Source organism: Clostridium akagii DSM 12554 (assembly GCF_000686725.1).
In the GTDB taxonomy this organism is placed as follows: Bacteria; Bacillota; Clostridia; order Clostridiales; family Clostridiaceae; genus Clostridium_I; species Clostridium_I akagii.
In genome coordinates, this window is record NZ_JMLK01000022.1 from 1 (window position 1) to 57,671 (window position 57,671).

Annotated in this window: 55 protein-coding genes, 1 tRNA gene, 1 pseudogene and 1 riboswitch; of the genes and pseudogenes, 13 read left to right on the forward strand and 44 right to left on the reverse strand. The window is 29.7% G+C overall.

Going from position 1 to position 57,671, the window contains the following annotated elements:
- Positions 1–555: 555 nt before the first annotated feature.
- The 6 genes and pseudogenes from BR66_RS26425 to BR66_RS0112090 all read right to left on the reverse strand — a co-directional run bounded on the left by BR66_RS26425 (position 556) and on the right by BR66_RS0112090 (position 4,222).
- The gene (locus BR66_RS26425; protein WP_242841157.1) at positions 556–924 is read right to left on the reverse strand and encodes an NUDIX domain-containing protein; all 369 of its coding nucleotides are present in this window, start codon (positions 922–924) and stop codon (positions 556–558) included.
- A gap of 183 nt (positions 925–1,107) precedes the next feature.
- Positions 1,108–1,683, reverse strand: a pseudogene (locus BR66_RS26430) (HAD-IIA family hydrolase); the annotation flags it as partial.
- Positions 1,684–1,792: 109 nt separating this feature from the next.
- Positions 1,793–2,029: a hypothetical protein gene (locus BR66_RS0112075; RefSeq protein ID WP_026883167.1), complete on the reverse strand. Its 237-nt coding sequence runs from the start codon at positions 2,027–2,029 to the stop codon at positions 1,793–1,795.
- Positions 2,030–2,543: 514 nt separating this feature from the next.
- Complete coding sequence (locus BR66_RS0112080) at positions 2,544–2,735, reverse strand: hypothetical protein (RefSeq protein ID WP_026883168.1); 192 nt, start codon at positions 2,733–2,735, stop codon at positions 2,544–2,546.
- A 237-nt stretch (positions 2,736–2,972) separates the two neighbouring features.
- A tRNA-Arg gene (locus BR66_RS0112085) sits at positions 2,973–3,049 on the reverse strand.
- 123 nt (positions 3,050–3,172) lie between these two features.
- Positions 3,173–4,222, reverse strand: a complete 1,050-nt coding sequence (locus tag BR66_RS0112090) for an HD-GYP domain-containing protein (protein WP_026883169.1) — start codon at positions 4,220–4,222, stop codon at positions 3,173–3,175.
- Positions 4,223–4,494: 272 nt separating this feature from the next.
- On the opposite strand from BR66_RS0112090, the gene BR66_RS0112095 reads away from it, so the two are divergent.
- The 3 genes from BR66_RS0112095 (at position 4,495) to BR66_RS0112105 (ending at position 8,384) form a co-directional block, all read left to right on the forward strand.
- On the forward strand, positions 4,495–4,788 hold the full coding sequence (locus tag BR66_RS0112095; protein ID WP_026883170.1) for a phasin family protein: 294 nt from the start codon (positions 4,495–4,497) through the stop codon (positions 4,786–4,788).
- A gap of 84 nt (positions 4,789–4,872) precedes the next feature.
- Entirely contained in the window at positions 4,873–6,474 is a 1,602-nt protein-coding gene (locus BR66_RS0112100) for an ABC1 kinase family protein (RefSeq protein WP_026883171.1), read from the forward strand.
- A 194-nt stretch (positions 6,475–6,668) separates the two neighbouring features.
- The gene (locus tag BR66_RS0112105; protein ID WP_026883172.1) at positions 6,669–8,384 is read left to right on the forward strand and encodes a ferredoxin hydrogenase; all 1,716 of its coding nucleotides are present in this window, start codon (positions 6,669–6,671) and stop codon (positions 8,382–8,384) included.
- A 144-nt stretch (positions 8,385–8,528) separates the two neighbouring features.
- Here the strand turns inward: BR66_RS0112105 and BR66_RS0112110 are convergent, their stop codons facing one another.
- A complete protein-coding gene (locus tag BR66_RS0112110; RefSeq protein WP_026883173.1) occupies positions 8,529–9,101 on the reverse strand; it encodes a TetR/AcrR family transcriptional regulator in 573 nt (190 codons plus the stop codon).
- Positions 9,102–9,315: 214 nt separating this feature from the next.
- On the opposite strand from BR66_RS0112110, the gene BR66_RS0112115 reads away from it, so the two are divergent.
- Both BR66_RS0112115 and BR66_RS0112120 read left to right on the forward strand, forming a co-directional pair.
- The gene (locus BR66_RS0112115) at positions 9,316–10,206 is read left to right on the forward strand and encodes a phosphatidylserine decarboxylase (protein ID WP_026883174.1); all 891 of its coding nucleotides are present in this window, start codon (positions 9,316–9,318) and stop codon (positions 10,204–10,206) included.
- 151 nt (positions 10,207–10,357) lie between these two features.
- Entirely contained in the window at positions 10,358–12,349 is a 1,992-nt protein-coding gene (locus BR66_RS0112120; RefSeq protein WP_026883175.1) for a fructose-bisphosphatase class III, read from the forward strand.
- Positions 12,350–12,457: 108 nt separating this feature from the next.
- Here BR66_RS0112120 and ygiD read toward each other — a convergent pair whose 3' ends face one another.
- The 6 genes from ygiD to BR66_RS0112150 form a co-directional block, all read right to left on the reverse strand.
- Entirely contained in the window at positions 12,458–13,237 is a 780-nt protein-coding gene (ygiD, locus tag BR66_RS0112125; RefSeq protein ID WP_026883176.1) for a 4,5-DOPA-extradiol-dioxygenase, read from the reverse strand.
- Positions 13,238–13,426: 189 nt separating this feature from the next.
- Entirely contained in the window at positions 13,427–13,756 is a 330-nt protein-coding gene (locus BR66_RS0112130; protein ID WP_026883177.1) for a hypothetical protein, read from the reverse strand.
- A complete protein-coding gene (locus tag BR66_RS0112135) occupies positions 13,756–14,967 on the reverse strand; it encodes an Alp7A family actin-like protein (RefSeq protein WP_026883178.1) in 1,212 nt (403 codons plus the stop codon). Before BR66_RS0112135 ends, BR66_RS0112130 begins: the two co-directional genes overlap by 1 nt.
- 248 nt (positions 14,968–15,215) lie before the next feature.
- Positions 15,216–15,947, reverse strand: a complete 732-nt coding sequence (gene nagB, locus BR66_RS0112140) for a glucosamine-6-phosphate deaminase (RefSeq protein WP_026883179.1) — start codon at positions 15,945–15,947, stop codon at positions 15,216–15,218.
- An 18-nt stretch (positions 15,948–15,965) separates the two neighbouring features.
- Positions 15,966–17,123, reverse strand: a complete 1,158-nt coding sequence (gene nagA / locus BR66_RS0112145; protein WP_026883180.1) for an N-acetylglucosamine-6-phosphate deacetylase — start codon at positions 17,121–17,123, stop codon at positions 15,966–15,968.
- Positions 17,124–17,146: 23 nt separating this feature from the next.
- On the reverse strand, positions 17,147–17,887 hold the full coding sequence (locus BR66_RS0112150; RefSeq protein WP_026883181.1) for a GntR family transcriptional regulator: 741 nt from the start codon (positions 17,885–17,887) through the stop codon (positions 17,147–17,149).
- A 283-nt stretch (positions 17,888–18,170) separates the two neighbouring features.
- On the opposite strand from BR66_RS0112150, the gene BR66_RS0112155 reads away from it, so the two are divergent.
- The 3 genes from BR66_RS0112155 to BR66_RS0112165 all read left to right on the forward strand — a co-directional run bounded on the left by BR66_RS0112155 (position 18,171) and on the right by BR66_RS0112165 (position 20,587).
- Complete coding sequence (locus BR66_RS0112155) at positions 18,171–18,728, forward strand: TetR/AcrR family transcriptional regulator (protein WP_026883182.1); 558 nt, start codon at positions 18,171–18,173, stop codon at positions 18,726–18,728.
- 66 nt (positions 18,729–18,794) lie between these two features.
- Positions 18,795–20,018, forward strand: a complete 1,224-nt coding sequence (locus tag BR66_RS23755; protein ID WP_035796161.1) for a multidrug efflux MFS transporter — start codon at positions 18,795–18,797, stop codon at positions 20,016–20,018.
- Positions 20,015–20,587 (forward strand): isochorismatase family protein, encoded by a 573-nt coding sequence (locus BR66_RS0112165; RefSeq protein ID WP_035796162.1) that lies wholly within the window; start codon positions 20,015–20,017, stop codon positions 20,585–20,587. Before BR66_RS23755 ends, BR66_RS0112165 begins: the two co-directional genes overlap by 4 nt.
- A 75-nt stretch (positions 20,588–20,662) precedes the next feature.
- Here BR66_RS0112165 and BR66_RS0112170 read toward each other — a convergent pair whose 3' ends face one another.
- A complete protein-coding gene (locus BR66_RS0112170; protein ID WP_026883184.1) occupies positions 20,663–20,899 on the reverse strand; it encodes a type II toxin-antitoxin system Phd/YefM family antitoxin in 237 nt (78 codons plus the stop codon).
- A 387-nt stretch (positions 20,900–21,286) separates the two neighbouring features.
- Here BR66_RS0112170 and BR66_RS23760 point away from each other — a divergent pair, with 387 nt between their 5' ends.
- On the forward strand, positions 21,287–21,622 hold the full coding sequence (locus tag BR66_RS23760; RefSeq protein ID WP_051624222.1) for a hypothetical protein: 336 nt from the start codon (positions 21,287–21,289) through the stop codon (positions 21,620–21,622).
- Between the two features lie 315 nt (positions 21,623–21,937).
- On the forward strand, positions 21,938–22,696 hold the full coding sequence (locus tag BR66_RS0112180) for a hypothetical protein (RefSeq protein WP_026883185.1): 759 nt from the start codon (positions 21,938–21,940) through the stop codon (positions 22,694–22,696).
- Between the two features lie 104 nt (positions 22,697–22,800).
- Here the strand turns inward: BR66_RS0112180 and BR66_RS0112185 are convergent, their stop codons facing one another.
- Together BR66_RS0112185 and BR66_RS0112190 are read right to left on the reverse strand one after the other, a co-directional pair.
- On the reverse strand, positions 22,801–24,696 hold the full coding sequence (locus tag BR66_RS0112185; protein WP_026883186.1) for an LTA synthase family protein: 1,896 nt from the start codon (positions 24,694–24,696) through the stop codon (positions 22,801–22,803).
- A gap of 200 nt (positions 24,697–24,896) precedes the next feature.
- Positions 24,897–25,310 carry a hypothetical protein gene (locus tag BR66_RS0112190; protein WP_026883187.1) on the reverse strand — a complete coding sequence of 138 codons (414 nt, stop codon included), beginning with the start codon at positions 25,308–25,310 and terminating at the stop codon, positions 24,897–24,899.
- A 122-nt stretch (positions 25,311–25,432) separates the two neighbouring features.
- Here BR66_RS0112190 and BR66_RS0112195 point away from each other — a divergent pair, with 122 nt between their 5' ends.
- Positions 25,433–26,077, forward strand: a complete 645-nt coding sequence (locus BR66_RS0112195) for a superoxide dismutase (protein WP_026883188.1) — start codon at positions 25,433–25,435, stop codon at positions 26,075–26,077.
- Between the two features lie 103 nt (positions 26,078–26,180).
- On the opposite strand, the gene BR66_RS0112200 is transcribed toward BR66_RS0112195, so the two are convergent.
- The 23 genes from BR66_RS0112200 to BR66_RS0112320 all read right to left on the reverse strand — a co-directional run bounded on the left by BR66_RS0112200 (position 26,181) and on the right by BR66_RS0112320 (position 50,648).
- Positions 26,181–27,200: an ABC transporter permease subunit gene (locus tag BR66_RS0112200; protein ID WP_026883189.1), complete on the reverse strand. Its 1,020-nt coding sequence runs from the start codon at positions 27,198–27,200 to the stop codon at positions 26,181–26,183.
- A 1-nt stretch (position 27,201) separates the two neighbouring features.
- Positions 27,202–28,125 carry an ABC transporter ATP-binding protein gene (locus tag BR66_RS0112205; protein ID WP_026883190.1) on the reverse strand — a complete coding sequence of 308 codons (924 nt, stop codon included), beginning with the start codon at positions 28,123–28,125 and terminating at the stop codon, positions 27,202–27,204.
- A 209-nt stretch (positions 28,126–28,334) separates the two neighbouring features.
- A complete protein-coding gene (locus tag BR66_RS0112210; RefSeq protein ID WP_026883191.1) occupies positions 28,335–29,318 on the reverse strand; it encodes an ABC transporter permease in 984 nt (327 codons plus the stop codon).
- The gene (locus tag BR66_RS0112215) at positions 29,318–30,061 is read right to left on the reverse strand and encodes an ABC transporter permease (RefSeq protein ID WP_026883192.1); all 744 of its coding nucleotides are present in this window, start codon (positions 30,059–30,061) and stop codon (positions 29,318–29,320) included. The genes BR66_RS0112210 and BR66_RS0112215 overlap by 1 nt, the downstream gene beginning before the upstream one ends.
- A 10-nt stretch (positions 30,062–30,071) precedes the next feature.
- Positions 30,072–31,010 carry an ABC transporter ATP-binding protein gene (locus BR66_RS0112220; RefSeq protein ID WP_026883193.1) on the reverse strand — a complete coding sequence of 313 codons (939 nt, stop codon included), beginning with the start codon at positions 31,008–31,010 and terminating at the stop codon, positions 30,072–30,074.
- 193 nt (positions 31,011–31,203) lie between these two features.
- Positions 31,204–31,755, reverse strand: coding sequence for a MarR family winged helix-turn-helix transcriptional regulator (locus BR66_RS0112225; protein ID WP_026883194.1), 552 nt, complete (start codon positions 31,753–31,755; stop codon positions 31,204–31,206).
- A gap of 97 nt (positions 31,756–31,852) precedes the next feature.
- The gene (locus BR66_RS0112230; RefSeq protein WP_026883195.1) at positions 31,853–33,127 is read right to left on the reverse strand and encodes an Nramp family divalent metal transporter; all 1,275 of its coding nucleotides are present in this window, start codon (positions 33,125–33,127) and stop codon (positions 31,853–31,855) included.
- 16 nt (positions 33,128–33,143) lie between these two features.
- Positions 33,144–34,370, reverse strand: coding sequence for a magnesium transporter MgtE N-terminal domain-containing protein (locus tag BR66_RS0112235; RefSeq protein WP_026883196.1), 1,227 nt, complete (start codon positions 34,368–34,370; stop codon positions 33,144–33,146).
- Between the two features lie 264 nt (positions 34,371–34,634).
- Positions 34,635–34,825, reverse strand: a riboswitch (M-box (ykoK) riboswitch).
- Positions 34,826–34,907: 82 nt separating this feature from the next.
- Positions 34,908–37,019: a methyl-accepting chemotaxis protein gene (locus BR66_RS0112245; protein ID WP_026883197.1), complete on the reverse strand. Its 2,112-nt coding sequence runs from the start codon at positions 37,017–37,019 to the stop codon at positions 34,908–34,910.
- Positions 37,020–37,259: 240 nt separating this feature from the next.
- A complete protein-coding gene (locus tag BR66_RS26655; RefSeq protein WP_026883198.1) occupies positions 37,260–38,078 on the reverse strand; it encodes a methyl-accepting chemotaxis protein in 819 nt (272 codons plus the stop codon).
- A 656-nt stretch (positions 38,079–38,734) separates the two neighbouring features.
- On the reverse strand, positions 38,735–39,235 hold the full coding sequence (locus BR66_RS0112255; protein WP_026883199.1) for a hypothetical protein: 501 nt from the start codon (positions 39,233–39,235) through the stop codon (positions 38,735–38,737).
- Between the two features lie 616 nt (positions 39,236–39,851).
- Positions 39,852–41,783: a hypothetical protein gene (locus BR66_RS0112265; RefSeq protein WP_026883200.1), complete on the reverse strand. Its 1,932-nt coding sequence runs from the start codon at positions 41,781–41,783 to the stop codon at positions 39,852–39,854.
- Positions 41,761–42,240, reverse strand: coding sequence for a hypothetical protein (locus tag BR66_RS0112270; RefSeq protein ID WP_026883201.1), 480 nt, complete (start codon positions 42,238–42,240; stop codon positions 41,761–41,763). The genes BR66_RS0112265 and BR66_RS0112270 overlap by 23 nt, the downstream gene beginning before the upstream one ends.
- Positions 42,233–42,376: a hypothetical protein gene (locus tag BR66_RS25705; RefSeq protein WP_156946283.1), complete on the reverse strand. Its 144-nt coding sequence runs from the start codon at positions 42,374–42,376 to the stop codon at positions 42,233–42,235. The genes BR66_RS0112270 and BR66_RS25705 overlap by 8 nt, the downstream gene beginning before the upstream one ends.
- 265 nt (positions 42,377–42,641) lie before the next feature.
- Complete coding sequence (locus tag BR66_RS0112280) at positions 42,642–43,493, reverse strand: SIR2 family NAD-dependent protein deacylase (RefSeq protein ID WP_026883202.1); 852 nt, start codon at positions 43,491–43,493, stop codon at positions 42,642–42,644.
- Positions 43,494–43,844: 351 nt separating this feature from the next.
- Positions 43,845–44,210, reverse strand: coding sequence for a hypothetical protein (locus tag BR66_RS0112285; protein ID WP_026883203.1), 366 nt, complete (start codon positions 44,208–44,210; stop codon positions 43,845–43,847).
- 805 nt (positions 44,211–45,015) lie between these two features.
- On the reverse strand, positions 45,016–45,555 hold the full coding sequence (lepB, locus tag BR66_RS0112290) for a signal peptidase I (protein WP_026883204.1): 540 nt from the start codon (positions 45,553–45,555) through the stop codon (positions 45,016–45,018).
- A gap of 34 nt (positions 45,556–45,589) precedes the next feature.
- Entirely contained in the window at positions 45,590–46,240 is a 651-nt protein-coding gene (locus tag BR66_RS0112295; RefSeq protein WP_026883205.1) for an ABC transporter ATP-binding protein, read from the reverse strand.
- Between the two features lie 16 nt (positions 46,241–46,256).
- Entirely contained in the window at positions 46,257–47,087 is an 831-nt protein-coding gene (locus BR66_RS0112300; RefSeq protein ID WP_026883206.1) for a hypothetical protein, read from the reverse strand.
- The gene (locus BR66_RS0112305) at positions 47,080–47,802 is read right to left on the reverse strand and encodes a hypothetical protein (RefSeq protein ID WP_156946284.1); all 723 of its coding nucleotides are present in this window, start codon (positions 47,800–47,802) and stop codon (positions 47,080–47,082) included. The genes BR66_RS0112300 and BR66_RS0112305 overlap by 8 nt, the downstream gene beginning before the upstream one ends.
- Before the next feature lie 130 nt (positions 47,803–47,932).
- Positions 47,933–48,754 carry a hypothetical protein gene (locus BR66_RS0112310; protein ID WP_026883208.1) on the reverse strand — a complete coding sequence of 274 codons (822 nt, stop codon included), beginning with the start codon at positions 48,752–48,754 and terminating at the stop codon, positions 47,933–47,935.
- A 231-nt stretch (positions 48,755–48,985) separates the two neighbouring features.
- The gene (locus tag BR66_RS0112315; RefSeq protein WP_026883209.1) at positions 48,986–49,432 is read right to left on the reverse strand and encodes a hypothetical protein; all 447 of its coding nucleotides are present in this window, start codon (positions 49,430–49,432) and stop codon (positions 48,986–48,988) included.
- Positions 49,433–50,444: 1,012 nt separating this feature from the next.
- Positions 50,445–50,648: an aspartyl-phosphate phosphatase Spo0E family protein gene (locus BR66_RS0112320; RefSeq protein ID WP_242841156.1), complete on the reverse strand. Its 204-nt coding sequence runs from the start codon at positions 50,646–50,648 to the stop codon at positions 50,445–50,447.
- 89 nt (positions 50,649–50,737) lie between these two features.
- Between BR66_RS0112320 and BR66_RS0112325 the strand changes: the two genes are divergently transcribed.
- Positions 50,738–50,986: a helix-turn-helix domain-containing protein gene (locus BR66_RS0112325; protein WP_026883211.1), complete on the forward strand. Its 249-nt coding sequence runs from the start codon at positions 50,738–50,740 to the stop codon at positions 50,984–50,986.
- 853 nt (positions 50,987–51,839) lie between these two features.
- Here BR66_RS0112325 and BR66_RS0112330 read toward each other — a convergent pair.
- Positions 51,840–52,898 carry a hypothetical protein gene (locus BR66_RS0112330; protein WP_026883212.1) on the reverse strand — a complete coding sequence of 353 codons (1,059 nt, stop codon included), beginning with the start codon at positions 52,896–52,898 and terminating at the stop codon, positions 51,840–51,842.
- A 518-nt stretch (positions 52,899–53,416) separates the two neighbouring features.
- Here BR66_RS0112330 and BR66_RS0112335 point away from each other — a divergent pair.
- Positions 53,417–53,953 carry a hypothetical protein gene (locus BR66_RS0112335; protein ID WP_026883213.1) on the forward strand — a complete coding sequence of 179 codons (537 nt, stop codon included), beginning with the start codon at positions 53,417–53,419 and terminating at the stop codon, positions 53,951–53,953.
- A 77-nt stretch (positions 53,954–54,030) separates the two neighbouring features.
- Here BR66_RS0112335 and BR66_RS23765 read toward each other — a convergent pair whose 3' ends face one another.
- The 4 genes from BR66_RS23765 to BR66_RS0112355 form a co-directional block, all read right to left on the reverse strand.
- Positions 54,031–56,076 carry a glycoside hydrolase domain-containing protein gene (locus BR66_RS23765; RefSeq protein ID WP_051624223.1) on the reverse strand — a complete coding sequence of 682 codons (2,046 nt, stop codon included), beginning with the start codon at positions 56,074–56,076 and terminating at the stop codon, positions 54,031–54,033.
- Between the two features lie 169 nt (positions 56,077–56,245).
- Complete coding sequence (locus BR66_RS0112345; protein ID WP_026883214.1) at positions 56,246–56,611, reverse strand: hypothetical protein; 366 nt, start codon at positions 56,609–56,611, stop codon at positions 56,246–56,248.
- 34 nt (positions 56,612–56,645) lie between these two features.
- Entirely contained in the window at positions 56,646–56,876 is a 231-nt protein-coding gene (locus tag BR66_RS0112350; RefSeq protein ID WP_026883215.1) for a BhlA/UviB family holin-like peptide, read from the reverse strand.
- Positions 56,877–56,890: 14 nt separating this feature from the next.
- Positions 56,891–57,430 (reverse strand): sigma-70 family RNA polymerase sigma factor, encoded by a 540-nt coding sequence (locus BR66_RS0112355; protein ID WP_026883216.1) that lies wholly within the window; start codon positions 57,428–57,430, stop codon positions 56,891–56,893.
- Positions 57,431–57,671: the final 241 nt, after the last annotated feature.

Sequence of the window (57,671 nt, forward strand, 5' to 3'; positions counted from 1 at the left end):
AAGTTTTGATATTTCAATATGGACATAACATTTATTTTCACCAATTATGTAAATAGCCAAAACTGATTTTAATTTATAATTGCCCTTCTCAGTTGATTGCTTGTTTTTTTACCAGGATAATTTGTTTTAAAATTAGGAAAATCAAACTTGAAATTCCTATAAATTACTTTGATTTTCTATGCAATACCATTAATTGAATTGCATATGTTTTTGTATATGCAATATTTGTTAATATACGTGCCTATAACGCACGTAAACACCTTATATATCACTGCTTAAAAAGTGTTTCATAAATGCTAACGTTCCTTTTATTGTAACCTTTTAATAGTAACATTCCATAACATAAAAAAGACTAAAACCTTTTAATATCATGGTTTTATACTTGTACCATTTGGTTTGTAGCATTCCAAAAACATTGCATTTTTTTCGGAGCATTGTGTGCAACATATCTTTTAATAACATCATCAATCTTAAATTCTATTCTAATCTGTTGCCCTATTTATACTAATCTTCAGGTATCCTTAAATCTCATCTTTGGATAATTCATATATTAATTTAACGTATATATGAAATCTTTTCTTTTTCTAATGCATCTTTAAGCCATCTTGGATGCATATTTAAAATATTTTTTGGTAAACAATTAAAATCAAAATAATCTACATCCAATGTTTCTTCACCCTCTTTAATTAGAGTACCTCCCACAACTTCACATTCAAAACAAGTTGTAATAAAGTGGCTCACTTCGCCGTTTGGATATGAAAAAACTTGTGAACCAGGGTCAGAATAAACTCCTATTAATCGCTTAACTTTAACTATTAGGCCAGTTTCCTCACAAATTTCTCTGATTATTGCCTCTTCTACGCTTTCTCCAGGTTCAACGTGCCCCGATGGAATACCCCATAGACCATTATCTACACGCCGCATTAAAAGAACTTGCTGAGACTTATCAAATACAATTCCTGCCACCCCTGCTTTAACACCATCTTTAGGCCATGAAAAAGAAGGTAAAATCCACTTTTTTATGCTTATACTACTATCAAATAAACTCTTTAAATTTTGAATCGTGGCATCTGGATTACGAAAATCTCTGACAGATGGGAATTTATTTGTCTTTTCATCTGATATTAAAATAGCTGGTATTCCTATCTGATGTGCTCCCAAAATATCCGTATAATGATTGTCGCCAACCATTACTATTCTAGATGACTTTTTTAAATTTTCAATGGTTTTGTTAAACATATATGAATACGGTTTTCCTATAATTATAGGTCTCTTTTCTGTTGCTACCCGAATTGCCTCTACAATTGTTCCAACTGCTGGTAAAGGTCCCTCTGCACTGGGAAAAGTTCTATCAACGTTTGTCCCAACAAATTTTGCACCATTATTAATTAATTTTACTGCTTCCTTAATGTCATTAAAACATAACTTACCGTCCCAACCGACAACAACAGCTTCAGTGTTGATTGGTTCATCAATATTAATACCTACTTGTTGACATTCCCACTTTAAATTTTCATCGCCAAGAACAAATACATTTTTTATATTTTCATCCTGTAAATATTGTGCTGTTGCCCAACTTGATGTAACTACTTCTTCACTTGTTGCTTCTATTCCAAGCACATTTAATCGTATGGCTATTTTTCTACGTGTTGTACATGGATTGTTCGTTAAAAATCGAATTGTTTTCCTATTTTGCCGAAGAAGTTTAAGATATTCTACTGCTTCTGGAAGTGCCTCTTCTCCTAAATCATCCCATCTAAATCAAACAAAAATACATCAAATTCATTAACTATCATGGTATTCTCTCCTCATATAATAAGTTTAATAGCCACTTAATTTTTATTCCATCATTTTCAGTTGCTAAAATTGTATAAACAACATGATACCAGAATATTTTTAGTGCTAATATGATAATAAATGACCAATTTAACGGTACTCCTAAAATATACCTTATGTCAATTATGCTTACTACTTTATTTTCATAACTAATATTAATGAGATTTCTGGTGAACATAACCTTTAATAACATACTGTAGTATCCTATTTTTTCTTATGTTTATAGCTTTACAATAATATGAGTCTGCACAGTTTCGCATTTCTACCCATGACCTCACCTCCTAAAAATCTGATAAAGGGAATATTTCACGAGAAAATCTGGGTAACACGGTCCCCCGTAAATAAGCCAAAGGATTTTTACCCCCTTACCCTTAGTATTTAGAATTTTGTGGAATGAAAACTGGAGATGCGGTCGCAAGCAATACCCTCAAAACTTTTTAAAAACCCCTACCTCAGCGTTTAGTAGATTACTGCATTGAACTGTACTTACTAAAGTGTTTCTTTGTGATATACTATCTTACCAGTTTTACTACATCTGATGCATAAACCATACACTGATATAATGAATCCACTTCTACACCTATGCCATGCTTTGCTTTTGTAAAACTACTTTACAAACTCACTTGCCATTAATAACCTTACCTACACCAGTTGGTTATTCGTTTTGTTTTGTTGCATAAAAAAAGAACTCTGTTAAGAATTCTCTTTTAACTATTATTTTCTTTGTTCTCTAATATTTTTTCTATACCTTCTAACCTTGATTCTGATCCACTTGTGTGATTTTCTGTCCATCCTACATCACTTTTAATATCTTCAATCTCTTCTGATTTTGATAATAAACGTTTAGTTATACTCTTAGCTGAATTGATAATTTCGATAAGGAAAGATCTAGGATACAAAAATACTACATGTACTACTGATGATTACTTGCATATTATTCTTAATGATTGGGACGATTATAAAAACAAAAAACAATAATAATGAACAAATCTTTGTATAGTTCACTGTAAATTATTCTATTTTCAAGTAACTTTTAATGTGAGTAGTCTCCAAATAGTCTCCAAATTACCATTTGCACACTAATTATACGCAAAATTAAAAACCCCACAATCCGTTAAGACTGCTGGGTTTTATTTTGGTGCACCTAAGAGGATTCGAACCTCCGGCCCACGGTTTAGGAAACCGTTGCTCTATCCGACTGAGCTATAGATGCATACCTTTTACCTTAGTATCTTATAACAATTTATATGTAATGTCAATATTTTATGTTAATTAACTCACTACTAACACCCGTAAAGTTCTTTGCTACAAGCACCTAGGTAATTTAAAATTCAAACTATATAATCATTTCCTTTACATATAAATCTTTTCTATTTTTAAGATCCACAAACTCTGAACCATCTAATAAAAGTGGCGTTTGCAAATCATTTGGGTCAACTTGAATTATCTTACATACCCTACCATCATTAAGTATAACGCTCTCACCCATATAAAAATTTACAACATGATTTATAAATACCTTGCAGTATTCAAAGTCTAATTTCCCAAGTTCATCCTTTTGAATTATTTGTAGTGCTTCAAAAGGTCCCTTTTTTTCCCTATAAGCTCTTTTTGAATTAATTGCATCAAAAACATCTGCGATTGCTATAATCTTTGCAAATTGTGGGATTTTATCTGATTTTAAACCAAATGGATAACCAGAACCATCTTCTCTTTCGTGATGCAGCAGTATTCCATTACTAACTGATTTATCTAAAAAAGGAATTTTACTAATATAATTATATCCAAGTACAGGATGGGATTTTATTGCCTTAAGGTCATTTTTATTTAATTGTCCCTGCTTAGATAAAATATTTTGATTTATTTTTAATTTACCAAAATCGTGTAAAATCGCACTATATACTAATAAATTAAGCTGTACATCATCAAGATTAAGCCATCTCCCAAGAATTAAACTTAGAGCTGAAACGTTAACACCATGTCTGTATATAGTATCTTCTCCACTTCCTTTAAGTACAATGTTTTTTACAACATTGCTAGTTGGATCTAATTCACTTTTTACTCTCAGTGCAAAATTTCTAAGTTCATCTATTCCTGAAATTTGTAGATTTTCCATACCCCTAAAAATCATATGTAGATCTCCAGTAAGTTCATTAAAGCTTTGTTCTAGGCTTTCCATCTCATCATTTTTTATCTCATTCTCATCTGGGTCTGTATATATTTGTATTTTATTATAAAAATATATTTGTTTTAATCTTTCAATGGCACGCTCTGTAATAGGTATTCCTTCTGCTATTAATATCTTACCTTCACACATAATGTCATTTGCAGCTACCATTCCTACTTCTAAATCATTTACATCCATTTCGCTTTTATTGATTTTCATTAAAATACCCCCACAAATACATTAGCATTTGCCCTTTACCCCATCTATAATATGTAGAACTTATATATATCTTACATAAAATCAAAAACGAATTATGTATATGAGAATATTATCGCATATTTTTTCTAAACATTAAGCAGTATTTGTTTTTATATTTTTATATTTTCCATTCACTCTGAAAGTGCATTTATATATAACATTTTAAATTCGCAAATATGTATGTATTTAATATGATTGTGGTATAATTATTATATAATGGAGGTGTATTAATTATGGTAAATCAATTAAAAAATGCTCTCCTTGCAGGACTTGGTTCAGCTGCTTACACCTATGAAAAAGCATCAAAAGTAATAGATGAAATGGTTGTGAAAGGAAAACTCACTCTAGAAGAAGGCAAGGAGCTATCCCAAGAATTAAAAAAGAATATTACTGAAAAGGGTGAAAAGATTAGACCTGTGACAAAAGATGATATCGCTGACATTTTAGAATCTACTAACTTCGCTACAAAAGATGAAATTATTGACATTAAAAACAGACTTGCAAAACTTGAAGAAAAGCTTTTGTAATAATTTAAAATATACTTAAGACGTCTAGAAGAAAGCCCCAACCTATGTTAGGGCTTTTACTTATAAACTAAAGGGGAGATAATGATGCATAAAAATTCAGTAACTAGGCTAAGACAAATTGTTAAAGTTTTTGTTACTTATGGCTTTGGTTTTTTTGTTGGCTCTAAATTAAATAAAAATCAAAACTCTCCTGTGAATTTAAGAAAAGCCTTCGAGGAACTTGGACCTACGTTCATAAAAATAGGACAAATTTTAAGTACTCGGGCAGATACTTTACCGGATGCATATATTGAAGAACTATCCAAACTTCAAGACAGTGTACCCATCGAAGATTTTACTAACATAGATAAGTTTTTTATTAGTGAATTTCATAAAACAATCTCTGACAGCTTTTTATTTTTTGATAAAGATCCTATTGGTTCTGCCTCAATGGCTCAAGTTCATGATGCTATATTAAATGACGGCAGATTTGTAATTGTTAAAATCCAGCGTCCCAATATAGCAGAAGCTATGCATATGGATTTGTCTATTTTAAGTAGGATTGTTAGGCTTACTAAAACCAGGTTACCAGATACCGTTATCGATTTAAAAGACGCAATTGATGAACTACTAAAATCCATAGAACAAGAATTAAACTTTAAAAATGAAGCTACTAATTTAGTTAAATTTAAGAATTTAAATAAAAACGTTTCTTATATATCAAGTCCATATATAGTCGAAGAGTTTTGCACTAAAAAAATAATAACTATGGAAAAGATAGTGGGTTTCAAAATTGATGATGCAGAAAATCTTGTTAAAAATGATTATATTTTAGAGGATATTGGAAAAAAGCTTGCTCTATCATATTTTAAACAAATTTTCGAAGACGGATTTTTTCATGCTGATCCTCATCCTGGTAATATTATTATTCGTGAAAATCAAATATGTTATATAGATTTTGGTATGATGGGAAGTCTATCATCATCACTTAAAAATTCACTTAATAAAGCTATTTTAGCCATAGCCTATGGTGATGTTAATATGCTTGTATCCATACTTATGTCCATGGGTATACGACAAGGATATATCAATCGAAACTCGCTTTATGAAGATGTAGATTATATGCTTAGTATGTATCTTTCAACCTCACTAAAGAACTTGAAAATATCCTTAATGTTTAAAGATATTTTTGATATAACAAAACGTAATAACATACAACTACCTAAAGAATTAACTATACTTGTTAGAGGTGTTGTTATAACAGAAGGTGTATTATCTAAAATATCTCCAGATTTAGCTTTAGTTGATATGATCATTCCATATATTAAATCCCACAATAAGAATCTTATTTTTGAAAATTTTAATTTAGATGAACTTTTATTACATAGCTTTAAATTCCTAAGAGATTCCTCTTCTGCACCCTCAAAATTTATTGAACTTTCAGATAGTCTCATTAGTGGAAGAGCAAAAATTCAACTTAATCACAAAAACTTAGACCAGCCAATTAAAAATCTACACCGAATGGTTAATCGAATGGTTTTTGCCATTATAATTTCCTCTATGATAGTTGGTTCCTCACTTATATTAAGGACAAATATCGGTCCCAAAATCTACGATATGTCCATTATTGGTGTAAGTGGTTTTATTATTGCGGCCTTGATGGGCTTTTACCTTATGATTTCAATTTTGAAATCTGGAACCCTGTAAAAAATGGCCCCGAAAGTTTCAGCTATACTTTTTTAATAAATACATTATTTTGGTCACAACTATTCAGAACTCCAATATAATGAATTTTGTGGTAGTTAGTATTTTTTTTAACAATCTTTTGTATAGATGATTATACTGCAAATAAATATGTTATAATAACTTGGTATTTTGAAATTACTTTCGGGAGGGTAAAAATGATTACAGTAGTTATAAATGGTAAAGAAGTACAAACTGAAGAAACCAACACTATACTACAAGTAGCAAGAGATAATGGAGTAGATATACCTACTTTATGTTATTTAAAAGATTGTGGTAACTTTGGTAAATGTGGTGTATGCGTTGTAGACGCAGATGGAAAATATTTATTAGCTTGCATCACTAAGGTTAAAGAAGGCATGGTGGTACAAACTAATACTGAAACTGTAAATGAACGAATAAAAAAGAGAGTTTCTATGCTTTTAGATAAACATGAATTTAAGTGTGGACCATGTGTCCGTAGGCAGGATTGTGAATTTCTAAAACTTGTTATAAAAACTAAAGCAAGAGCCACAACACCCTTTTTACCACAAGATAAATCTGAATATGTTGATGCTAGAAGTTCAGCTATTGTTTTAGATAGATCTAAATGTGTATTATGCGGCAGATGTGTTGCAGCTTGCAAAGAGTTCACAGCAACTAATTCCATTCAATTCATTAAGAAAGACGGTAAAAGAGCCGTTGGAACTATAGATGATAAGTGTTTTGATGATTCTACATGTTTACTATGTGGGCAATGTGTCATTGCATGTCCTGTTGCTGCACTTAAAGAACAGCCTCACATAGATAAAGTAGCGGCCGCTTTAGCCGATCCTAAAAAACATGTGATTGTGGCTATGGCACCTTCAATAAGAACTGCAATGGGTGAATTATTTAACATGGGTTTTGGAAAAGACGTAACTGGTAAGCTTTATACATCTTTAAGGCTTCTTGGCTTCGATAAAATATTTGATATAAACTTTGGTGCTGATATGACAATTATGGAAGAAGCAACTGAATTACTAGGGAGAATAAAAAACAATGGACCATTCCCTATGTTTACATCTTGTTGTGCATCTTGGGTAAGACAGGCACAGATTTATTTCCCTGAATTACTAGAAAATCTTTCAACTGCAAAATCACCACAGCAAATATATGGTACTGCAACTAAAACTTATTATCCTAAACTAGAAGGACTTGATCCTAAAGACGTATATACCGTTACAATAATGCCATGTAATGATAAAAAATATGAAGCTGATTTACCTGGCAATGAAGTAAACGGACTAAGACAAATCGATGCAGTACTCACAACAAGAGAACTTGCTAAAATGATTAAAGATGCGAAAATTAAATTTGCAGACCTTGAAGATAGCATAGCGGATCCAGCCATGGGTGAATATAGCGGTGCAGGTGCCATTTTTGGTGCAACAGGTGGGGTTATGGAAGCATCTCTTAGATCTGCTAAAGATTTTGCTGAGCATGCTGAGCTTGATAATATAGAATACACTGAAGTAAGAGGTTTAAAAGGAATAAAAGAAGCTACTGTTGAGATAGCTGGAAATAAATACAATGTTGCTGTAATAAATGGTGCTGCAAATGTATTTGAATTTATGAAATCAAGAATAAAAGAAAAACAATACCACTTTATAGAAGTAATGGCTTGTCCTGGCGGATGCGTAAATGGTGGTGGTCAACCTCACATTACTGCTCTAAATAGAGAAACCATAAATTATAAAACTTTAAGAGCCTCTGTATTGTACAATCAAGATAAACATCTCCAGAGGAGAAAATCTCATAAAAACACTGCTATAATAAAAATGTATGATAGCTATTTTGGAAAACCTGGCGAAGGTCTTGCACATGAGCTTTTGCACATAAAATATACTAAATAAAATATTTTCTAAAAAAGCAGGAAGGCAGGTGGATTTGTTACACAATTCTACCTGTCTTCCTGCTTTTATTCATTTTTCTAATCCTACGAAAAAATCTTCCCACTATGTTTACTCTTACATTCTAACTTTTAAATTGTGAAGTTTTTAACTTTCTTTGTATGCTACTCCATTTAATATATAGTCCAACATACTTTCAACTATATCATCCATGTTTTCATCACAATTAGAAATTTCATAAATTGATGATGCACAAAGGTTACAAACGAATGAATATGCCATAAGCATTGATTTGCCTTTTTTTACATTTTTTGACTTCATCGCACCATCTATTAAGACTTCAATGCACTTTATATAATTTTTCATTATATCCCTTAATTCAAATTGTCTTAGCTCTTTTCCCCAAACCTGACATGCAATAACCTTAAAGAAATCCCTATTCCTATGTACAAGAGATAGCTGAGCCCTAAAGACAGATTTCAATCTATCAATTGCTGTATCTTCGTTACTGGCTACCGTATCGATCTCATCTTGCATTACTTTCATGCCTTCAGATATTATGTACTTAAATATTTCTTCTTTACTTTTAAAATGGTAATATAACGTCCCTTTGGCTACCCCTGCATTCATTGCTATTTCATCCATAGTGGCACCATCATACCCATTACTTGAAAAAACCTTAACTGCTGATAAAAAAATTAAATTTTTAGTTTTGTTCATAAGTTCACCCCAGAAGCTAGCACACTGATATCGCATACTTATCTTGTATAAATAATGCTCTTAACTCTAGCATAATTTATTTATACTTTATTATACTATTAAAAAACTACATAAAACAATATATTATAATAGTTTTTGTATATTAATTCATTTTTGACATATAAATTAAAACAACTTATAATCAAAGTTGATAAAAATTATGGTGAGGTTAAATATGATTAAATATTATAATAGAGCAACTAAAAATTACAGTATAGAAAAAATAGCAGGTGACAAGTATTTAACTTGGACATATTCCTCAGTGGTAGGAATGTTTTTGCTAGAAAAACTAATAAAAAAGAAAGTATTTTCAAAACTCTATGGTTGTTACTGCAATACGAAATTCAGCAAATTGAAAATCAAAAAATTTGTAGATGATTTTAGTGTAAATATGTCACACTCTGAAAAGTCAATTGATAATTTCCAATCCTTCAATGATTTTTTTTCAAGAAAACTTACATCTGATGCAAGACCTGTGCCTTGCGACACTTCTTCTCTCATATCCCCTGGAGATGGAAGACTTACAGCTTTTACAGAAATAGATCTTAATAAACTTATTCAGGTTAAAGGCATGACCTATAGTTTATATGATTTTATTAAGAATGATGCTGTTGCTAAAAAATATGCTAATGGAACTTGTCTTATACTAAGACTTTGTCCTACTGATTATCATAGATTTCATTTCTTAGATAGTGGTATTTGCCACGCTAGTCATGAAATTAAAGGAGATTATTATTCTGTTAATCCTATAGCATTAAAAAAAGTACCTACTCTATTTTGTGAAAACAAAAGACAGTGGAACACACTACATTCTGATAATTTTGGTGATGTACTTTATGTTGAAGTTGGTGCAACCTGTGTTGGATCTATAATTCAAACTTACACACCTGAAAGTAAAGTTTCAAAGGGTCAGGAAAAAGGATATTTTAAATTTGGAGGCTCCACAATAGTATTGTTTTTTGAAAATGGTAAGGTGAAAATTGACGATGATATTCTAAAACAATCAGAAATGGGCTTTGAGACTAAAGTTGTTATGGGCGAGAAAATAGGTAAAGTTAAAAGCTAGCTAAATAAAATAAACTGCTTGGTAATATATTGTAATTAGTATTTATATTTTATATATGTTTATGCTATAATAATTATTATATATAGTATACTATATGTTTATTTAATCAAAATAGGCATCATATTATGCTAACTTTAGGGGGTAATGTGCTATGCTATTAGAAGATAAGCTTATTAATAAAGACTTTGAAAATAACTTAAAATATCTCTCTCTACTCTCCAAACAATATCCTACTATTAACGAAGCCTCAACTGAAATAATAAATCTTCAAGCAATCCTAAACCTTCCAAAAGGTACAGAACATTTTCTTACTGATGTCCATGGAGAGCATGAGCAATTTATACACGTGTTAAAAAATGCTTCTGGGGTTATAAAAAGAAAAATTGATGATATTTTCGGTAATAGGCTAGTTCAAAGTGATAAGAAGAAATTTGCCACACTAATTTATTATCCAGAGCAAAAACTTGATATAATTTTAAAGCAGCAACCCAATATTGATGATTGGTATAAAATAACACTTTACAGATTAATTGAAGTTTGTAGAAATGTTTCCTCAAAATACACCCGTTCCAAAGTTAGAAAGGCACTTCCAAAAGATTTTGCTTACATCATAGAAGAATTATTACACGAAGAAGCAGAAGGAATAGACAAAGAAAAATACTATGGTGAAATAATAAATACAATCATAAGTATAGACAGAGCAAAAGATTTCATAATTGCCCTCTCAAAACTTATTCAAAGATTAGTTATAGATAGACTGCATATAATAGGTGATATATTTGATAGAGGTCCTGGCGCAGATATCATTATGGACATACTTTCAGAATATCACGCAGTTGATATTCAATGGGGAAATCATGATATTCTCTGGATGGGTGCTGCCTCTGGTTCTGAGGTTTGCATGGCTAACGTAATAAGAAATTCAGCCAGATATGCAAACTTGTCAACCATCGAAGACAGTTATGGCATAAATCTACTGCCTCTTGCTACCTTTGCAGTAGACTTTTATGGGGATGACCCTTGTGAAAATTTTTTACCTAAAATTGAATCAGATAAAAATTATACTGTAAGGGAGCTTCAATTAATTGCTAAGATGCATAAAGCTATTGCAATTATTCAATTTAAACTTGAAGGCCAGATTATAAAAAGACATCCAGAGTTTAAAATGGATTACAGACTTCTTTTAAATAACATAGACTTTGAAACCGGCACCATTACTTTAGAAGGAAACAAATATGATTTAGTAGACACTAATTTCCCAACTATAGACCCAAAAGATCCTTATAAACTTTTAGATGTAGAAGTAGAACTTATAGATAAGTTAAAATCATCCTTTATTAACAGCCAAAAATTAAATAAACATGTTCGTTTCTTATTTTCAAATGGCAGCTTATATTTAAAATTTAACTCTAATCTGCTGTATCATGGATGTATACCTTTAAATGAGGATGGAAGCTTTAGAGAAGTACTTTTGCAAAATAAAAAGTATAAGGGAAAAGCTCTTATGGACAGATTGGATATACTCACTAGAGAAGGTTTCTTTTATAAAGAAAATACGCCTGAAAAACAATTTGGTTCTGATATGATGTGGTACCTATGGACTGGCCCCTTTTCTCCTCTTTTTGGTAAAGAAAAGATGACTACCTTTGAAAGATACTTTATAGCTGAAGAAGCCACACACTATGAGAAAAAAGATCCATATTATGATTTCAGAAATGATGAGAAAATTTGTGATAACATACTAATAGAATTTGGCTTGAACCCTGATGAATCTCATATAGTAAATGGACATATACCTGTGGAAAAGAAAAATGGTGAAAATCCAATAAAAGCACATGGAAAACTCATGGTAATAGATGGGGGATTCTCCAAAGCCTATCAAAGTAAAACAGGAATTGCAGGCTACACTTTAATATACAATTCCTTTGGACTACAGCTGGTATCACATCAGCCCTTTGAGTCTACAGAAAAAGCAATAACTGAGGAAACTGATATATTGTCTTCAACCATTGTACTCGAGCATGTGACAAAACGAAAAATGGTTGAAGACACCGATATAGGTATTGAATTAAAATACCAACTTTGTGAACTAAAACTTTTGCTTTTAGCTTACAAAAAAGGATTGATCAAAGAACAGGCTTAAGGCATCATGAAAAAAACAATCAATCAAATATACTGTTATTTGATTGATTGTTTTTTTATATTATTTTAATTTTCCCTAAGGCAAAATCATCTTAACTTGTCACTAGGTTTAGCTTGTAATCTCCACTGATCTCATAGATAAGGATCTATTTAGAATTCCTTCGTATACAAATTTAGCTTTCTCTCCTTCTTCCTGCATAGCCAATATGTATAATAAAGGCAAATAATGCTCATCTGTTGGTACTGCCAAAGCTGCTGCTTGTCCTACACTTTTATAATTAATCAAATCTTCATGTTTTTTATCTCTTATTGCATCTGCTACATATTTATCGAATTCTATTGCCCACTCAGCAGGTCTTGCATCTTCTGCAAAATCTATTTCTCTTAAATTATGAACTATATTTCCACTGCCTATTATAAGGATTCCCTTTTCCCTAAGTGAAGCTAGTTTCTTTCCAAGTTTATAATGTTCCTCATCATTAAATAATACATTAAGGCTCATTTGAAATACAGGTATATCTGCATCTGGATACATATGCCTTAATACCGTCCATGCACCGTGGTCTAATCCCCATGAAGTAGTACCTTTCACATTATCCTTGGCTAAAAGTTCAAGTGCTATCTTAGAATATTTTTCTGAACCTTTAGGGCTATATTTTATATTATATAACTCCTCAGGAAATCCATAAAAATCGTGAATTGTTTTAGGTTGATCCTCAGACGTAATATACGTGCCTTTAGTTGTCCAATGTGCTGATATAACCATTATTGCCTTTGGTTTATCTATACTTTGTGCTAAAGCCTTAATAGACTGTGTATAATCATTATTTTCCAACGCGTTCATAGGGCTTCCATGTGCTATGAATAATACTGGTAATTTTTCACTCATAATAACAACCTCCTTTTATAATTACATAAAAATAAACTTTCTCAATTTCATTGTACTTACTTTATGTAACCATGATACTATAAGTGTGTTTGTTATGTCAAGTAATTCTTATAACAACCCAAAGTACATAATACCATTAGGCATCTAAAAAAATAACAAGTCAAATATAATAGCATAGTGGCTTATTAACTAGAAATCATAATCAACTTTATCCTCTTGGTCGATACCCCCAATTACTTCCTTGATATTTTCCACCATTACACCTTCCATCAATGCTTCGTCTACTGGCTCAATATAATTTTCATTTTTAACCGTTTTACATGAATTAATTTTATCTATTTTATCTTCTATGTCCCTAAGTTTCTCTAATACTAATTTTGTGTTTTCCTTCTCTCGTACAAGCTCAACAATAAATGGAGTTAATGCTCTCCTCGAAGCCTTTTTATTTAAAATTTCATATACATCATTAGGTAAATCTTTCGCATTTATTACCATCCGTCCTCTTTTTTCTTCATTCATTACACGGTTCTCATTTCGTCTATTGATAATATTTCTAATGCGGTTAAATTAATTGTCCTATCATTGGGTTTAAATATTTCCTTTCTATCATCTTCTATTATTTCATCTAAAAACAAATGATTTTTTTCTGCTGCTAATTCACTCATGTGCTTTAACAATGCAATTTTAATAAAAGGCTTTAAAATAGGTGTTTCACCTCCAAAATAAACAAATTTTATAGTTTCTCCGTTTTCAGGTACAAATGCATTCAAAAACTTCGTAACAAGAACACTGGCATACTCCTGTAATACTTCATTAATTTGATCTGTAAACTCATAATATTTCCCTGTGTTTTCATCTCTAAATATATACTTTTCTTTGCTGTAATTTCTAATTATAAATTTCTCAAGACCTCTTAAATCATGGAAGTTCTCTAGTAATTTTTCTTTACGAAGCCGCTCTATCTCCCCTAGAAATGGTTCAATATCTATTACCTGAAAGGATTCTCTTGACTGAGGAGCTGTAAGACCTTTTCCAAGCTTTACTGTATCTGTTGATCCTCCACCAATATCCGCAAGAACTATTGGATCATCTGCAAAATCTATATTATTTCTCTTTTCGATCGTTATAGTATTTTTATCCGCTGCACCCTTTACCATTTTATATTTTATTGCATGTCTTGCTACTTCTGATTCAATTCTGCATTTAACATTTTTAACAATAATTTTTAACTCCTTTTCCATACCAAAAGTCATTATTTTTACTGTATGTTCTCCTATAAATCTTCCCTCCATTCTTTTTTGTGCTCCACTAAATTTTTGTTCCCTCTTAAGTAACCATATAGGTAGCATACAGCTCATATATTCTATTTCTATATCTTTCCCTTTTCCGTCCCCTTTTATTGCATCATAATATCCTATAGCACTTAAAAAACTTACATAAGGTATAACACTTTTTATCTTGTCATGCATATTTCCAACATGGCTATTACTTAGTTTAGATAGCTCCGCCATTTCTCCCACAAGATAATACTTTTTCTCATTTACTCTTTCTATTGATACTACTAATCTTTCTAGCAATTCCTTTGGATCCGTTATTACATTGACCTGTAATTCATTTGCCCTCTGCTCTGTAATTTCAACTACATTAGTTGGAAGTTCAAAGTAATATCCATCTACCATAAAATTATTTGTACTATTTCCAAAATCACAATTCAGTCTCTTGATATTCATACCCATTCTCCTCATATCACTAATATTATATCAGTGACACTTAACTATCACTGATATAATATATTTTACCATATTTATCCATTATTTCAATACTTTTTTATCCATAAGTGGTATTTAAATGTTACTCACCTTAGAATCAAAATATTAAAAAGAGTAGCAACAGATTTGTTAAATAACAAATCCATAGCTACCCTTTTTACATGTCGGTGATATAAATATTTATTAATATATTTCCCTTACTCCGCTATTTACTTATTTAAAAGGCTTGCTGCGTCTCTATCTACTATGATGATTACATCTTTGTGCAAGTTTAATATTGAAGCAGGAAGTTCTGGAGTTATTTTACCATTTACGGCTTTTTCTATGGCATCAGCTTTTTCTATGCCACTAGCAAGAAGTATTATTTTTTTTGACTGCATTATTGTTTTGATGCCCATACTTACTGCCTTAGTTGGAACTTCCCCTATTGAATTAAAAAATCTAGAATTTGCCTTAATAGTTTGTTTTTCAAGTTCTACAAGACGAGTTTCAGCTTCAAAGTTTGTATTGGGTTCATTAAAACCTATATGTCCATTTGCTCCTATTCCAAGAACTTGAAGATCTATTCCTCCAAGATCCACTATCTTTTTATCATACCTTGCACAATCACGGACCGTGTCTTCTGATTTGCCATTAGGCATATTTATATTATCTCTTTTTATATTTACATGATTAAAGAAATTTTCATTCATAAAATAATTATAACTCTGCTCATTATCTTCATCTAGCTTGTAATATTCATCAAGGTTAAAGGTAGATACTTTAGAAAAGTCCAAAGCATCTCTTCCGTAGATATTTATAAGCTCTTTATACATACCAATAGTAGTACTTCCCGTAGCTAGACCTAGTACACTATCTGGTTTTAACACTATTTGACTTGCAAAAATAACTGCTGCTCTTTTGCTCATTTCTTCATAATTTTCTACTATTACAATTTTCATTTTAAATCCCCCTTAAGTCTATGGTTCTAATTTGGTATAAACTATGTTACCTTCTACAATGGTCTGTATTACATTGAAATTTTTATCGAAAATCACCATATCTGCATCTTTACCTTGTGTTATGCTTCCCTTATGCTTATAAATATTAATCTCTTTTGATGGATTTGATGAAGCCAGTGCTACTGCTTCATAGAGTTTTAAACTAGTATTTTCATAGACGTTTTTAACCGCCTTTTCCAGTGTTAATATGCTCCCGGCTAATGTACCATCTTCAAGCCTTGCAGAATTGTTTTTCACAAAAACTTTTTGTCCTCCCAGTTCTGAAATTCCGTCTTCCATGCAGGCAGCTCTCATGGAATCACTTATTAAAACTAATTCATCTTTTCCTTTAACATCCACTAATATTTGAAATATAGCTGGATTAACATGAATTTTATCAGCTATTAACTCTGCACTAACAAAACTTTTCATTATTGCCCCAACTACACCTGGTTCCCTATGATTAAGTGGCGTCATGGCGTTAAACATGTGTGTAGCATGAGTTATACCGTTTTTAATGGCTTCCATGGCAGTGCTATAATCTGCATTAGTATGGCCAATGGATAAGGTTATATTTGTATTAGCCTTTATCCACTTTATAAATTTAAAGTCTTCATCCTCTTCTGGTGCTAAGGTTATTATTTTTATAACCTCTTCATAACCCTTAATAAAATCAATATTAGGTTTTAGAATATAATCTTTTTTCTGTGCCCCTTTGTACTTTTCACTTATAAAAGGACCTTCCATATGCGCTCCTAGAACTTTAGCTCCTGTCAAAGTGCTGTTCATAGCTGTTTTAACTGCATCTAGTGCCACGTGAATTTTAGTTTTATCCATAGTCATAGTAGTTGGTAAAAAACCCGTAATGCCGTGTTCACTTATGGATTTACTTATAACATTAAGATCTTCTAATGTCCCATCCATAGCATCGTGTCCCCCTGCACCATGGATATGAATATCTATAAATCCCGGAGATACAAAGTTACCCTTTGCATCTATTATTTCAATGTTATCATTGCTTGTTCTTTTAAAGTTTTCTGTGGATATTATACTCTTTATATTTTTATCAAATATCACAACACCTGTATCTAATATACAATCCTCTAAAATTATTTTTCCATTTATAATTGCTTTCATGTATCCACATCCTTTATGAATTTTTACTGATTATCTTCAATTATAATTTCATATTTATATATATCACTTCTATAAATAGATTTATTGTATTCAATTTGAATACCCTCTGCTGTATATGTGTTTCTCCAAAATAACATGGCAACAGAACCTTTTTTTTGATTTAATAAATCACACTCATAATCATTCAAAATTATAGGTTCTATAGTCTGTTTTGCTTTTTTAGGTTGATAATTATATTTTTCCTTAAATATTCCATATAGCGATTGTCCACTCACCATCTCTTCTGTCATATTAGGAAAAAGGTTGTAGGGAAGCCAAACGATCTCTATTCCCATAGGTTCTCCGTTAAAAATTCTAAGTCTAGTTATTTGAATAACTTTGGTTTCTGAATCTGGCATTTCTAGTATGGACTTTATTTGTTTAGTAACTTCATTTACTGTGAAAGAAATAATCTTTGTCTCTGTTCTTAACCCTCTATCTAACATTTCTTCTGTAAACCCTTTTAGTTTAGTCAAAACTTGCTTTTTTTTAGGCTTTGACACAAAAGTACCTTTCCCTTGTTCTCTATATAATATGCCCTCATTAACTAGAGACATAATAGCTTTGTTTACGGTCATCCTGCTTACCTGCTGTATGCTACATATTTCCCTTTCAGGTGGAATCATATCTCCAGGTTTTAATTCTTCATTTTCTATCAATTCTTTTAATATCTCTTTTATTTGAAAATACATAGGAAGAGGATTATGTTTTTCAATCTTTTTCATATCTTACCTCCATATTTATATATGAACATAATCACATGTTCATATGTTGTATATACCAATTTCAATTTCATTATAATATACTGTGATGAAAAAGTAAAGCTTTTATTAAATTTACAATTCAATTGTAGTGCCTAAAAACCATAAACTTCAAGATGCTCAAGAACTTCTTTATTGTTCTGCAAACTAATTGAACTTATTGACAAACTAATAGCATTAGTTTATTATATATGTATATTAGTTTTATAAATTGAATAAGGTATCTAAACAAAGGAGATATAAAAATATGTTAAATAGAGATAAAATAATTTCCTCTGCTGCTGAGTTAATAGAAGAGATTGGCCTTAAAAATTTAACTCTTAATAAATTGGCTGAAAAATTGGCAATAAAAACCCCTTCATTATATAACCATCTGGAAGGTTTAAACGCTTTATATGCTGGACTTGTGGATTTTGGCATGGGAAGACTAGGTGAATGTCTTAGAAATTCTGCAATAGGTATATCAAAAGAAGACGCTATGGAAGCTGTTGCTTATGCCTATAGAAAATTTGTTAAGGAAAATCCTGAATTATATAAAGCCCTAATGAAAGCACCTAAACTCGATAAGGGTGAGATTAAACAGTCTGGGGGCATAACTGGAATTATGAATAAAATATTAGAACCGTATAACAACTATAGCAAAGAGGAAGAAATTCATATAACCCGTGGATTTAGAAGCATTATTCATGGCTTTGTTTCTCTTGAAAATGACGGTTTTTTTAAAGGTCCTGCTGATTTAGAAGAAAGTTTTAGATTATTAATATTAAGTTTTATTTCAAGTATAAAAAATAATCAATATAGATAGAAATATTATACTGATTTTCTCAGTAACAAAGGTGTGCAATTTAAATATTTTAAGGAGATAATATTAATGAAAATATGGAAAAGAAATTTAATAGTATGTTGGTTTGGAACATTTGTTACAGGCCTTGGAATGAGTCAAATAGCACCTATTATGCCTCTATATATAAGACAGCTCGGAGTGCATAACACCAGTTCAATTGAACAAATATCAGGGATTGCTTTTGGCATAACATTTATTGTATCAGCTATTTTTTCGCCAATATGGGGAGCCGCAGCAGACAAGTTTGGAAGAAAACCTATGCTCCTGAGGGCAAGCCTTGGAATGTCTCTTGTAATTGGAAGCATGGGTTTTGCACAAAATGTCTATGAACTTATTGGTCTTAGAACCCTCCAAGGGGTTATAACTGGATATACTACAGCTTGCATTATACTCATAGCAACTCAAACTGAAGAAAAACATGCTGGATGGGCTCTTGGAGTACTTTCAACAGCATCTGTTACAGGACTCCTCATTGGACCATCCCTTGGTGGATTTTTGGATGAATTTTTAGGATTACAATTTACATTTTTCCTAACCGGCATATTAATGCTATTTGTGTTCATTACAACTTTGCTATTTGTTAAAGAAAAATTTGTACCACAAAGGAAAAATATTTTAAGCATTAAAGAAGTATGGAAACAATTGCCTTATCCTAGCCTTATTGTAACTATGTTTGTAACATCATTTGTACTACAACTTGCTTATTATTCCATTGAGCCTATAATGACTGTATATATAACTCAGATATCAACTAGTTCTGCTCATATTGCGCTTATTTCTGGTTTGGCATTTTCAGCGTCAGGACTTGCTAATATAATAGCGGCTCCAAAACTTGGAAAATTGTCAGATAAAATTGGACCTGAAAAAGTTATGCTTATAGCACTTATTGTGGCCGGCATTGTATTTATACCTCAAGCCTTCGCACAAAATCCATGGCAATTAATGGCATTAAGATTTTTACTTGGATTTGCCACAGCAGGCCTTGCGCCATCAATTAATACTCTGATAAAAAAAATAACACCCAAGAATCTTACTGGTAGAATATTTGGGTTTAATATGTCTGCGTTTTACCTAGGAACCTTTTCAGGCTCTGTTATTGGAGGACAAATAGCATCACGTCTTGGCATCAAATATGTATTTTTTATTACAAGTAGCTTGCTTCTCTTAAATGCAATTTGGGTTTATAAAAAAGTTTTTAAAAAATTAGCTTTAATAGATAAGAAAAGAATAATGGGGGCGAAAATATCATGAAAAATGAATTCATTGAAAGTAATAAAGTTGCATTAGTTGTTATTGATCTTCAACAAGGTATAGTAAATAGAAAACTTACACCATATAGTGGACAGGAAATTGTAGAAAACTCAAGAAAGTTAATAGAGGATTTCAAAACTAAAGGTGCATTTATTGTCCTCGTAAGGGTTTCAAGTTTGGATGGAAAAGATATGGTAAAGCCAGCGACTGATTTACCACCAAGAAATTTTAGTCTTCCAAAGGGCTTTGATGCTTACGTACCAGAAATAGCAGAAATACCGAATACTTACAAGATAACTAAAAGGCAATGGGGGGCATTTTATGGTACTGATCTAGATTTACAGTTAAGGAGACGTAACATAAGTACAATTGTGCTTTGTGGTGTTTCTACAGGCATTGGGGTGGATACCACCGCAAGAGAAGCATTTTCTAGAGGCTTTAATCAATACTTTGTAGAAGATGCTATGACAGCTTCAACTGAGGGTGAACATGAATTTGTTTGTAATTATATATTCCCTAAAATTGGTAAAATAAGAACAACTGACGAAATAATAGCATTAATTAAATAAGTATAAGAAAGAAGCCATATCATGGATAATACATCCTGGTATAGCTTCTTTTAACTTATGTAATTTATCCCAAACTCAATATGTTTTAAATGCTAGCATATTTTCCTTTAGAATTTTATCCGCAATAATATCTAACTTGTCCTCATCTGAAGTAGCTTCACTGCTGAATTGCTCAAAATCTAAAATTACATATTTAGGCTTATTATTTTTCATTATTATCAATGTTTTTTCTTGGTCAACTATTTGGGCTATTCTCGAAAATTTTTCATTAGCTTCAGATAAAGAAATCATCTTACCAGTATTTATTAACATACAAACCACTCCCAATACATATTATATGATTGAACAACAATAATAATGCTACTACCTTAAAACATAAGTGTGTACATGCTAAAGTATTTTCTTTAGCATAAAATTATTTACAAATAGTATTTAATATTTTCATAGCATTGTCATAAATTAAGATTAATATATAAATATAGAGATTACCCCCTCTTAAAATACGTTTATAAGCACTTGGTTATTTCCAAGTGCTATTTTTTTCTCTAGGATTATATACAAAGGCAGTTACTTAATTGTAGCTGTCTTTTTTAGTTGAAATTTAAGGTAAATAATAACAAATAACATATTTATACCACATTTACAATATATAATAGCCTTAGATAACAAATAATATTAAAATTTTAGGAGGCATTAAAAATGAGTATTTCATCTATTTCATCCTTATCAAATTTAACTAAATCAGTAGTTTCAAGCAGTAAAAGTACCACTAGTAACGCTAAAAGTGCTGGAAGTGCCAGCAGTAGCACTACTAGTACTAGTTCAAGTACTACTTCTGCCTTAGAGAGTCAGAAGGCATCAATTCAGAAACAAATACAAGAAGCTAATAGCAGTGGTGGAGATGAAAAAACTAAACAAATAAAAATCAAAGCATTACAAACACAGCTACAAACAATTGAAACTGAAATAACACAAGCCGAAACTAGCAGTTCATCAAGTTCTAGTTCATCAAACATAATTGATGTTAAGGCTTAATAAGTAAACATACATGCCATTTTAGGCATCCTGGGTAAAATGGTATGTATGTCAATTATATCGAATAAAACAAAATAAATTTTCAACTTTTTTTATTGAAAATACAAATAATAAAATTTTCCTTATGTCCTTTGTTCTCAGTGTCTCCAACCTCCTGTTTGTCTAATACATTGATTTGTAGCCTTTCGCCTGTTTACAAATTGATAACATGCAGGCAACCCTACATTCATAAACAATTGTTAAGGTGTAACCACGTTAATAGTTTAAACAACAACTATTAATGAATATTACTAAAACATATTGGAGGTAAATTAAATGGCAAAAACTAAATTTTACAAAATTGCCGCTTTAACACTTACATTATCAATGGTGATGGGTTCATCAGTATTTGCATCAACACTACAGACGGGTACAACATCAACTAGTAATAATTACAGTTGTAAATCTGGACACAATAATAAAGGAAATTGTAATTTTAAAAGCAAACTTGATGGTCTCGTTGCCGCAGGAACTATAACTCAAGTTCAAGAAGATGCTGCAATGAAACTTTTAACTACTACTAAAGGGAATGATAAGGTAAAATCAAAACTTGATAGCCTTGTTACTTCAGGCGCCATAACTCAGGCTGAGGAAGACTCTATAGTTAAACTCGCAGCTACATGTCCTGCTAATGGTGATCTAAAGACACAGCTTGACGGGCTTGTTAAGACAGGTACCATAAATCAAACTCAAGAGAATTCTATAATTGAAAATTTAACTCCTATAAAAGGAAATGATGAAATAAAAACAAAGCTTGATAGTCTTGTTACTTCAGGTACTATAACTCAGGCTCAAGAAGATGCTTTAGTTAATCTTAAAACTGAAAAGCCAGTTAAAGGTGGTCTAAAGGCTGAAGTTGATAACCTTGTTAAGGCAGGTACTATAACTCAGGCTCAGGAAGATACTATAGTTAAACTTTTAACTCCCACTAAACAAAATGATGGAAGAAAAGCAAAGCTTGATACCCTTGTTAAATCGGGGAACATAACTCAATCTCAAGAAGATTCTATGATAAATGCACTAACAATACATTAACATATAACTACTGAGATAAATACAAAGAGTGTGACATGCTGGCATATATCCAGTGTCACACTCTTCTTTTTTTATAAAAATATACTGATTCATAATTTCTATAATCATTTCTCAAAACTTTTTATAAGGTTATGATTTAAAATTTCATCATTATATTCTAACTGTTTGGTAGTATCTTTTTTCTCATTTAGAAGAATATTTGTTTGTGGTATTTTTTTCCCAGATTTAATATCATAATATGTATCTGTACCAGCTACATAAAAATCATTTCCATCAGTGAACGAGCTATCTCTAAATGATACCACATTAGCATTAGTATTTAATAAATCAGTTCCAAACATATATTTTTTATCTAGATTAAAAAGGTTCGCAATGGTTGGATAAAGATCTACTTGCCCTGCAGGTAGGGTATTAACTCCCTTATTAGCGTCATCTGGAAAATGAATCATCATTGGCACTTTTTGAAGTTTATCCCAATCTAAATCTGTGGCATTTTGTATACCTTCAACGTCATATAAACCTTCTGCTTCATATTTAGGAATTGCGAAATGATCTCCATAAAGTACAACTATAGAATTTTTTAAGATTCCCTCATTATCAAGCTTATCTAAAAACATACCAAGTTGAGCATCCGTGTAATGAATTCCATTCATATAGTTACCAATGTAGCTTCCCTTATATTTCCCAAGATTAAAATCACTACCATAACCCTTTTGATCATCGTAAGGCATATGGCTACTTAAAGTAATCATAAAAGAATAATAAGGCTCTTTATAGGTTTTAAGCTTTTGTAAAGTCTGATTTAAAAATGACTTGTCACTTAAACCAAGTCCTACCTGTTCATCATTATTATAATCTTTTGCAGAAAAATATTTACTAAAATCCTCGGCCTTGTACATTACATTTCTATTCCAAAATCCATTTTCATAGCCGTTTAAAGCTACCGTAAAATATCCTTTGTCATTAAATTGTTTTGCAGTAGAATCAAAGGTGTCCCCTGGATAAAGTTCATAGGCAGCACCAGTAGCTGCAGGATATAGCGAATTTAGTGATAAAAATTCGGCATCTGCAGTAGTCCCCGCTGCAGCTTGGTAATAATAATTGTTAAAATATAAACTCTTTCCAAGCCATCTGTTTAAATTAGGTGTGATTTCCTCACCGTTAATCTTTTTACCAATAACGAATTGTTGAAGAGCTTCAACCTGAATTACAATTAAATTTTTACCTTTCCCTGCATCTTTTAGTACTGTTCCCTTTGTAGCATCTTTTTTTTGTAAATATTGTTTTATCTCCTTTTGCTTTGAAGCGGGAACTGATTGCATATTAGATAATTTTGTGGATGTTTCGTTATAGGCATCAATTACATGAAAATTAATATTACCAATTTTGCTTAGCAAATACATTTTATTGGACATTGTATGAATTAATCCTGGTTGTTCAACATCTAAAGCATTAATGCATCGCGCATCGCCTGTAACTCCAATTCCAAATACCACCAAAAAAATAATAAATCTTCTATAAAAAAAAGTATCAGTCCTAGATAATTTTTTATATAAAAATAGTACAGGTATTAAGATAATTATATCCGCAAAATAAAAGATATCTGAAAACTTTAGAAGACTCTGAACGCCAGAAGATACGTCTCCAAGCATGGTAGCATTTTGTATTGTTCCTATAGATATAGCACCTTTGCTATATCTATAATATAATGTGTCTGCAAAAGCAATTATGCTTAACAGTATGTCCATTATATATAAATATTTTATTCGATTTTTGTTTTTAAATAATAAAGAAATACTTCCGATTACAATTACTGAAGATATAATAGCGGTCTTATAATCTAAGAAATAAGGTGATATTAATTTGTTATAGTTAATTTCTTTTATAGAAATTATAATTAAAAACCAAATAATATCTAAATTGTTTACTACTAATTTATTAAATATTAATTTTAATATTTTTGCGGATTTCGTGTTTTTTATTTTACTTATTTTTTCCATAGTATTCATATTTGATATTTACCTTTCTTTAACATAATAATACTATAATACATTATTAAGATGTATTATTAAAGTATATAGCTGGACTATATTATTAAATTAACAAAATATTAAAATTATTGCTTGAACTCCTAAATATTTAAAATTAAGAGTTAAGATTTTAAATATAAATCTTAACTCTTATGTGTTCTGATTCCATATTATTGCTGCCTTTTTCTCTTAAATATGTCCCTTTTTCTATATACAAATACACCCATAATTAATGGCAATATTAATCCAGTCAATGTATTAACGCCAACTCCAGATTGTATAATTGAGTATAATATATTGAAAAAGCATACAATAAAATATAAAATTACACCACTGATATTTTTTAGTAAAATTAATATAACTGAAATAACTATAAGTGTTGAAACAATTATAATCGGTACAAAGTTACTTGAATAATATGTTTTTTTTACTCCTTGCTTCACTAATTCAGAATTTAACTGATCTTTAAATAATAATCCAAATAATGAAAATAAAAACATTACACAATAAATCGCTAAATTAATAACTGATATTGTTTTTATTCCTACGCCAACTTTCTGTCTTTGCTTTTCTAAATTACTCATAAAACACATCTCTCCCCGTTATTTATTACATCTAATATATTATCATACAATCCATTACTTGGTAAATTATATTTTAGTAATTTCATAGTATATATTATAATAATTTTAATTAAGGTGGTTCAATGTACAATCTAAAACCTGAAACCTTTAATTTTAAATCAGTTAAAGGCATTTCTATGAGACAATTGGATGAACATTATAAATTGTATGTAGGTTACGTAAGCAAATTAAATGAAATATGGAATATTCCATACTTACCAAGTAATTATAATGACAGTAATCCAACTTATTCAAAAATGCGAAGCCTAAAACTAGGTGAAACCTATGCTCTTAACGGCACAAAACTTCACAATCTTTATTTTCAAAACATGACAAATGGCAATAATACGCCTTATGGTCCTGTACTCAATGCTATAACAAAACAGTTTTCAACTCTTGATAATTTTATATCTTATATTACAAACGTGGGCTTATCCATGAGAGGATGGGCAATTCTAACTATTGATTCAATTGATAATAAGTTTCATATAATAGGTAGTGATTTGCATGATACTGGTTCAGTATGGCTTTCTTATCCAATACTAGTTATGGATGTCTATGAACATGCTTATTTCATGGATTTCGGAACGGATAGGAAAAAGTATATCAATACTTTTATTCAAAATATAAACTGGGCCATTTTGAACCAAAGGTTTCAAAAATATATTTCTTTAATGAAATCTATGAGTATGAATAGACAGAACACTTGCCCCTTTGGATTTTATTAATAATTAAAAGGGATGTAAGTAAATTTGTTGCACAATTTTACTTACATCCCTTTTATTGATTTTTTATTTTCTCCCCAAATATTTTATTACCTTTTAACTGTTTTTAAATATCTCGTTTTTGAAAAATAAAATATCCTAAAAAACAGAAAAGTGCACTATATAAAAGCGATATTATAATAGCAAAAGAAAGGCTCGTACCCCCAATTGCTGTACCGCTAGATATATAGGACGCAAAACTTGTAACTGCAAAAGGTAAATATTTACCCCATGTAAAGAATTCGGCTAGTAGGGAAATAATTCCCGCACCCACTAGAACCAAGAATATTGAGAATCCTGTTGCTATAGAACGAGATCTGGATATTGCTGAAATTGCAAAAGCTACTATTATAAATACAATAGCTTGAAGAGAATCAAGACCCAATAAAATAAGGGATTTTAACGCGGCAGGTTCATAGGATATTTTGCCACTCGTCCAAATCATTTCCTTTGAACTTATTCCATCAAACCCGAACAATATACCTAAAAGCAAGAAATTTAGAACAAATGTTGTTACTACAAGAACAATGCCATAAATTATTATAGCTATTAATTTTGCAGAAAGAATCTGAGAACGGCTGAAAGGACGTGATATCATCATTTTCATGGTACCTTCTGAAAATTCACCTGCTACCGAAGCTGTGCATGCGATTACTGTAAACAGTATAACAAGTCCACTAAAACCATTAGTATAAAAATAAGTCACTCTTGTCCAAATACTTTCTTTTGACTCTGGTTTTATATTATTGTTAATTCTATATTCATCTTCAGCTATAGTCTTTTTCATAGGGCCTACACTCGTTGCTACTACCATTTTATTTGTTGAATTTTCCGCCTGAGTTAGCTGAACCTTTTCTGCCTGAATTTTTTTCTGTAAATCCTGTTTCCAATTTTGTGAACCATCAGTAGTAACGGTCGTAGTACTCGTAGTGGTAGTATCTGAAATATGGTTACTTGCAGTATAATATTTATAAATACCAGTGGCCAGAACTATTAGTACAATCATTATTATTAGCATTACTTTTGCAGAAATTCTTTTCCATAACTTCATATTTTCTATGGAAATAAGTGTAAAAAAGTTTCCCATATTATTTTTCCTCCCCTGTAAGCTTCATAAATACATCTTCAAGTGATTGTGCATCTTGTTTGTCCATACCATAAACAGATATGCCTGCAGTTGTTAATGTTGTAATTATTTCAGGGACATGCTCCTGAGTAGTTTCAACATGTACTCCATCACTCATAACACTACTATTAATATTTACACTCAACAGTAGTTCTGCAGCTTTTTCATTATTATCAGTTTTTACAAGCAAAACAGTTTTACCATCCTCAGCAGTCATATTAATGATCTCTTCAACAGTTTTAACAGTTATTATCTTACCATTGTTAATTATGCCCACACGATCACACATTTGCTGCATTTCTCCTAGTATATGACTAGAAATGAGAACTGTAAGGTCAGTTTCTTTTGCAAGTTTTTTAAGCAGATTACGCATGTCTTTAATTCCTGCTGGATCAAGTCCATTTGTAGGTTCATCAAGTATAAGTAACTTTGGCCTGTGCAAAAGTGCTTGACCAATACCTAACCGCTGCTTCATGCCTAGCGAATAAGTTTTCACCTTGTCATTTATAGCTTTTTCAAGATCAACAATTTTCACAACCTCGTTAATCCTCGCTTCATCTACATTTTTATACATTTTGCCAAATACTCGTAGGTTGTCTAGTCCAGACATATACTTGTACATATCTGGATTCTCAACAATACATCCAATGTTGCGCATTGCACCTTTAAAGTCATCTTTTACTGAAAGTCCATTTACGAATACGTCCCCTTCAGTTATTTTTGATAAACCAACAATCATTTTTATAGTTGTAGATTTACCTGCACCGTTGGGTCCAAGAAAACCAAATATTTCTCCAGTATTAAGTTCCATAGAAATGTCTGAAACAATGGCTCGCTTGCCAATTACTTTTTTTAACTTATCAATTTTTAATACTACATTAGTCATAACATGCCTCCTGAAATTAATATTTAAGTTTAGAATATATTATTGCGCGGTAAAAGCATACCATATCATGTTTTAAATTGTCAATTATTCAAATATAATTAATTAAAGGTATATGATAGCTTTGTATTTAGAAAAAAAAGGCACACTAATAAAATAATGTGCTTTTTTTTGATTAATAAGAGATCATATTTATACCACTAGGTTAGCCTTTAAAATGCACCCTTCTTCATTTTCATTTTAGTAACACTACTACCTAATAGCCATAGAACAACAATCCATATAAGTAAATAAATAAGTTGTCCTTTGAATTGTAATATGCCATTCCCATTTTCTATTCCTTGAATCATAGTCATATATTGTTTTTGCGGTAATATGCTGCAAAGCAAATCAAGAATTTTGTTGTTTCCCGTAAAGGAATAAAAACAGCCTGCTAATATGCAAGTTATCATATAAATTCCACTGGCAGTTACAGATGCCTCCCTCTCGATAACCGCTACGAAAAATAACGCAAGTGATGTTGCTAATACACTAAGAATTCCAATCAATATTGCTAGCATTAAAAGTCCGTATCCGATGTCTGCATCAAAACATAGCTTTGTTATAACAAGCGCAATATATGTGGGCAAGAAAATAAATAAAAATGTCATAATTCCCTGTGCAAAAATATATAATCTTTCGCTGACAGGTGCCGTTAAAATACGTCTGAAGGTTTTTAAGTTTCTATCCTCAGGGAAAAGTGTTATCAAAGCAACCCCCTGCATTAATAGAATCATTAAAATAATTCCTATGATTCTTGCTCCTGCGCCTCTTGTAGATTGTTCACTTTGGTCACCTGGCAAAAGTTTACCTACTTCAAAAAAGTTTTTTATGCTTTTTTTATCTGCTTTACTCTTTATAGATGTTACATCATAAATTCCAGGCTTTTTTTCTTCTACAATGGCATCGTATTTAGACAAAAGAAGATCTGAAATTGCTGGTTTTTCTTTCATTACGTGAATTTTAATTCTGCTATCTTTGGAAACAATCTCCGTGCTATTTGAAACCAACGCAATATTTGCACTTCTATCCATTTTTCCAGAAAATAAAATGCCAACCCCAATCATAAGCGGTACAATAACCAGTGCCACTACAATAATCTCTTTCTTGGCTAAAATCCTTAGGAAATTATTTTTCAATAAATTTATTATATTCATTATACATATTCCTCCGGTTTAAAAGTGATTTGGCATATTAGTATGCAAACAATGGATCCTACTAGCCCAATTATCACAGCTAGTAGATATATGCTGAAGTCATTATCATATATAACCTTGAATGCGCATTCCGTAATCCACTTAACTGGTGAAACATAGGATATTGTCTCTACCACTTTTCCAAGACTAGCTACAGGAAAAAATAGACCTCCGAAAAACACAAACACCATTATTGGAATATTTATTACAGCATTTGCTCCCTCCTCACTTTTTAAAATACAACAAAACATAGTACCAATTGAGCATCCAAATAATGAAATTATATTGATTAGTAGCATAATGTACACAATATTTTTTCCGCCAAAGTTAATATTAAAAACAAATTGTCCTAAAAGCAATATAACGCTGTAAGAAATGGTAGCCAAAATATACGTGGAAAGCAATTTAGATAAATATATTTCTGTTTTTGAAACCGGTGCAAAGACAATACGACCGTTACCTCTTTTTACCGTTTCCTCCATGAATGTATTCGTAGCTGTGATTGCAATCATTAGAGCCGTAAAAATCATCATTGTTACGCCATAATAATCATAGGAGCTCACGCTACCTGCTGTATAACTGTTTTTTGTAACAAAGCCCATAATCCCAATCATTATTAGTGGAAGTACAGTATTAACGATTAGCAGCATTGGATTTCTAATGATATTCATAAAATCAAATTTTACTATTTTTATAAAGTTCATTTTTTTCCTCCTAGTCCCTCAGCTTTTTGCCGGTAAGTTCTAAAAATACAGTTTCAAGTGATGTCTCAACACTACTCATATTTTCAATTTTGCATCCCTTTTCTATAATAGAAGATATGATTTCATTCAGATTATCTTTGGACTTCTCCATAGTTATGGACGCTTCATTTTCAGTTATATTAACTTTTGTTACACCATCAATTCCAGTGAACTGATCCTTGCTTAATTTTCTTATATTATTTAAGTGAAAAGAATAGGTAACTTCATCATTCACTTTCTGTTTTAATTCCTCTTTTGTTCCTTCTGCAATAATTTTTCCTTCATCCATAATAATGATTCGATCAGAAATCTCCTCCACTTCCTCCATGTAATGTGTGGAGTATATAACTGTTGCACCTCTATTTTTCAGAATTTTGATAGATTCCAATATATGGTTTCTTGATTGGGGGTCTATACCAACCGTAGGCTCATCCATAATAATAAGTTTTGGGTTATGAGCAATGGCACAAGCAATATTTAGTCTTCTTTTCATGCCTCCAGAAAAGGTTTTTGGCTTGTCATCTTTTTTATCATAAAGACCTACTAGTTCCAATGCCTCTTTTGCATGGTCTTTCAGCTGTTTTCCTTTGAGTTTATACAGGCCTGCAAAAAAACTTACATTTTGCTCTGCAGTAATTTCTTCATAAATAGCTAGGTCCTGAGGAACAATTCCAATTCCAAGCTTTACCATCTTTCCTTCTTTTTTTAGATCATGCCCTAAAATAGTTATTTCACCATTATCAGGGGTCAGTATTGTGGCCAAAATATTGATAATCGTGCTTTTCCCTGCCCCGTTAGGACCTAATAGCCCTAATATTTCTCCCTTATTTACTACAAAGTTGATTCCATCAACAGCTTTTTTAGTATCATAACTTTTTTTTAAATTTTTAACTATAACGATATTATTCATTTTTATCCCCCTTCTTTTGGACAATATACTGTCTAAAAGAATAGTAACACAACATTTAATTTTAGTCAATATACTGTCTTTATTTATTTTTAACATTACATTAATTCCATAAATCCATTACTAATATTAATAAAAAAAAGAGGGATGAAAATGAATTTGTTTGTACAAATTCACTTCCATCCCTCTTAGCTTGTCACTTGCCATTTGTCTCTTGCCTTAGTCGTCCAACTTCCTTTATTACTCTAGTTAGTTCTTCTTGGTCTACTTCAATACCGACATTTCCTTCCTCTTCAAATCCATCCTGCTCTTCACCATCAAAACGGTACAATTTTTTCAACAATCCCCACAACGTTTCAATTTCTTCAGTTTTTAAATCCTTAAAAACATTTGCAAAAAAATACACACTTCTCTCAGATACTTCCACGCAAGCCTGTTTCCCGTACTCTGTAATTTTAACGTTCACCGCACGTTTATCCTGCTGACTTGGTACTGTTACTACATAACCTTTTCTCTCCATAATGGTTATTACTTGTTTTACACTTTGTTTTGTAGTACCCAATTTTCTAGCAATATTATTAAGTGTTGTTTGATCTTCTTGCAAATGACCAATGGCTACCATTGTCATAATCTGTCTTGATGTCATTGCCCCAAGATATTTATCTGCTTTTACTTGAATTTTATTTGCAAGAGAAAATAATGTTGCATAGGTTTGTTGCATTAAAAATATTTCTCTATAATCATCCATAATTTTCTCCTTCTTTATAGACACTATATTGTCTATGATAATAATAGCAGAATATATAGAATCCATCAATATAAGAAACCAAATAGAGACTACAACGTTATTTTATTATATGTTCCACCACAGGTAGAAAAATCATTATCACAGTTAAAACTACTAAGATGGTAATAGTTATCCACCCAATACCATTTTTAAGTTTTGTATTAACATATTCTCCCATGAGATCTTTTTTATTAACCATTAGCATCATACAAATAAGTACTACTGGTAGAAGCATACCGTTAATTACTTGAGATCCTAGTGAAACCTCAACTAATGGTACACCTGGAATTAATATTATTAGGGCGCCGATAATTATTATTCCAGTAAATAATCCATAAAACTCAGGAGCTTCTTTTAATTTATTATTGATTCCAGCTTCAAAACCAAAGGCTTCACAGATATAAAAGGCTGTAGCTAATGGTAGAATTGTTGCTGAAAATAAGGATGCAACTAAAAGTCCAAAAGCAAATATACTTGAAGCAAAATTTCCAGCCAATGGTCCAAGCGCAATAGCCGCATCTTTAGCTTCATTTATTTTAATCCCACTTTTATTTAGAGTAGCTGCGCAAGCTACTATTATGAAAAAAGCTACTACTACTGTCACGGTGCATCCAAGTATAACATCCATGAGTTCGTATTTGTATTCAGTTATTTTTATTCCCTTCTCTATAACTGATGATTGCATATAAAACTGCATCCAAGGCGCAATAGTAGTACCAATTAATCCAATTACTGTACTGATCCACCCCTCATCAATGCCCGTAAGATCAGGCCTAATTATTGATGTACCTATCTGATGCCAATCAGGATGGGCAAGTACTGCAGAAAAAACATAAGAAAGTAAAAAAACACTAAATACAAGGAAAATTTTCTCCACAGATCTATAAGTTCCTTTTACTACTAAAATCCATACTGCTATAGCCGCAAATGGAACTGTAATATATTTTGAAAGACTAAATACTTGCAAACTTCCTGCTACTCCTGCGAATTCAGTGGCAGTATTACCAATGTCTGCTATGATTAAACCTAAGAAGATAAAGAAGGTGATCTTTACACCAAAGTTTTCTCTTATAAGATCAGCTAGCCCCTTTTGAGTTACTATACCCATTCGGGCATTCATTTCTTGTACTACCAGTAATGCAATAAAGCATGGTATTAGCGTCCAAAGAAGCCTATATCCATAGGTAGCACCTGCTACAGAGTATGCTGTAATACCACCTGCATCATTATCTACACTTCCAGTTATGAGCCCTGGTCCAAGTACAGTTAAAAACATCATTAACCCTACAACCCAAGGTGCTTTATTTTTCTTAGCTTTTAAATTTTCGCTCATTATTCCCCCTCCTTATTTAACCATTGTTCCTTTTATTTTTAAGCAATTCATAAATTATATCATTTATTATTACATTACCAATTAGTTTCATTTCTTCACTAGTAACAGGAACTGCCACTAAGTTATATTTTGAAATATTTTTTATTAAAACATCAATGTGGTCAGTATCAAACACTGATATAAATTTTTTGTTCATAATATCACCCAATTTTTCATCAGGTCCAGAAACAATAATATCTCGTAGTGAAAGCGTACCTATTAACTTATCCCCTTCATCCACCACATAAATATTATAAATTTCATCTTCTTCAGGTTTTAATTGTCTTAGGTTCTCAACTGTTTGCTCTACAGTAAAATTATCTTTAAATGAAACAAAGTCTGTACTCATAAGACTTCCCACCACATTCAAATCATACTCAAGTAATTCTCTAATTTCATCAGAAGAATCTTTATCCATAGTATTTAGCAGTTCTTCTACTTTTGCTGCATCCATACCATCAAGAATATCCGTAGCTTCATCTGCAGGCATTTCTTTTAAAACTTCTGCAGCCTTATCTACTGATAAACTTTCAATAAAACTAACTTGAGCATCTGCTTCCATTTCTTCTAGAACTTCTGCCGCTGTTGCATTATCTAGTGATGAGAAAATAGTAAGACCTGTTTTAGCATCAAAGTCTTCAATAATATCTGCAAGATCTGATGGATGAAAAATGGATAAAGAATCATAAGTTTTTGAAAGAACAATATTTTCATTAGAAGACACAACTGCTTGAACATCCTTCCAAAGCATTAGCCTAGTTGAAAATTTAAGTCCAAGCTTTGTTAAAGGCTTTGAAATACCAATTCGTCTCAAAATACCTTCCATGCCAATGTCCACTGCAACCACATAGGCTCCAGCTTCTAACGTGGCAAGAGAAACATCATTTACGCGAACTACTTTTCTTCCATTCACATCAATAATTTGTTGATCTAAAATATATTTTTTTAAAAACAATGTAGTTTTAGATGGGTTTTCTTCTAATTTGTCACATTCTAAAACATATTGACCATTTTGCTTTGAAATTGAAAAATTCTTAAAATTATAATCCTTGATGCCTTTTTTGGTTTTTACCTTAGCAGTTGTTACATGCGGACTTTTTAACTCGTTTACAATACCAAGGTCCACTAGATTGCCAAGCACCTTCATTTCAGGAGAATATACTTTGTTTCCTAATATTCTACTTAAATAAAAATTGTTTTTCATGATTTACCCTCCTTTAAACCAGAGTCAATCTTTCTATATAAATTTAATTATATTACGTTTTTGTTATTATAACTTAAATTATTCATCATAATTAAGCTTAAGTAATTTTAATACCTATATAGCAATTGGCTATGGTAATGTTATAAATTTGTTCCATAACTATTAATAAATCATCACTCGCAGGGTCATCATCCATGCCAATCACCTCCTTAAAATAAAAAAATCTCTCCACAACAAGTGAAGAGATTCAATACGAATCAAATAAAGTCTTCTTCACTCGTTGAGTTTTAGCACTGTACAGCGTAGAACATAAATATTCATACTATTTATGAATATTGTCAGCTACATTAGGTAAAACCTTAATCCGGTAGTACCTGCTGACCCATTGGCGTCTCTCGACATTTCTGGGCAGTAGCGTATTTCTTATACAGTAACCTCACCTAACAAGAATATTAAATTGTTATTCCCAATTAGTTTTAATCTTATATTTTTATAATATGCGTAAAATTCATATGTGTCAATGTTTTTATATATCATCTACAATTTAAATTTAAGTACCATTTCGTTTAGCTTTTGTGCCATTTCAGCTTGACTTTGAGCTGTGAATGCAATCTGTTCTACTCCTTGAGATACTTCTTCTATACTTCCTTTTATGACATCTGTACTTTCAGATGAACTTTGTGCAAGCACAGACATGCTCTGCATTCCATCATTAACTTCACTAATAGTTGTAGTAAGTTCTTCAGTCATTAAGGCTATCTCCCCGGACATTGTGCTCATAAAGCTAGAATCATCATAGTATTGGATTCCCATTTTACCCATACCTTCAAGGCTTGGTTTAACATTTTGATTAATAAACGTCAATACTTCATTGCTATTTTGTGAAAGATTCTTAAATGCTGTTTGTACTCCACCAATTGTATTTTGAATACTTATAACAGCCTCTGAACTCTGTTCTGCAAGTTTCCTAACTTCTTCAGCCACAACAGCAAATCCTCTTCCCTGTACTCCAGCTCTAGCAGCCTCGATAGCAGCATTTAATGCTAATAAATTCGTTTGCTCAGAAATACTTGCAATAGTGTCTGCCATTACCAGTATATCTTCAACCACACTACCCTCTTGGATAGCTTTCAAAATACTTTTTTCTTTTTCTGTAAATACCTTTTCTATGCTATCAATAGCTTCTTTTCCTTCTTTTTGAACTCCAACTGCTCTTTCTTTTGCTTTCGTTGAGTTATTCTTTCCTTCAATTGATTTTCCTGACAATACATTTATCTTAGAATCCACCGCCTTAGCAGATGCAGTTATTTTATCTGAAGTTATACTAGTATCTTTAACTTTAATAGCTATCTGTTTTGTCTCATTATTTATCTGTTGGAATTTTGATGTCAATTCTTCAACTGTGGCAGAAAGTTCTTCACTTGATGCACTTAAGTCTTGGGAGTTTCCTGATATGCTTTTTATTAGAGTAACTAATTCTGTCTTCATAAGTATAAATGCATTTACAAGCTGCCCTACCTCATCCTTTGATTTTAGTAAATGATCACAACTGTCATCCCCTGATAAGTCAAAATCTGCTGTCCTTTTAACAAGTTTCGTGGTCAAAATAATAGGTCGTGATATTTTTTTGCTTATCCACCACCCTATTATGGCGAATATAATTGTAAGAAATAAAGCAAGACCAATAATAATCTTCTCTAGGTTGTTTATCCTACTGAAGATATCAGAGCTTTTAACGTCTATAACCATGATATTACCATTTATTAACTTACTATAACCAAAAACATTTTCTTCACCATCAATTTTTCCATATGTATAACCATTTGTATTATTCCCCATGGTTGTTGCAACGGATTTCAAATCTCCATTTTGAATTTTTTGTAAATTATCTTTAGACGTATATGTCTTATCTACTAAAAAATCATATTTATCATTCAGCAAAAATGCATAACCACTATTATAAACACTTACGCCATTTATCATCTTAACATAATCGCTAAAGAATAGGTCCACAGCAAGAACTGCTACTAATTTATTATCCTTATAAATTGGTTTTGTATAAGAAATTCTCATATCTTTACTCGCAGCTTTTCCACTTGCGTCAACATGTGGGTCACTCCATATACCCTTTTTATTTTTCACAGGGTTATAGTACCACGACATACTAGTTTTATTCTCATTGAAATCTGCTAAAGTAAACTTGCTAGTTTTTACAAATTGTTTATCTTTGCTTGTCCCTTCGTAACAAATTTGGTATAGATCCTTTGTGACTTCAGGATTAAATATTAATGTAATTCCTAAACCCTTTTCCTGAGTCTCCCCTATTTTTTTAATTGTAGGATCCAGGGATGCTACATAAGCCTTAGCATATTCTGGGTCTGTATTTGCTCGATTTTCATCAAAAGTTGATGAAAATATATTTCCTACATTGTTTGCAGTATTCTCAGTGTTAAGTAACAGCTTATTTACATCATTCGCTTTATTAGCAGCGATATCTGTAAGCCTTGATTCGGCTTCACTTTGTATAACTGACTTACTCTGTATAGTACACACTGTAGCTATAATAAATGATGTCAACAAACAGCAAATAGTAATAGATGCTACTATTTTGTAACCAATACTTGATTTTAGTTTCTCCAACAGATTCAAATTGAATCCCCCTTATGTTGTCTCTTTTTTCGTAATCTTACAGGAATTATAAAATTATTTATAATCATTTTCAATATATCATTAAAGTTTCCGTAGATCCCTACTATTATTTTCGTATACCGGTGTTAATCCTTTACACAATATGAATGATGCATCTTAATAAAATTAGAAAAGCCAACAAATTGAATTAATATCCAATATGTTGGCTTATGTATATGCAGTTTTTTTATATGAATTATTTTAAACTATCCTTGTCATTTCAGCTAATACTTGCGAAGATGATGTAATTTCTTCTATTGTAGCCGTGATTTCTTGAGTTGCAGCAGATTGTGACTCTGCCATTAGGCTCGTGGATGTAATTTCCTTTATAATCTCATCTATGGAGTCCTTAATCTCCACAAGTGTTTTAGAAACCTCTATGGCAGAGTTTTTGCTAAGTACAGAAAGTTTCTTCATTTCATTTGCAACTACTGAAAACCCTTTTCCTGCATCACCGGCTCTGGCTGCTTCTATTGCAGCATTTAAAGCTAATAGATTTGACTTAGAAGAAATGTTTTGAATTGCATTAAGTAATAAATCTATCTTCTTTATCTTTTCATTAGTGATATTAGTATACCCTGTAATATTATCCATGGATGATACTAGGTTTTGTGAATTTGAAGAGAGTTCTTCAATACTTGCATTTGTCTGTTGTAATGAACTAAGCACATTTTCTGATGCTTCTTCTGCTTTTAATTGTTTACCTAAGCTTTTACCGGTAGCTACAGCACCAATAATATTTCCTTGTGAATCATTAATTGGATATACAACAGACTTAAAAGGTACTCCATATACTTCTTTGGGCACCATTACACTTTTTATCTTGCCCTCTTGCATTGCTGTATATATTGGATCAGCACTCGTAAGCTTTTTACCAATTTCAATATGTAAATCAATCGTATCACTAGCACGATAATACAAAAAATTAGTTGTATCTACTACAGCCACTGATATATCATCTTGTAATACATCTTTTAACACAGGCATAATATCCAGAAATGATTCAATTATTTTTTCCATGCGTCTATTCCTCCTATGAAACATTTTGTGGATCCGGTCCAAGTAATACACATTCACCTGTTATTATATTATCGTAATATTTAAATAGATTCTTAACATATAGTATTAAATCTTAGTACGTAGAATTCGTTTTCTCAATTAACGAGATTTTGCTAAAGAAGAGGTATTTTAAATAAATTTTCAAAAAAATCAAAAGCCTGTAATCCGCTGAGATTACAGGCTTTTCTTTGGTGCGTCAGAAGGGATTCGAACCCATGACCAACTGGTTCGTAGTGTGCTGGTTTGCTTTATTCATACTATAGTTGCTTATCTTAATCCCTTATAAATAGCCATTTTACAAATTTTTCTTAATGTGTCTCATCGTATAATTTAGTTGTTTTTCATGTCGGTAAATCCCAAATAAAACCCAATGGGATTTATCAATTATCAGATTTGATTACATTAAAATTGGAGACTACTTTGTGTGAGTAGTCTCCAACTGAATATTTGATTCTATATTGTTTTTCCATACTTGTATTAATGATTTAAACACTCACCTACTGATTACAAATCCGAACACGTAGTATTTATGGGGTTATATCTGATTACATGATGTTATATTCTATCAACTCTAGTAGCTATTCATATTATGTTTAGCACCATATAATTATATTGTTTCATATCGTATTAGGTGCGTGAATAGGTATATCTTTATATAAAATTTTCTCTTTATAAATTTTGTATTTTTCATCATAAATATTATTTAATTCAGCTAGTGCTTCTCTTAAATGATGTATTGGTTCAATTAGAAATTCTATGGTACCATCACCAATTTTATCATTTTCATATGACATATACATAGAAGTCCACTTATCTATTTCTGAAATTGGCAAAATCAAGTCTGAATCCAAACCTTCATTCAAAGTGATAATTTCAGAAATACTTCTTTTTGTCTTTTTTGTTTTAAATGTCAAAAAGGCATAGCAATCTTCAAATGGCAGATGTGAATCCATCACAGAATTTACAGGTGAATATGATTTAACGATCGAACATACCTCACCTATTTCTTCTTTTGTGAATATTGCTTTTTTAATGTCTCGTTTTGCATCTTTATATATTTCTGTTACCAAAAATTTAACTTGATTTTTTATTTCACCCACTTTTAACTGTAATTGCATACTTACGTTAAGTTTTCTTTTTTCTCTAGGAATATGTACAACTAAAAATTAAAAAATAGATGCTGAAGTATACAAATAACTAAATTTTACTAGAAATCCACCCAAATGATATTAAAAATCACTTAATGCAGGATATCCACTTAATCAAAACTCAATTAAAATAATAATAGCAAGTGATATTGTTAATAGTATAATAATGTCTTTTCTTAGGCAAAATATTGGATTCCTAAATATAATTAATGTTTTTTTCATAAACCCTCACCTTCATAAAAATACTACAACTCTGTTTTATTTAAAAAAATTAATATATTACCATTTTAGTATAAATCAGTAAATATTTTATTCTCATATACCATATTATTCAGTTCTCAAATGGTATCAAAACTTATTTAGGTATGCATAAACTTTCTAAACTCAATCATCCACTACTTTATATTTAAAAGTAGATTATAATTTTCTTGTTTTTAACGCACATGATGTATCCTGTGTTGATTTATAATATGCAAAGCATACTTTGACATTGCCTATAAGCATATTCTATTTGATATTTTTTATCACTAAAATTTATCAAAAGATAATGTCTCATTTAGTTATGAGTTATACCCATTATCAACATCTAAATTTCATTTTTGCTTAAATCTATCAACCCATTTTTACTAATCGTCTTTTTTTTCGTATCTTCATTTTTAAAAATATATTTAATGTATTTTTTCTCCTCTGCAGGAGGTGTATTGTCTACTATTATAATTTGACTACTATTTGATATAATTTTTAATAATTCATATAAATTTTTATATAATTCTTCATCCATAATTTGAAATTCTTCATCAGTCTCAGTATATATAGATTTATATGCTCCAAGGTACTTTCCTATTGTATCGAGCATCAGGAAATTAGGATGTTTTAATCCAAATTCAGGGAAACAGTTTTGCGTCGTGAGTATAGCCCCTAAGAAAGCGATTTGGATGCAAACCAAAACACCTCCGCTATCGTGTTCAAAAACACTAGCCTCATCATAGTATGGCATATAATTTTGGGTGGAGATATATGTTTTGTCTTTGTCTATAGAGTATCCCAATTTATCAAGCAAAGAAATATATGAGTCATTCATTTTCTCTAATATATTGTCTTTAAACTTAATATCTTTAAGCAACAAGTTCAAACTATCATTAAGATTATCTAATAGTTTTTGCTTACGCTCTCGCTCTTTTTCTTTCTCATCAATTTTATTATAAATTTTCATAACTTCTGAGAATTCAACAATATTCTTTCTATGCTCTTCAATAAGTATATTAATATTTTCAATTTCAGTTATATAGGGCAACTCAATTTCATCATTTTTTTTATACTTTTCAGCTGCATTCTGAAGAAACTGTTCTTTCGTCTGTAAATATTTTCTTTCATTAATCTGTTCTTCTTTATTTACATGTATTCCTTCAATTAAATGTTTTAACATTAGTATTTTTTCATCTAACTCATGGTCTACATTGAAAAGTATACTCTCATTAATGCCAGAATCCTTTATATTTACTAATTTTGAATTACACAATGGACACTGTAATTCATGCTTTATATCCTCTAAGTAGTAGTTAGCCTCTTTTGTAGCCTGAATTTCTTTTTTCTCATTAATATATGTATTCAACAAATGGTTTTTAGCGCTAAAATCTAGCTCTAGATCATTTATGTCCTTGTTTATATTCCCTATATTATCTATAATTTCTCTTATATCTTCCGCTATTTTTTTATAAACAGGGCTAACCTCACTTTTCTTTTCCTTTATACTTCTTATAATATTCTCTTTTTTTTTAATTAAACAATCTAGCTTTTCTTGTTCTAATATTCTTTTTATTTTAATATCTTCTAATGTCATAAAATCCGACTCGCCTAAATATATGTTCAATCCGGCAACTATCTTGGCTATGTTATTTATTTCGCTAGTCTCTCCAACAATTTTTTCTTTAATACCTTCTTTATCTTCAACAATAAAATTTGTTATTAGCTCAAAAGTAGGCTTATTCTTTCTTGCTTTGTTATTATCTCCATTTTTCAAAAAATTATTTGTGCCTAAATCGTGTTGATCTACATAAACAAATCTAAAAGCATCCCTGATACTAATCGTCTCCAATTGCCTATCAGGACTGTTTATCTTATGCTTTAATATTTTGCATGAAGGCATACCTAATAAATCTAATATAAAACTACTGAACGAACTCTTATCTATTACCTTGGGCGTAAAATCTGAAATTTGATTTAAATCACAAAAGTAGATATAAAATTTAGAATTAAGCCTCTTCAAATTCCTTCTAAATGTATATATTCTACCGTTTATTTCAATCTCTAGAAAAACTTTATCACAATATAAATCTAGCGCCTTTTGAACATTTAAATTAATCTTCTCTTTTCCAAAGATGTAATCAATTAATCTTAATACTAATGATTTTCCTGAATAAATATCTCCAGATATAATATTTAATCCTCTATCAAATTTGAGGGTTCTTCTATAATTTTCGCCCTCTACCCTTAGTTTACTTATATAAATTCCTTTCATAAACCTCACCCACAAACTTCCTATAATATTTGTTTTTATACTTAATTATTGAAGAACTCACTTTTATTTTTTCCTTTAGATCAATGAAATATGCTCCCTTCAATTCATTGATTACTGTTTTCCCTCTATCAGTTAATATTAGTGATACATCTGAAAAATTTTTACCACTATTACTTTCTAGCTCTATAAGCTCACTATTAGAAAGATAAATTAATATATCCTTCAAACTCTTATCAATTTTAAAATAATGATATTGGAACTCATTTTTGTCAACTTTGGATTCATTTTCTTCGTTAATATCTATTAAAGATAGTATATAATAAAATAAACGTTCATATATATTTATTTTCTTTTTTCTTAATGTAAGAACATATGCAGCTACAAGAAAATCAATAGTTAATAATTTCTTATTTTCGAAAACTAGTCTTATAGAACTAGGTACATCTACACTAATCATTTGTATCTACATCTCCCCAAAATACATCTCTTTTTTCGTCATTTGCTAGTATATGAATTAATCCTGTTTTTTGCACAGGTTTGGGCTGAACATAAATGTTTAAATTGCTAAAGTTACAGTGTCCTAAATTATCCATGACTTTTTCAACAAGTTTTTGGCTATTCTTGCTTTTCCTATATATTCTATATCTGATATCTGAATATACGTTGTAACATACGCTAAAGGCATCATCTACCAATTCAATTGGTAAATTGTATCTTTCTAACTTTCTTAAATAACCTTCTGCATAAAAAAACTTTTCTTACTATAGCCTATTGTTTCATTATCGATTTTTTCTTTTTTTAACTTTTTTACAAAGATCGCTCCTTCTAACTCTTTTAGTTCATCTCTAGTTGGAGGAGCTACAAAAAATTTCCAATTACCCGATCTGAATTAATAGCACTCAAAATTTCTCTAATTGCAGAAATATGTTCTTGAGTATCATTTGTATTTGTTACAGTGTATGGAATCACTGTTAAATTAAATTTATTCATAAATTTATGTTTTATTTCATCTGTTGGATTTGCTAATAGTATATAATGATAATCATTAAATATGGAGTTATATTTTTTCATTAAATATTCTATGTATATATCTGAATATGAGAAACCTATAAATAAAAAAGTATAACCACTTCTAAAAAAGTTAAAAAGAGATACATATTTTTCGTCTGAATATACCTCATCATATTTCGCTTTTGCTAATACTATAGATCCTGGATTTGACAAAATTCCATGCAAATGAACAATTCTCTTACCATCCTTCTCCATGGCCAAATCCTGTGTACTATTATCCGAATCACTTAATACTATCGGTTGAAATCCACTTTTCATATTGTTTGATAAGTAGTTATCATAATTCGTTGTTAAGTAATGAGGAGCATTCAAATTAGCTAAATCCGAATAATTATGTTCCGTAGCTTCCTTCTTTTCCCTATTAATTATATCTACAACTGTTTTCTGTATGTAAAAATCATTTTTAATACTATATCTTTTAATTGTTTCGATCGCATCCCAATATTTTTTATTTATTACTTCTTGTTCAATAACAGATTTAATATCTTTATCATCTATTAAATCTTCACTTAGCATTAAGATCAATTTTTCCCAGCTAGGGATGTTAAACGGAATAGATAATCCAGCTCCAATGAATGGCACCATTCTTTTTTCAGAATGAATTTTCCTCAATTTTCTAATGTCATTTGTAATATTCAAGTATATCCCCCTATTATTCCATTATACACACTCATATAGTTATTTAAAAATTAGTGCTCTAATCTTATACCTTCACAGTAAGTATTTTTAGGTTAATAACTCTGTTTTTGTATACTAATGTTATGGTTATGTAATATTTTAAATGTATAGTTGTACCATATGTTTTGTTTTTTACATATTTATCTCAGATAAAAGAATGTTATTTCACTATAGTAAAATTAATAGCTTAATTAAATTATACCTCTATTACTATTAGTGCCTCTCTTGAAGCTTTTCCTTCAATGACTCTAACTTATCAGTTCTCCATTATATATTAGTCTCTATACCCAAACTAATACTTTGTTTAATACCTCATCTAAAAATCGGATAGCATTTAGTATAGGATAAATACAAATCTTTATCTTCTGCCAAATAATCTTCTTTAGCTTTATTCTTATACTTCATATGCTTTTTTATAATAAACCCAATAACTTGTGAAAATTTACTTACATATGCTAACTTTCCTGAACATGCACCATCATTATAGGGGTCACACTTATCATAAACCCAATATTTACCATTATAATTACCTGCATACAATGATACTCTTGTTACCAGATTTTGTCCCCCACAATTTATGTGACACCTTACATTTTTAAAAGGTAATTTATCAAAAGCATTAACTAATTGTAATGCAAATACAAATTTAAGTCTTCCATTTAATCCATTATCATCCATTCATGAAAAATATTCCAATAGTACCCAATCTCCAGGTTTTTCTTCATGTTTTCCAAAATTCATATCTATTAACATATTCACTCTTACTAAATTCAAAAAATTAATTTTGCTATATATTTATTACATAATTCGTTACAAATCCTAAAATACCTTTATTCTTTATCAAAACAGTTTGAAAAAATTACAAAATAAAACTCTACTAGCATCTGGTTTTCGAATAGTTTTGAGGTAACTAGTCACATACATAAAGGAAAGAACTCTATAAAGAGGCTCTAGCAAATTGCTAGAACACCTAATATTGGCTAAAAGATTAAAACGCTAGGTGTTATTGTCTATAATTTAAATACTAATTTCATTTTTTTCGAACAGAAAATACTGCATAGATTTTCACCCTATGCAGTATTCTTATATTTTAAATGGTAGTTATACATCAATATACATTAATTGTACATATTGTGTATGATAACCATACACACCCATTGCTTTAATAAATCACACTATGGTTTTAATGTGAAACGCATGGCTTCTATAAAATATGATTACAGAATTCATATTTCTCTTTTTTAGGAAATGAAGTTTCCACCATCTTTGGTGGAATATTATCTGTACAATGGATCTTATCTTAGTATGAATTTCGTACTCACTGTAATTATAGTTGTCTGAATATTATTCATATGGTTCTTAGGTTATTCTTATTTTTGTGAAAAACTAAATGTCATACCAACTGTCATCCAAGTTGTGTACACTGGGAATGAGTAAGAATTGGTTTATTAAGCTACTTTATACCTAGTCACATAAACAGCAATCAAAAAATTTTAATACCATTTAATGGGAACATTTTTAATATAACATGACCTTTAATTGACTCGATATTAATATCTCCCAAATATCTACTATCCTCACTTACGGCTCTGTTATCACCAAGTACAAAAACAAAGCCTTTACTAATTATAATCTTTTGATTTTCATGTAAAAAGGTGCCACCATGTGTAGCAACCTTTTCCTTAATATAAGTTTCTTTTAATTTGGCCCCATTTAAATAAACATTACCATCATTAAGTTCTATTTCATCGCCTTCAATACCTATAATTCTTTTTATATATATATCGTGATTTGTATCTTGAGAATCAAAAACAATAATTTGTCCTCTCTTAAAATTATGTGTTAATAATGAAATTTTTTCAACAATAACACTATCATTATTAATAAGTGTTGGCATCATTGATGGACCGCTGACATGTGCCCTTGAAAAAATATACGCTTTGAATAATAAAGATATAATTATAGTTACACTTATTATTTTTATGATTTTTACTCGTTCATTTTTTGTTTTATTTTTTTCCATAGATACACCTCAGTTTGATACATATAAAATTTTATTATAATTTCCGAGACAAATTGCCATTATCAAATTCATAAATATAATCGCTTATTTCTTCTACATCTTGTGAAATATGGCTGGTTATAAGTATTGTCTTACCATTTTTTTTAAATTCAATTAATTTTTCTTTTATTAATTGAACACCTTCTTTATCTAAACCATTCATTGGTTCATCTAAAATCAATATTTCAGGATCTTCCATGATAGCTTGAGCAATGCCCAATCGCTGTTTCATTCCTAATGAATATGTTTTTAACTTTTTATTATTATTTATGTCTAAATCAACATATTTCATTGCATTTTCTATTTCTACATTTCCTATTTTATTATTTATATCAGCTAAAAACTTAAGATTTTCAAATGCAGTATACTGAGGTAAAAAACCAGGATGTTCAATTAAAACCCCGATATTTTCAGGAAAATCTATATCTGATCCAACTTTTTTGCCATTAACAGTAACATATCCTAATGTAGGTCTTATAAATCCAGCTATAGCTTTAAAAAGTAGACTCTTCCCTGAACCATTTCTTCCAATAAATCCATAGCACTTACCTTTTTTTATAGTTAAATTAATATTATTTAATACTTTTATACTTTTGTATTGTTTTGTTAAATTTATAATTTCTATTACATTTTCAGTAGAATCCATAAAAACACCTCTCTTATTAAATATTATCAATATCTCTTTTCTTGACTATTAATATATTAAAAATAAAATTAATAATTAAAAAAATGCATAAATACAAAATTGAAAACGATAAATTAAAATCTTTAAATCCGCCTTTAAAAAAATCATGTCTTATTAACATTTGTTGATTCATCAATATGAACTTATTTATATTATTGAACTTTGTTGTAATTACAGTAATAAAACAAATCATCATACAAATTACAGCTGCATGATTTGAATTGAAAAAAATATAATATATATTATTAATAAAGCTTATTAAACATATCATAGTACCAGTATTTAATAGTATTATATATAATACTATTAAATACTGGTTCTTATCCGCAGTTAATTGGTTGTAATTATTAATTAGAATATTAGTGTTTAGAAAAGATTTATACCCCATACGTATGAATATTGTGATAAATGAAGCACTAAATAATACTAAATAATATCTCACAACAATAATCCAAATAGTAATGTTATAGGATATACTCCAGTTCAATTTTAATTTTACTCTAGGCAAAATTAAAATAGTTCTCTCTCTAAATTTATGTATAATACCAGTGTTAATCAAATATACAATCATAATATTGGGCACCATCCAAGTTACAAATAGCGACAAATCTTTTGTAATATTAAAACTTGTATTTAACCCACCAAAAGCCAATATTAATATATCCCCCATAGAAACTGAATGCAAACCTGTTATATTTAGAATGCTTAACTGTATATTTGTTATCATAATTGATATTATTATTAATATTAATATATGTTTTTTGTTATTTGTACCTTTTAAATTTATCTTTAATAATTTTTTAATCACATTTAACCTCTAATTTTCTAATAAATATTAAATTAGTTGATATAAAAATACTTAAAAGTATTAAACTAATTATAAACGACTGTGTTAATGTAATATTATACATCTTTGTATTACCAAACTTATGAAAATATATAATTGCAATTGTATTTAATGAAATATAATTGAATATTTTAAATATTCCTATTGTCATGGAATACATATATTCGATTATACTTGCAAAAATATATATAATTACAATTAAATCACAAATATAAATACTTGAAATATAATTTGATAATGCATCTCTAAAACTAATAATTATAGCCGTAGCAATATATATTTCCGAGAAAGAAATTAATGTAGCTTGTACAGGTGTTAAAACTGATACAAAATTTGACAAAAAGAATATATCTAAGGGTTTTATATTTGTAGCTGTTGAACTCCAATTAGCTTCAAAACCAAAAAATATATAACTTATTACAAATGTTGACAGAAAAAATATAGTTGTAAGTAATAAACCTATAATTAAATTTACTACTAATCTACTTGCTATCCATAAAATTTTTTTTCTACTTCTTACAATTAGATGTTGGTTACATCCAATTTTTTTATTTATAATAGAAGTTACAATTACAACAACCGGAAGGTAAACACATAATATTATTGCTGGATAAGTTATAACACTAAAAAATCCATCCCAAACATTAATAGCTAAATTGTTTTTTGAAGTAAACACATTCAATTGCTCTATGACCTTATAAGATATAAATAAAAAAAACATAATACTAAAGCCTAAGATTTTTGAAATTTTACATACTTGTAAATTTAATTTAATTAAGTTAAAGATCGTACATTTTTTCAAGTTATTATTCATAAATATTCTTCTTTCGCGATTTAAAAATAAATATAGCAGAAAAAAATAATGTAATACATCCAAGTTCAATTATGATTTCATTAAAAGTTACTGTAGGTAGTAGATAGAACTGGTTTATTACTGTAGGTAAATACGACTGTATTCCAAAAGATTGCAATATTAAATCTCCTCCAATCCAAAATAAAAATGGAGAAATCATTACTGCAATTGTATTTTTTATAAATGAAGATACTGCTAATGCAATACCAGCATATGCAAAACCAAACATAAATTCAATAAATATATGTACTATTACATATAAATTAAAATTATATATAAGTAACTTTGAAAAAAATCCTCCATAAATACCTTTTGCCCAAAAGGTATCTATACTTCCACCAAAAAATATTTTTACAATTATTGTTAAAATAATTGTTGGGAATGAAACAGCTATACCCCCTGCCAATCCATTAGTAAGTAATTTTGCAACTAAATATTTTTTATGATTAATTCTTACATCAATGTATTTTATCATACCATTTTTAACATCATCTAGATATGATAATGAAAACGGCAGCGCAGCCATTATTGGCATAAAAGGTGTATATAATAGTAATGAATCAAACCAAACTGAATACATATTAAGTCCATTTTTAACCATCAATCTAGATTTTGCTTGAAGTTGTGGTGTTTGAATATCAGCACTACTATAATCAAAAAAAAGATATTTATGAATTTCATTGTACCCACCTAAAATGTGAATTAGTATTCCTATGAAAATAATAATTAAAAATTTTTTACTTAAAATTGCTTTTTTTAATTGGCTTTTTATCATATCTCATTCCTCTTCTTAATAAAAATTTATATATTATTGTATAATATATTTACTTACTAATAAACAAGGTAAAAAGCAATACCATTTATTGATATATCTTTTTACCTTGTATTTCTCAACACTTATATAATATCTAAAAATTCTATAATTTTCTAGTGAAATAAGGATAACATCAACAAAATACGCATATTAATGCTATTTTTTTAACAGTGAAGTTATCCAAATATATAACTAGTTTGTAGAATTTATGTCTATATATCCATATGCCGATCTAGAACTTACTTCAAAAGTTTGATTCAATACAATTAAATTATAGTAATATGAATAACTCATAGAGCTATTGGGAAAATTTTTATATCCACTACCTTGATGAACATCTACTTCATTAGTCCTAGGCTCACCATTTGAATTAACCATCTGAGCGGCTACATCATAGGATGGTCCATTTACTATACGAGTTAATGATATTCTTCCGGAGTTAGAGTTAGTGCAATAATAACCGTTTTCTGATGCAGTAAATTTAGCTGCTGGTAATGTTACTGACCAAGTATCTGCATGTACATTTGTAGCTCCAGAAATGACAGTAATAGCTGTAAAAACGAATGCCATTAGTGCACATAAATAAAATTTTTGTATGGATTTCATTTTAATAGAATTAGATGATTTTACAATTTCCAATTTAAACACTCCTTTGTTTATATATGGTATATCATATATAAATATTATTATAGCAAGCTTGTCTATATTTAGTATTATATCCCATATGTTCAATCTATTGTGTCGAACTGTGTATTAAATATAATATATTTAACGACAAATTTTTTCTATCTAATGGTAAAATACACATAGACAATCGTTATTCATAGTCCTTTCCTATTTCACTTAACAATTAATCTACGGTACCACATTCGGGCAATATGATAAAACATTTAATATATAGCATAGTACCTGCATCCGTATCATAAAGTGCAAAGTAAAGCATTAATATACAATAATATAAGCCTTTGATACACTTGCAATTTGGGAAGAATATATTTAAAAACATACTAAACAAGTACAGCATTAATAGTCCATTTCACTGGATTCTAATTCTTAATTTTCATCACACAGCAGCTATGCTGGTATTAGTCCATATTATGGATTTTTTGATTACATAAGGAGGTAGATAATCGACGGACGGAGTAAATATCATTATTCTTAAAAGACGAATTACCAAGACTATATGTTCTTTCCTATTTTTGACATATATTGTATTGAATTTTTTTCACAAAAAACATATATTTATGAACTATAAATATAACCCTAAACAAACAAATTTAATTTGATTGCATCTGGTGTATTAAACTCTACTTTAATCGGTAATTTTTTATAGCTATAGTATAAATATTTATTTCCTATAACAATTACTGATATAAAATCTCAAGAAGCAATTTTTCAGCCTTAGGTACTTCCTATTTAAATCTGATTTTCCATAAGTGTGATAGAATGTAGGAACCAAGTTCTTTAGAGAAATGGAGAATTTTGTGATGCTAATTAAAAAACATAAGAAATTGTAGTAACAATGACAAAAAATTTTAATACTGTTCTATTAACGTATAACTATATATAAAATAATCCTTTAAACACCATTTCGCTCTTTAATGAAAGGAAATATTATTCTGAATCTATTATTAATCATTTTCTATAATATTTACCTGTCTTTAATATATTCTATTATTATCATATCAAGCTCTTCGCTTATATTTAAGATTTCTTCATTGACAATACTAAATGAATTATTATCAATGCACTTATTAAGTTTATCTCTTAAAAGTTCTATTCTCATTTCAATTTTTAATTTATCCGCCGAATTTTTCGTAAAATCACATCCCAAACAAATTTTATGCGTTGCCAAAATGTTCATCTTTAGCAACATTATAGCAGTATAAAAATGTAAAATCAACATAAAAAGTTAACCTTTAGCACATAGGACGGTGTATTATTTTGAAAATTTATTGGTATAAAGGAAGTAAAAATATAATTGGAGCTAGAGTTAAAGAAGCTCGTAAGATGAACAAACCTGCTCTAACTCAAGAAAATTTAGCGGCAAAACTTGATTTTATGGATATTAAGCTTGATAGAATATCTATTTCAAGAATTGAATCAGGTGATAGATTCGTATCTGACTACGAAGTTGTTGCTCTTGCAAACTCCTTAGGAGTTACTTTGGATTGGTTGCTTCTAGGTAAATAATATTTAATTTTATTTGCCTTTGCTTCCAGGTACCTTTTGTTTGAAATTGCATCATTCCTATACCAAATTTATTATTTTTATTATGAATTAAAGTTGTTGCTCCTTTTAGATAACCTACATAGTAATATTTCAAACAGTATTCCACTAGCAAATCAAGCTATACCAAGCCCTCGACTGTATTTTATTATTACTTTATCGTGATTTTTATATTTTACAAAATGTTTATTAAAATACTATTAATAACAAAAAATAAATCCTACTGAGAATTTAATCCCACTAGGCTCTTAAATATAATTTTGACTGCTTAAACACCGATTTTAATATATTTTATTCTATCATCTTATCTTCATCTGTTACAATACTTTAGGTTCCTTTTTAAAATGGTAGCAAATCTTTGAAATTTGATATGCTTACTTTCCAGCCCCCATAATTTTATGGTTACCCTAGTAATTTCAAGTTACTACCATATAATATGCATATTGTACCTATGCCCTACTAATTATAAATAGCACTAGTTATCATGATGAATACTTAACCAGTCCAATTTTGGCTTGGTTCTATAATGTTGCAACTACGTCTTAAGCGTCTTTGTACTATATGCTTCTAAATCTAATTTAAAGGCTCATAGGCATGTTATTAATAATTCTATAATACCTACGAAATTAAAACACCTGCTATTTTCAGCAAGTGTTTTGTTTATTACCCTTTAAATTATATCTGTCTAAAACCTAAATTGGATGCAATAAATGGCTCAAATAAAAAAGGTGTATAGATAAAATAGCCTTTTTAGAAACTTTTCCTTCAATTTATAATATACAGCATTAAAATCAAAATTCTTTACTGTTTTCTATGTCTAAATGTCTAAATCTTCAACTCCCCCATAAATCATATCTATTGCGAGTTCTCTTGTTGTGTTCCCTCTCAATGTAGCATGAGTGTTTGTTATAGTAACTTTCTCTGGAAACTTAATAACCGTATTAAGTGGGTCATGTGAATCTTTATACTCTTTATACAAGTCCTGTATTTTAATATATTCATAATAAACACTTATATCATCTTCATTATCATCATTTATTAAATCTAATTCTACCCTCATATAATCTCTGTCCTTAGGTATTTTTATACCAGTGGAGACATTATACCAATAATAATCATTTAGACCCTCAAATGGGGAATACATATGTGAAATGTTTCTTTCTCCATTAATACTAGCGGTCGGCAATATTAATATATTTGAATAATAGTCTTCTTCTAATTTTACATCATCCATTCCAAAATATATTTCATTAGTAATTTTAATATTTGTAAATGGTAACGGAAACCCAACCATTAACTGATATGTATTCTTATGGTCCCACCTAATTATTTTTAATTTCATAAATTGTCCTGCAATTAGTAACGTATTTATATCTTTTTTAGGAGAACCTGATAATAATTGTTTTGGAGGAGGCAATTCACTTGATTTTTCTGTATTATTGAGCATCCAAAATATATACATGAAAAATATTAGTACAATACTAATTATAATAACAAGTATAACGGCAACAGCATACTCTGAATTGTTCGATACTGGTGGCTTAATAAAATATAAGATTGCTATGAATATTGCTATTACTATATTTAATGAAAACAAAACTAAATACAATATAGTTTTAGTAGAGTGACTTTTATTATTATAGATATGCTTATATTGAAAAAATAGCTTGTACAATTCTCTTTCATTTCCAAGGTTATTGAATTCATTAGGAGTTCTTGAAAAATTGAAAATCAGCCAGTATATATCTCTTAATTTTTGAATGTTCTGCTGCATATTTATAGATATAAAAATAGCGGATAATCCAACCAATGTTACAATTGTAGAAATAACTCCAAAAGAAAGTGTTAGTATATTGCTAAAATTTTTAAATTCCAAAATATTTTAACTCCTTATTTTATTATGGCTCCTACATACCAATAATGTCACAGATCTATAATATTTCTGATACTCACAAATTAAGTATTTAATCCAAATAAATACAATAGTTATCTTGAATTAAACTATAACATAAATGTATAAACATAGGAATAAAAAAATTGTGGTGTGCTTTGACAAACATTATGAATAACAATTGCCAATATAGTACCACAACACCTTATATATAAACATTTAACGTATGTTTTAACTCTACATAATATTGATGCAAGTATAATATGTGGAACTCATTTTTGCAATTTTAACCTTTATATAGAAAAAAAATAAGCGTAAAGCCTTATAAATTAAGATTTTACGCTTATTTATCCAATTCCACACAATTCATATTGTGTGGAACTAGTTACGACTAGAAAAGTTTACAATTTACCATATGTTTTAAGTATTAATATTGTAGTATAATAATTATTGGTAAATATTTGTTGCAGAATTAAATAATATATTAGATTGGAGTTTTTATTATGGAGATAAATTTTACTGTTTCAAAAGAAGATTTCTTAGATTTTAAAATGAGGAACATTACTGAAACTAAGCAGTATAAACATTTAATTAATATTATTACAATTACCATGTTTTTGCTGAGCATACTTACTATTATTCTCAGCAAAAACAAATATAACCTCCTTACTATTTTTATTATATGGATTATTATATTATTATTTAGAAAAAAATATATATTACATGAATTTAGAAAAAAAATAAAAAATATTTATTCAACTGAAAAATATACTGACTTTTTTGAACCTACTAAAATAATTATTAATGAATATGGCTTAAAGTCAATTACTGATTTAGCTGAAAAAAATTATAAATGGGTATCCATAAAAGATTTATACTTAATAGATAGTTTTCTTTGGATTAGAACTAGTACTAAAAATGATATATTTATTCCTATGAGGTCTTTTAAATCATTTGAAGTTGAGAAACTTTTTCTGAATAGTATTGTTAAGAACACTGGTTTACAATTAAAAAAAACATACCCTATTGATTTTAACTAGGATATGTTTCTTTTATAATATAAAAGTTATATTGTCTTAACTAACTCACATATTATTTTTATAACAATATACATTACCTATGCAATTAGTGCTACGAGAAAACCTACTTCCAAAGCGCCTGATAGTACTCCAGCAATTACGGCTAGTACAACTACAACTTCTAATACTGGATATTTTTCCACTTCAATTTCTATGGAACTTGCAACATCTTTAGCATCTTGTACTAACAAATCACCCGTGTCACTTAAATTAAATGATAATTCAATGGTTAACGTTTGAATTATAGATACTTCTTCAGATAATATTCCATCTATTTCTTCTGTTGTTTCGGTTTCAATTGATATTGTTATAGAATTAGCAGTATAAGATAACTGAATTGATAATTCGGTATTACCTAGTTTAGCTAATGTTGTCGTTAACTCTGCAGCTCCAGTTGCACTTAATCCTGCTGAAATACCTTCAAATGCTGTTTGAACTGTTGCATCTTCAAATTCACCATTTTTGAATTTTAGTGTACTAGAACCATTTCCTTCACTAGCTCCAAGTGAAAATTCTAAATTAACTTTTACATTAGCTGTATTTACTAATTGTATAGGATCTCCAGCAGCATCAAATGTCTCCTTTAGCAGCTTAGCTAATCCTGTACTATTCACTGCATCTATTATAACTGCAGGTGACGTAACACTACTAACACCCAAGTCAGTTCCATGACAAATGTCGTTATCAATTTCTATTGCACCTGCTCCACTACCAATAGTAATAGTTGCAATTTGATCAAATGACCAATCAGATGGAAGCTTATATCCAAGGTTTCCGCTGAATCCAGTAGACATATCACAAGCAAAACTATGAACTGAATATCCAGCAGCAGCAACACGGCTACAAACATTTCTAGGACCATAGATACCTATTGAATACTTATTATTATTAGTAGCAAATGCATTACTAATAGCTTCAAAATATGGAATAATAAAATCTGTAACATCTGAATCTAATGCATCAAAATCAACAGCAAAATAAATTGTTGTTCCATCTTTAAATCCAAGATACGTAGCAGCTACACTTGCTATAGATGCATTTGCTGCACCTTGTGCTGGTAAAAAATCAAGTAAGCCTGCCCCATATTCAAATATTGGGAATACCTTTAATCCATTAGAAAATATAGTTTGTAATTCTGATGATGTCATTGCGTATTTTCCAGTAAGGTATCTTCCCACTATTTGATATCCATTAGATTTAAGTGTTGCAGCCATTGCTGCTGTGATAGTTGTTGAACAATCACATGCAGTACCTTTTCTAGTTTTATCACCAGTACTTACTAAAAGTGATGCCCATACTTGAGGTCCTGCATAACCGTCAGCGGTTAATCCTACAAACGCTTGAAATTCTGTTATTGCTGTCTTTAATCCATTACCAAATAGACCATCGAAACCATTTGGATTATACCCATTACAATATAAGGAGTACTGAAGTAATAAGATAAAGTTTTTTGTAGCTTTAGTTCCGGGGATTGTTGGACATGCATTCATTGTATTTGTACCCCATAAACCATCTACAGAGTTTCCTTGTTCATGCTGAAGTGCCTTTATTAATGCTACATTAGTTGACTTTGAATATACTCCATTAGAAGGTATTAACCCAATTATACTGTTATAATCACGATTAAGATTTTGTTGAATAGTTCTAATATTGGAATCTCCACCAGAAATTAATGTATATGCATCTGTATTTAATATAGCTTGAAAAATCATAGGAGTTGTAATTCCAGTTTGTGTTGTTAATCCTGCATCAGATTGAAACTTCTTAATAGCAGTAATAACTCCATTCCCATATGTACCATCAATACCATTTGGATTATACCCTTTACAATATAATGCACCCTGAAGAATACAAATCTCATTTTTTGAAGTACTTGTACTCGATAATGTTGGACATGTTGACAGCATCTGAGGTCCAAAAACTCCATCAGGTGATGAAATACCAATTTCAATTTGAAGAGCTGTTATTAATGCTGCTACTGTTGTTCCTCCGGTTATTCCATCTACTTTTATTGATGTGTAATTTGCATTACCACTATAAGTGGTATTTAACCATGATTGAACTTCTAAAACCATTTGATCCATTTTATAAAACCTCTTTCCTTATTTTTATTTACATATACTACAGGGGAAAAAAAGTTGTAATTGTAAACCTGTATATAAAAATAAATATACACAGATTTTGATTTTTATTAAAAAAATTTTTTAATATCGACAATTAATATTTATTCTTAAGTCTTTTAATTATCTGCATTCATATCTGACTCTTGCATTTATTAAATTCACCAGCAATTGATTGTCTTAAAAAATCAATTTGTTCTTGTGTTAAATATGGGCATTTCTTTTTTAACTCATTATTAAATAGCTTGATTTTATTTTCAATAAGATTTTCAATTGATTGATTTACTCTGAAATATTCCTCAACTATATTCCATATATCTAACGCTAATGTTTTATCTGAATTATATTGAGATACACCGATATCTTTAATTATTTGATTGTTTTTCAATTTGATAAAATTAATTATATAGGAACATATAACTGCAATAATTATACCTAGTATAGAAATGATACTGTTTGTTATTATTGGTAATACTTGAGTTCCTATTTCTGCTATCATGTTAATCCCCTCTGTATTTTTAAATTAGTTTAGTTTAGTTTCTATTATCTATGTTATTTCTAATTTCAGTAATGTTTTTTTGTATGTCTTCTATAAGTTCGAATTCCTTTGTTAACTTTAAAATAATTTTTTGATAATTTTTTTCTCTAAGTTCCTGTTTCAAATCCCTCTTTTCCTGTGTTTTTAATATATAAAATACCAACATTATAGATAATGTGGCCCATATGCCTTGGGATGTTGCTAATTTAAACAAAATATTTTCCATTTCTATTCACTCCGTTATTCAATAGCAAATTTTCTTAGATTTTTCAATGCCCTATTTTTAGTTCTATTTATAGCCTGTCTAGATACATTTAATTTTTCAGATAATTCCACTTCTGAAAAATTATAAAAAAAAATTTCTTTAATGATATTCTTTTGATGTAATGGTAATTTGTCTAATATATTTAATAAAAGTATATGGTCATCTATTGCATTTTCATTGTCTTTATATTCGTAATTCCAAAATGTGTCCAAATATAGCTCTCCTTCTGCCTTCAATATACTTATATTTATGCTTAAAAGATGTATGTATTTATGTTTAATAGATGTATTTATATATCCAACTATATATTTATCTTCTTCAAATCTTAAGCTTTTATTAACTGGTATACTTTTTACAATGTCTATGATGCTTACCATTAGATCACTATCTGCACCATCATAATTTAATTTTCTACTATACTTTTTAATTAATGGCAAGAACTTTTCAATAATATTAAACATACAGTTACTGTCACCATTTTGTGCTTTTATCACTATATCCCCTAATTCATTCAAAATATTTCCCCCTTCTTTGTCTAGTAATATATAAATAAGAGAGATGTTACACATTATGCAACCTATGTCCATAAATTCGATATTTTAAAATTGAAGGAAACTTATAATAAAATAAGCATGAAACCTTATAAATTAAGACTTCATGCTTATTTTATTAATTGTGAACTAATACTATTTTGTGAAACCCATATTATTAAAGTGTACAACAAAATTTAGATTTTAAAGAAATAATCTTAAAAAA

Excerpts from the sequence above, each read along its gene's own strand:
- BR66_RS26425 (WP_242841157.1), bottom strand. The coding sequence starts at position 924 with ATGCGGCGTGTAGATAATGGTCTATGGGGTATTCCATCGGGGCACGTT.
- BR66_RS0112075 (WP_026883167.1), bottom strand. The coding sequence starts at position 2,029 with ATGTTATTAAAGGTTATGTTCACCAGAAATCTCATTAATATTAGTTAT.
- BR66_RS0112090 (WP_026883169.1), bottom strand. The coding sequence starts at position 4,222 with ATGAAAATCAATAAAAGCGAAATGGATGTAAATGATTTAGAAGTAGGA.
- BR66_RS0112095 (WP_026883170.1), top strand. The coding sequence starts at position 4,495 with ATGGTAAATCAATTAAAAAATGCTCTCCTTGCAGGACTTGGTTCAGCT.
- BR66_RS0112100 (WP_026883171.1), top strand. The coding sequence starts at position 4,873 with ATGCATAAAAATTCAGTAACTAGGCTAAGACAAATTGTTAAAGTTTTT.
- BR66_RS0112105 (WP_026883172.1), top strand. The coding sequence starts at position 6,669 with ATGATTACAGTAGTTATAAATGGTAAAGAAGTACAAACTGAAGAAACC.
- BR66_RS0112110 (WP_026883173.1), bottom strand. The coding sequence starts at position 9,101 with ATGAACAAAACTAAAAATTTAATTTTTTTATCAGCAGTTAAGGTTTTT.
- BR66_RS0112115 (WP_026883174.1), top strand. The coding sequence starts at position 9,316 with ATGATTAAATATTATAATAGAGCAACTAAAAATTACAGTATAGAAAAA.
- BR66_RS0112120 (WP_026883175.1), top strand. The coding sequence starts at position 10,358 with ATGCTATTAGAAGATAAGCTTATTAATAAAGACTTTGAAAATAACTTA.
- ygiD (WP_026883176.1), bottom strand. The coding sequence starts at position 13,237 with ATGAGTGAAAAATTACCAGTATTATTCATAGCACATGGAAGCCCTATG.
- BR66_RS0112130 (WP_026883177.1), bottom strand. The coding sequence starts at position 13,756 with ATGAATGAAGAAAAAAGAGGACGGATGGTAATAAATGCGAAAGATTTA.
- BR66_RS0112135 (WP_026883178.1), bottom strand. The coding sequence starts at position 14,967 with ATGAATATCAAGAGACTGAATTGTGATTTTGGAAATAGTACAAATAAT.
- nagB (WP_026883179.1), bottom strand. The coding sequence starts at position 15,947 with ATGAAAATTGTAATAGTAGAAAATTATGAAGAAATGAGCAAAAGAGCA.
- nagA (WP_026883180.1), bottom strand. The coding sequence starts at position 17,123 with ATGAAAGCAATTATAAATGGAAAAATAATTTTAGAGGATTGTATATTA.
- BR66_RS0112150 (WP_026883181.1), bottom strand. The coding sequence starts at position 17,887 with ATGAAAAAGATTGAAAAACATAATCCTCTTCCTATGTATTTTCAAATA.
- BR66_RS0112155 (WP_026883182.1), top strand. The coding sequence starts at position 18,171 with ATGTTAAATAGAGATAAAATAATTTCCTCTGCTGCTGAGTTAATAGAA.
- BR66_RS23755 (WP_035796161.1), top strand. The coding sequence starts at position 18,795 with ATGAAAATATGGAAAAGAAATTTAATAGTATGTTGGTTTGGAACATTT.
- BR66_RS0112165 (WP_035796162.1), top strand. The coding sequence starts at position 20,015 with ATGAAAAATGAATTCATTGAAAGTAATAAAGTTGCATTAGTTGTTATT.
- BR66_RS0112170 (WP_026883184.1), bottom strand. The coding sequence starts at position 20,899 with ATGTTAATAAATACTGGTAAGATGATTTCTTTATCTGAAGCTAATGAA.
- BR66_RS23760 (WP_051624222.1), top strand. The coding sequence starts at position 21,287 with ATGAGTATTTCATCTATTTCATCCTTATCAAATTTAACTAAATCAGTA.
- BR66_RS0112180 (WP_026883185.1), top strand. The coding sequence starts at position 21,938 with ATGGCAAAAACTAAATTTTACAAAATTGCCGCTTTAACACTTACATTA.
- BR66_RS0112185 (WP_026883186.1), bottom strand. The coding sequence starts at position 24,696 with ATGGAAAAAATAAGTAAAATAAAAAACACGAAATCCGCAAAAATATTA.
- BR66_RS0112190 (WP_026883187.1), bottom strand. The coding sequence starts at position 25,310 with ATGAGTAATTTAGAAAAGCAAAGACAGAAAGTTGGCGTAGGAATAAAA.
- BR66_RS0112195 (WP_026883188.1), top strand. The coding sequence starts at position 25,433 with ATGTACAATCTAAAACCTGAAACCTTTAATTTTAAATCAGTTAAAGGC.
- BR66_RS0112200 (WP_026883189.1), bottom strand. The coding sequence starts at position 27,200 with ATGGGAAACTTTTTTACACTTATTTCCATAGAAAATATGAAGTTATGG.
- BR66_RS0112205 (WP_026883190.1), bottom strand. The coding sequence starts at position 28,125 with ATGACTAATGTAGTATTAAAAATTGATAAGTTAAAAAAAGTAATTGGC.
- BR66_RS0112210 (WP_026883191.1), bottom strand. The coding sequence starts at position 29,318 with ATGAATATAATAAATTTATTGAAAAATAATTTCCTAAGGATTTTAGCC.
- BR66_RS0112215 (WP_026883192.1), bottom strand. The coding sequence starts at position 30,061 with ATGAACTTTATAAAAATAGTAAAATTTGATTTTATGAATATCATTAGA.
- BR66_RS0112220 (WP_026883193.1), bottom strand. The coding sequence starts at position 31,010 with ATGAATAATATCGTTATAGTTAAAAATTTAAAAAAAAGTTATGATACT.
- BR66_RS0112225 (WP_026883194.1), bottom strand. The coding sequence starts at position 31,755 with ATGGATGATTATAGAGAAATATTTTTAATGCAACAAACCTATGCAACA.
- BR66_RS0112230 (WP_026883195.1), bottom strand. The coding sequence starts at position 33,127 with ATGAGCGAAAATTTAAAAGCTAAGAAAAATAAAGCACCTTGGGTTGTA.
- BR66_RS0112235 (WP_026883196.1), bottom strand. The coding sequence starts at position 34,370 with ATGAAAAACAATTTTTATTTAAGTAGAATATTAGGAAACAAAGTATAT.
- BR66_RS26655 (WP_026883198.1), bottom strand. The coding sequence starts at position 38,078 with ATGGAAAAAATAATTGAATCATTTCTGGATATTATGCCTGTGTTAAAA.
- BR66_RS0112255 (WP_026883199.1), bottom strand. The coding sequence starts at position 39,235 with ATGCAATTACAGTTAAAAGTGGGTGAAATAAAAAATCAAGTTAAATTT.
- BR66_RS0112265 (WP_026883200.1), bottom strand. The coding sequence starts at position 41,783 with ATGAAAGGAATTTATATAAGTAAACTAAGGGTAGAGGGCGAAAATTAT.
- BR66_RS0112270 (WP_026883201.1), bottom strand. The coding sequence starts at position 42,240 with ATGATTAGTGTAGATGTACCTAGTTCTATAAGACTAGTTTTCGAAAAT.
- BR66_RS25705 (WP_156946283.1), bottom strand. The coding sequence starts at position 42,376 with ATGGATAATTTAGGACACTGTAACTTTAGCAATTTAAACATTTATGTT.
- BR66_RS0112285 (WP_026883203.1), bottom strand. The coding sequence starts at position 44,210 with ATGGATGATAATGGATTAAATGGAAGACTTAAATTTGTATTTGCATTA.
- lepB (WP_026883204.1), bottom strand. The coding sequence starts at position 45,555 with ATGGAAAAAAATAAAACAAAAAATGAACGAGTAAAAATCATAAAAATA.
- BR66_RS0112295 (WP_026883205.1), bottom strand. The coding sequence starts at position 46,240 with ATGGATTCTACTGAAAATGTAATAGAAATTATAAATTTAACAAAACAA.
- BR66_RS0112310 (WP_026883208.1), bottom strand. The coding sequence starts at position 48,754 with ATGATAAAAAGCCAATTAAAAAAAGCAATTTTAAGTAAAAAATTTTTA.
- BR66_RS0112335 (WP_026883213.1), top strand. The coding sequence starts at position 53,417 with ATGGAGATAAATTTTACTGTTTCAAAAGAAGATTTCTTAGATTTTAAA.
- BR66_RS23765 (WP_051624223.1), bottom strand. The coding sequence starts at position 56,076 with ATGGATCAAATGGTTTTAGAAGTTCAATCATGGTTAAATACCACTTAT.
- BR66_RS0112345 (WP_026883214.1), bottom strand. The coding sequence starts at position 56,611 with ATGATAGCAGAAATAGGAACTCAAGTATTACCAATAATAACAAACAGT.
- BR66_RS0112350 (WP_026883215.1), bottom strand. The coding sequence starts at position 56,876 with ATGGAAAATATTTTGTTTAAATTAGCAACATCCCAAGGCATATGGGCC.